The sequence below is a fragment of the Gordonia sp. ABKF26 genome (assembly GCF_041103195.1).
Classification (GTDB): domain Bacteria; phylum Actinomycetota; class Actinomycetes; order Mycobacteriales; family Mycobacteriaceae; genus Gordonia; species Gordonia terrae.
The window spans coordinates 4,078,735-4,135,136 of the sequence record NZ_JBGCVZ010000003.1 but is presented as its reverse complement, the minus strand read 5'-3'; the positions used below and the strand labels follow the sequence as shown (position 1 = coordinate 4,135,136).

General features: G+C 69.1%; 51 protein-coding genes, 1 pseudogene and 2 riboswitches (2 of these 54 only partly in view). Of the genes and pseudogenes, 27 read left to right on the top strand and 25 right to left on the bottom strand.

The features are described 5' to 3' along the window. On the bottom strand, window positions 1–1,177 hold the 5' portion of the coding sequence (locus tag AB4Z55_RS19115) for an SDR family oxidoreductase (RefSeq protein WP_369520311.1). It extends 767 nt beyond the left edge of the window; only the first 1,177 of its 1,944 coding nucleotides appear in the window; it begins with the start codon at window positions 1,175–1,177; its stop codon lies off the left edge, out of view. Window positions 1,178–1,381: 204 nt separating this feature from the next. Between AB4Z55_RS19115 and AB4Z55_RS19110 the strand changes: the two genes are divergently transcribed. Next, entirely contained in the window at window positions 1,382–2,119 is a 738-nt protein-coding gene (locus tag AB4Z55_RS19110) for a hypothetical protein (RefSeq protein ID WP_248645106.1), read from the top strand. Here AB4Z55_RS19110 and AB4Z55_RS19105 read toward each other — a convergent pair. Continuing rightward, on the bottom strand, window positions 2,055–3,998 hold the full coding sequence (locus AB4Z55_RS19105; RefSeq protein ID WP_369520310.1) for a heavy metal translocating P-type ATPase: 1,944 nt from the start codon (window positions 3,996–3,998) through the stop codon (window positions 2,055–2,057). The genes AB4Z55_RS19110 and AB4Z55_RS19105 overlap by 65 nt on opposite strands. Before the next feature lie 92 nt (window positions 3,999–4,090). Here AB4Z55_RS19105 and AB4Z55_RS19100 point away from each other — a divergent pair, with 92 nt between their 5' ends. Genes AB4Z55_RS19100 through AB4Z55_RS19085 form a run of 4 tightly spaced genes read left to right on the top strand, consistent with a single transcriptional unit; the run spans window position 4,091 to window position 8,898 of the window. Next, window positions 4,091–4,453 carry a metalloregulator ArsR/SmtB family transcription factor gene (locus AB4Z55_RS19100; protein ID WP_004021707.1) on the top strand — a complete coding sequence of 121 codons (363 nt, stop codon included), beginning with the start codon at window positions 4,091–4,093 and terminating at the stop codon, window positions 4,451–4,453. A 40-nt stretch (window positions 4,454–4,493) separates the two neighbouring features. Further along, window positions 4,494–5,297 carry an enoyl-CoA hydratase gene (locus AB4Z55_RS19095; RefSeq protein WP_369520309.1) on the top strand — a complete coding sequence of 268 codons (804 nt, stop codon included), beginning with the start codon at window positions 4,494–4,496 and terminating at the stop codon, window positions 5,295–5,297. A 57-nt stretch (window positions 5,298–5,354) separates the two neighbouring features. Further along, the gene (locus AB4Z55_RS19090; protein ID WP_369520308.1) at window positions 5,355–8,642 is read left to right on the top strand and encodes an error-prone DNA polymerase; all 3,288 of its coding nucleotides are present in this window, start codon (window positions 5,355–5,357) and stop codon (window positions 8,640–8,642) included. Between the two features lie 28 nt (window positions 8,643–8,670). Beyond that, window positions 8,671–8,898, top strand: a complete 228-nt coding sequence (locus tag AB4Z55_RS19085; RefSeq protein ID WP_354560151.1) for a DUF167 domain-containing protein — start codon at window positions 8,671–8,673, stop codon at window positions 8,896–8,898. A 2-nt stretch (window positions 8,899–8,900) separates the two neighbouring features. Here AB4Z55_RS19085 and AB4Z55_RS19080 read toward each other — a convergent pair whose 3' ends face one another. Continuing rightward, window positions 8,901–9,365: a tRNA (cytidine(34)-2'-O)-methyltransferase gene (locus tag AB4Z55_RS19080; RefSeq protein ID WP_033203743.1), complete on the bottom strand. Its 465-nt coding sequence runs from the start codon at window positions 9,363–9,365 to the stop codon at window positions 8,901–8,903. 55 nt (window positions 9,366–9,420) lie between these two features. Beyond that, window positions 9,421–10,362 (bottom strand): serine/threonine dehydratase, encoded by a 942-nt coding sequence (locus AB4Z55_RS19075; protein ID WP_369520307.1) that lies wholly within the window; start codon window positions 10,360–10,362, stop codon window positions 9,421–9,423. 84 nt (window positions 10,363–10,446) lie between these two features. On the opposite strand from AB4Z55_RS19075, the gene AB4Z55_RS19070 reads away from it, so the two are divergent. From AB4Z55_RS19070 to AB4Z55_RS19060, 3 genes are all read left to right on the top strand, one after another. Then, the gene (locus AB4Z55_RS19070) at window positions 10,447–11,322 is read left to right on the top strand and encodes a bifunctional methylenetetrahydrofolate dehydrogenase/methenyltetrahydrofolate cyclohydrolase (RefSeq protein WP_197505665.1); all 876 of its coding nucleotides are present in this window, start codon (window positions 10,447–10,449) and stop codon (window positions 11,320–11,322) included. A gap of 110 nt (window positions 11,323–11,432) precedes the next feature. Beyond that, on the top strand, window positions 11,433–11,696 hold the full coding sequence (locus AB4Z55_RS19065; RefSeq protein ID WP_004021699.1) for a DUF3017 domain-containing protein: 264 nt from the start codon (window positions 11,433–11,435) through the stop codon (window positions 11,694–11,696). Window positions 11,697–11,863: 167 nt separating this feature from the next. Beyond that, on the top strand, window positions 11,864–13,441 hold the full coding sequence (locus tag AB4Z55_RS19060) for an Hsp70 family protein (RefSeq protein ID WP_369520306.1): 1,578 nt from the start codon (window positions 11,864–11,866) through the stop codon (window positions 13,439–13,441). Between the two features lie 33 nt (window positions 13,442–13,474). Here the strand turns inward: AB4Z55_RS19060 and AB4Z55_RS19055 are convergent, their stop codons facing one another. Both AB4Z55_RS19055 and AB4Z55_RS19050 read right to left on the bottom strand, forming a co-directional pair. Next, entirely contained in the window at window positions 13,475–14,629 is a 1,155-nt protein-coding gene (locus AB4Z55_RS19055) for a homoserine O-acetyltransferase (RefSeq protein ID WP_101819089.1), read from the bottom strand. Between the two features lie 16 nt (window positions 14,630–14,645). Further along, the gene (locus tag AB4Z55_RS19050; RefSeq protein WP_369520305.1) at window positions 14,646–15,983 is read right to left on the bottom strand and encodes a bifunctional o-acetylhomoserine/o-acetylserine sulfhydrylase; all 1,338 of its coding nucleotides are present in this window, start codon (window positions 15,981–15,983) and stop codon (window positions 14,646–14,648) included. A 62-nt stretch (window positions 15,984–16,045) separates the two neighbouring features. Beyond that, window positions 16,046–16,166, bottom strand: a riboswitch (SAM riboswitch). Window positions 16,167–16,435: 269 nt separating this feature from the next. Between AB4Z55_RS19050 and AB4Z55_RS19045 the strand changes: the two genes are divergently transcribed. Both AB4Z55_RS19045 and AB4Z55_RS19040 read left to right on the top strand, forming a co-directional pair. Continuing rightward, window positions 16,436–18,205, top strand: coding sequence for a PE-PPE domain-containing protein (locus AB4Z55_RS19045; protein WP_369520304.1), 1,770 nt, complete (start codon window positions 16,436–16,438; stop codon window positions 18,203–18,205). Between the two features lie 128 nt (window positions 18,206–18,333). Further along, a complete protein-coding gene (locus tag AB4Z55_RS19040; protein WP_101819266.1) occupies window positions 18,334–19,611 on the top strand; it encodes an MFS transporter in 1,278 nt (425 codons plus the stop codon). 13 nt (window positions 19,612–19,624) lie between these two features. Here the strand turns inward: AB4Z55_RS19040 and bfr are convergent, their stop codons facing one another. Together bfr and AB4Z55_RS19030 are read right to left on the bottom strand one after the other, a co-directional pair. Further along, entirely contained in the window at window positions 19,625–20,110 is a 486-nt protein-coding gene (gene bfr, locus AB4Z55_RS19035; protein WP_004021693.1) for a bacterioferritin, read from the bottom strand. A 100-nt stretch (window positions 20,111–20,210) separates the two neighbouring features. After that, window positions 20,211–20,393 (bottom strand): bacterioferritin-associated ferredoxin, encoded by a 183-nt coding sequence (locus AB4Z55_RS19030; RefSeq protein ID WP_010841902.1) that lies wholly within the window; start codon window positions 20,391–20,393, stop codon window positions 20,211–20,213. Between the two features lie 146 nt (window positions 20,394–20,539). Here AB4Z55_RS19030 and AB4Z55_RS19025 point away from each other — a divergent pair, with 146 nt between their 5' ends. The 3 genes from AB4Z55_RS19025 to AB4Z55_RS19015 all read left to right on the top strand — a co-directional run bounded on the left by AB4Z55_RS19025 (window position 20,540) and on the right by AB4Z55_RS19015 (window position 23,711). Then, complete coding sequence (locus tag AB4Z55_RS19025) at window positions 20,540–21,391, top strand: exodeoxyribonuclease III (protein ID WP_369520303.1); 852 nt, start codon at window positions 20,540–20,542, stop codon at window positions 21,389–21,391. A gap of 23 nt (window positions 21,392–21,414) precedes the next feature. After that, complete coding sequence (gene trpS / locus AB4Z55_RS19020) at window positions 21,415–22,470, top strand: tryptophan--tRNA ligase (protein ID WP_033203737.1); 1,056 nt, start codon at window positions 21,415–21,417, stop codon at window positions 22,468–22,470. 77 nt (window positions 22,471–22,547) lie between these two features. Next, the gene (locus AB4Z55_RS19015; protein ID WP_369520302.1) at window positions 22,548–23,711 is read left to right on the top strand and encodes a YhjD/YihY/BrkB family envelope integrity protein; all 1,164 of its coding nucleotides are present in this window, start codon (window positions 22,548–22,550) and stop codon (window positions 23,709–23,711) included. 43 nt (window positions 23,712–23,754) lie between these two features. Here AB4Z55_RS19015 and AB4Z55_RS19010 read toward each other — a convergent pair whose 3' ends face one another. From AB4Z55_RS19010 to AB4Z55_RS18995, 4 genes are all read right to left on the bottom strand, one after another. Then, window positions 23,755–25,062, bottom strand: coding sequence for a D-alanyl-D-alanine carboxypeptidase family protein (locus AB4Z55_RS19010; RefSeq protein ID WP_369520301.1), 1,308 nt, complete (start codon window positions 25,060–25,062; stop codon window positions 23,755–23,757). A gap of 10 nt (window positions 25,063–25,072) precedes the next feature. Next, window positions 25,073–25,849, bottom strand: a complete 777-nt coding sequence (locus AB4Z55_RS19005) for a type 1 glutamine amidotransferase (RefSeq protein ID WP_369520300.1) — start codon at window positions 25,847–25,849, stop codon at window positions 25,073–25,075. 88 nt (window positions 25,850–25,937) lie between these two features. Further along, complete coding sequence (locus tag AB4Z55_RS19000; protein WP_369520299.1) at window positions 25,938–26,336, bottom strand: hypothetical protein; 399 nt, start codon at window positions 26,334–26,336, stop codon at window positions 25,938–25,940. Between the two features lie 116 nt (window positions 26,337–26,452). Continuing rightward, window positions 26,453–27,721, bottom strand: coding sequence for a cytochrome P450 (locus tag AB4Z55_RS18995; RefSeq protein ID WP_369520298.1), 1,269 nt, complete (start codon window positions 27,719–27,721; stop codon window positions 26,453–26,455). Window positions 27,722–27,883: 162 nt separating this feature from the next. On the opposite strand from AB4Z55_RS18995, the pseudogene AB4Z55_RS18990 reads away from it, so the two are divergent. Next, window positions 27,884–28,482, top strand: a pseudogene (locus tag AB4Z55_RS18990) (TetR/AcrR family transcriptional regulator). Between the two features lie 42 nt (window positions 28,483–28,524). Here the strand turns inward: AB4Z55_RS18990 and AB4Z55_RS18985 are convergent. The 4 genes from AB4Z55_RS18985 to sdhC are packed head-to-tail and all read right to left on the bottom strand — an operon-like array spanning window position 28,525 to window position 31,954. Beyond that, complete coding sequence (locus tag AB4Z55_RS18985) at window positions 28,525–29,313, bottom strand: succinate dehydrogenase iron-sulfur subunit (protein ID WP_004021684.1); 789 nt, start codon at window positions 29,311–29,313, stop codon at window positions 28,525–28,527. Further along, window positions 29,313–31,067 carry a succinate dehydrogenase flavoprotein subunit gene (gene sdhA / locus AB4Z55_RS18980; RefSeq protein ID WP_004021683.1) on the bottom strand — a complete coding sequence of 585 codons (1,755 nt, stop codon included), beginning with the start codon at window positions 31,065–31,067 and terminating at the stop codon, window positions 29,313–29,315. Before sdhA ends, AB4Z55_RS18985 begins: the two co-directional genes overlap by 1 nt. A gap of 14 nt (window positions 31,068–31,081) precedes the next feature. After that, window positions 31,082–31,537, bottom strand: a complete 456-nt coding sequence (locus tag AB4Z55_RS18975; RefSeq protein ID WP_004021682.1) for a succinate dehydrogenase hydrophobic membrane anchor subunit — start codon at window positions 31,535–31,537, stop codon at window positions 31,082–31,084. 12 nt (window positions 31,538–31,549) lie between these two features. Continuing rightward, window positions 31,550–31,954, bottom strand: coding sequence for a succinate dehydrogenase, cytochrome b556 subunit (gene sdhC, locus AB4Z55_RS18970; protein WP_004021681.1), 405 nt, complete (start codon window positions 31,952–31,954; stop codon window positions 31,550–31,552). 224 nt (window positions 31,955–32,178) lie between these two features. On the opposite strand from sdhC, the gene AB4Z55_RS18965 reads away from it, so the two are divergent. The 3 genes from AB4Z55_RS18965 to AB4Z55_RS18955 are packed head-to-tail and all read left to right on the top strand — an operon-like array spanning window position 32,179 to window position 35,044. Continuing rightward, window positions 32,179–32,583, top strand: coding sequence for a cytidine deaminase (locus AB4Z55_RS18965; protein ID WP_004021680.1), 405 nt, complete (start codon window positions 32,179–32,181; stop codon window positions 32,581–32,583). Next, entirely contained in the window at window positions 32,580–33,917 is a 1,338-nt protein-coding gene (locus AB4Z55_RS18960; RefSeq protein WP_239400463.1) for a thymidine phosphorylase, read from the top strand. The genes AB4Z55_RS18965 and AB4Z55_RS18960 overlap by 4 nt, the downstream gene beginning before the upstream one ends. Then, window positions 33,914–35,044, top strand: coding sequence for an adenosine deaminase (locus AB4Z55_RS18955; protein WP_369520297.1), 1,131 nt, complete (start codon window positions 33,914–33,916; stop codon window positions 35,042–35,044). Before AB4Z55_RS18960 ends, AB4Z55_RS18955 begins: the two co-directional genes overlap by 4 nt. 42 nt (window positions 35,045–35,086) lie before the next feature. Here the strand turns inward: AB4Z55_RS18955 and AB4Z55_RS18950 are convergent, their stop codons facing one another. The 3 genes from AB4Z55_RS18950 to AB4Z55_RS18940 form a co-directional block, all read right to left on the bottom strand. Beyond that, on the bottom strand, window positions 35,087–36,379 hold the full coding sequence (locus AB4Z55_RS18950; protein WP_064571601.1) for a hypothetical protein: 1,293 nt from the start codon (window positions 36,377–36,379) through the stop codon (window positions 35,087–35,089). Between the two features lie 124 nt (window positions 36,380–36,503). Continuing rightward, the gene (locus tag AB4Z55_RS18945) at window positions 36,504–37,460 is read right to left on the bottom strand and encodes a C40 family peptidase (protein WP_369520296.1); all 957 of its coding nucleotides are present in this window, start codon (window positions 37,458–37,460) and stop codon (window positions 36,504–36,506) included. Then, complete coding sequence (locus AB4Z55_RS18940; protein ID WP_369520295.1) at window positions 37,457–37,801, bottom strand: type VII secretion target; 345 nt, start codon at window positions 37,799–37,801, stop codon at window positions 37,457–37,459. The genes AB4Z55_RS18945 and AB4Z55_RS18940 overlap by 4 nt, the downstream gene beginning before the upstream one ends. A gap of 148 nt (window positions 37,802–37,949) precedes the next feature. Between AB4Z55_RS18940 and upp the strand changes: the two genes are divergently transcribed. Beyond that, window positions 37,950–38,579: a uracil phosphoribosyltransferase gene (upp, locus tag AB4Z55_RS18935; RefSeq protein WP_064571599.1), complete on the top strand. Its 630-nt coding sequence runs from the start codon at window positions 37,950–37,952 to the stop codon at window positions 38,577–38,579. A gap of 20 nt (window positions 38,580–38,599) precedes the next feature. Here upp and AB4Z55_RS18930 read toward each other — a convergent pair whose 3' ends face one another. Continuing rightward, a complete protein-coding gene (locus AB4Z55_RS18930) occupies window positions 38,600–39,259 on the bottom strand; it encodes a hypothetical protein (protein WP_369520294.1) in 660 nt (219 codons plus the stop codon). Window positions 39,260–39,298: 39 nt separating this feature from the next. Beyond that, a complete protein-coding gene (locus tag AB4Z55_RS18925; protein WP_369520293.1) occupies window positions 39,299–40,102 on the bottom strand; it encodes a purine-nucleoside phosphorylase in 804 nt (267 codons plus the stop codon). 102 nt (window positions 40,103–40,204) lie between these two features. On the opposite strand from AB4Z55_RS18925, the gene AB4Z55_RS18920 reads away from it, so the two are divergent. Next, window positions 40,205–40,903 (top strand): enoyl-CoA hydratase/isomerase family protein, encoded by a 699-nt coding sequence (locus AB4Z55_RS18920; protein WP_369520292.1) that lies wholly within the window; start codon window positions 40,205–40,207, stop codon window positions 40,901–40,903. Then, the gene (locus AB4Z55_RS18915) at window positions 40,903–42,102 is read left to right on the top strand and encodes an amidohydrolase (protein WP_004021669.1); all 1,200 of its coding nucleotides are present in this window, start codon (window positions 40,903–40,905) and stop codon (window positions 42,100–42,102) included. The genes AB4Z55_RS18920 and AB4Z55_RS18915 overlap by 1 nt, the downstream gene beginning before the upstream one ends. Before the next feature lie 10 nt (window positions 42,103–42,112). On the opposite strand, the gene AB4Z55_RS18910 is transcribed toward AB4Z55_RS18915, so the two are convergent. Beyond that, window positions 42,113–42,592, bottom strand: coding sequence for a gamma-glutamylcyclotransferase (locus AB4Z55_RS18910; protein ID WP_004021668.1), 480 nt, complete (start codon window positions 42,590–42,592; stop codon window positions 42,113–42,115). Window positions 42,593–42,839: 247 nt separating this feature from the next. Here AB4Z55_RS18910 and AB4Z55_RS18905 point away from each other — a divergent pair, with 247 nt between their 5' ends. The 3 genes from AB4Z55_RS18905 (at window position 42,840) to AB4Z55_RS18895 (ending at window position 46,248) form a co-directional block, all read left to right on the top strand. Then, the gene (locus AB4Z55_RS18905; RefSeq protein ID WP_369520291.1) at window positions 42,840–44,243 is read left to right on the top strand and encodes an NAD(P)H-quinone dehydrogenase; all 1,404 of its coding nucleotides are present in this window, start codon (window positions 42,840–42,842) and stop codon (window positions 44,241–44,243) included. A 108-nt stretch (window positions 44,244–44,351) separates the two neighbouring features. Next, window positions 44,352–45,773, top strand: coding sequence for a hypothetical protein (locus AB4Z55_RS18900; protein ID WP_369520290.1), 1,422 nt, complete (start codon window positions 44,352–44,354; stop codon window positions 45,771–45,773). A gap of 34 nt (window positions 45,774–45,807) precedes the next feature. Beyond that, window positions 45,808–46,248 carry a hypothetical protein gene (locus AB4Z55_RS18895; RefSeq protein ID WP_004021665.1) on the top strand — a complete coding sequence of 147 codons (441 nt, stop codon included), beginning with the start codon at window positions 45,808–45,810 and terminating at the stop codon, window positions 46,246–46,248. A 13-nt stretch (window positions 46,249–46,261) separates the two neighbouring features. Here AB4Z55_RS18895 and glpK read toward each other — a convergent pair whose 3' ends face one another. Next, complete coding sequence (glpK, locus tag AB4Z55_RS18890) at window positions 46,262–47,749, bottom strand: glycerol kinase GlpK (RefSeq protein WP_064571594.1); 1,488 nt, start codon at window positions 47,747–47,749, stop codon at window positions 46,262–46,264. 76 nt (window positions 47,750–47,825) lie between these two features. Between glpK and glpD the strand changes: the two genes are divergently transcribed. Together glpD and AB4Z55_RS18880 are read left to right on the top strand one after the other, a co-directional pair. Further along, window positions 47,826–49,568 (top strand): glycerol-3-phosphate dehydrogenase, encoded by a 1,743-nt coding sequence (gene glpD / locus AB4Z55_RS18885; protein ID WP_004021663.1) that lies wholly within the window; start codon window positions 47,826–47,828, stop codon window positions 49,566–49,568. Window positions 49,569–49,654: 86 nt separating this feature from the next. After that, window positions 49,655–50,077, top strand: coding sequence for a pyridoxamine 5'-phosphate oxidase family protein (locus AB4Z55_RS18880; protein ID WP_369520289.1), 423 nt, complete (start codon window positions 49,655–49,657; stop codon window positions 50,075–50,077). A gap of 16 nt (window positions 50,078–50,093) precedes the next feature. On the opposite strand, the gene AB4Z55_RS18875 is transcribed toward AB4Z55_RS18880, so the two are convergent. Next, entirely contained in the window at window positions 50,094–50,885 is a 792-nt protein-coding gene (locus AB4Z55_RS18875) for a DNA-formamidopyrimidine glycosylase family protein (protein WP_369520288.1), read from the bottom strand. Window positions 50,886–50,893: 8 nt separating this feature from the next. Then, complete coding sequence (locus tag AB4Z55_RS18870) at window positions 50,894–55,507, bottom strand: ATP-dependent helicase (RefSeq protein ID WP_248645132.1); 4,614 nt, start codon at window positions 55,505–55,507, stop codon at window positions 50,894–50,896. Between the two features lie 61 nt (window positions 55,508–55,568). Further along, window positions 55,569–55,705, top strand: a riboswitch (cobalamin riboswitch). A gap of 75 nt (window positions 55,706–55,780) precedes the next feature. Between AB4Z55_RS18870 and AB4Z55_RS18865 the strand changes: the two genes are divergently transcribed. After that, complete coding sequence (locus AB4Z55_RS18865) at window positions 55,781–56,017, top strand: CbtB-domain containing protein (protein ID WP_064571591.1); 237 nt, start codon at window positions 55,781–55,783, stop codon at window positions 56,015–56,017. Between the two features lie 41 nt (window positions 56,018–56,058). Then, a protein-coding gene (locus tag AB4Z55_RS18860) for a CbtA family protein (RefSeq protein ID WP_004021658.1) crosses the window boundary here: on the top strand, window positions 56,059–56,402 show its 5' end (the start). 487 nt of this gene lie beyond the right edge of the window; the window shows 344 of its 831 coding nt (coding positions 1–344); its start codon is at window positions 56,059–56,061; its stop codon lies off the right edge, out of view.

Below are 56,402 nucleotides of genomic sequence, written 5' to 3'. Positions count from 1 at the left end.
CGCGGGCGACACACATCCGGGCGGTGGCCTTGCCGATCCCGCTCGACCCTCCGGTGATGAGGATGTTCTTGCCGACGAGCGGCCCGCGCGGATCGGTGCGGCGGTTGCGTGACCGGTCGAGGTGTCGCGACCAGTAGGTCCACAGGCGCGGAGCGTATTCGGCGAAGTCGGGCACGGTGATGCCGAGGTCGTGCAGAACCGCGACGGTGGTGTCGGCGCGGAAGTCGACCGGGATCGTCACCGCATCGAGCAGTGCCCCGGGTATGCCTTGCTGCGCGGCGACGAGGTTGCGTCCGACGCGCGCGATTCCCATGCCGGACAACGCCATCACGGGTTCCACCGCCGCCCGCGGAATGGCATCGAAGCCGCGCGGGGCGCGGAATGCCGGTGCCAGCGCGTTGTACATCTCGGTGGTGGTGAGCGACTTCGGGTCGCTGAGGTGGAACACCAATCCACTGCGAGTGGGATTGACGCCGATGAGTGCGACCATCGCGTCGGCGACGTAGTCGACGGGCACGATGTTCAGCGTCCCCAGGTCGGGCATCGGCAACCGCAGCATCGAGGGCAGCCGGCCGAGCGCTCCCAGGTGGCCGAAGAAGTAGTAGGGGCCGTCGATCTTGTCCATCTCGCCGGTACGCGAGTCGCCGACCACGATCGACGGCCGGTAGACGCGCCAGCGGAGTCCCTCACGATCGCGGACCACGCGCTCGGCCTCGAATTTGGTGCGGTGGTACGGAGTCGGAAATCCCTGTCCGACTTCGAAATCCATCTCGGTGAAGCGCCCACGGTGGTCACCGGCCACGGCGATCGAGGAGACATGGTGGAACAGTGCATCGTGTGCGATCGCGAAGTCCGCGGCGCGCGAGGTCCCGACCACATTGGCGGCGCGCTGCGACTCGGCATCGGCGGCCATGTCGTAGATCGCGGCCAGGTGGATGACGTGATCGATCGCGGGGACCGCGTCCGGTGAGATGCCGAGCCCGGGCGCGGTCAGGTCGCCGACCACGGGTGTCACGCGGTCACCCGCGCCGAGGTCGTCGAGCATCGCGACGAAGGCCGCGCGTGACGACTCGCGAACCAGGGCGTGGATCGTGTCGTCGGGAGAGGCTGTCAGGAGACGATCGAGAACGCGACGTCCGATGAATCCGCTGCCCCCGGTGATGAAGTAGCTCGTCATGTGAGAGATCCCATCAGATGGGCGGGCCGACGGCCCGCTGGCTGTCCGCGCCCCGCGGGCCGCGGATGTGTCTGGTACTCAGAGTGACACCAACTTGCGGCCTTGGCAACGGTTCGTCCCGTCGCGAGTCGCCGGTGTTGACCATTCGTGAGCAGTGCTCTCTAATAGTGAGAGCACTGCTCACGAATTGAAACGGACTGGCTCATGTACCCCGCTTCTCGCCTCGCACTGCCCCCTAGCTCCGCACTACTCGGTCTCGCAGCGCTCTCCTTCCTGCTGTATCCGTTGCTGCGTGGTTTCGGCCCGGAGGTCGGAGTCGCCGGCGCCCGGCATCTCGGCTCCCCGAGCTGGGTCGCCGCACATGTGGCGGCGATGATCGGATTCGTCGCCCTGGCCATCGCTCTGCGCCGGGGAGCCGACGATCCGCGACGACGGTCGACCGAACTGCTCGCCTGGCTCGCGACCTGTCTGCTCCTCCCGTACTACGGCGCGGAGACGTTCGCGCTCAACGACGTCGGTCAGTGGGTCACCTCGGGTGGTGATCCGGCCGCGATGGCGGTTGCCGACGATTTCCGGATGTCGCCGGTCCCGCTCGTGACCTTTGTCGCCGGATGGGTGCTGCTGGGGTGGGTGGCGGTTCGGCTCGTGCGGGACGACGGCCGGGCTGCGTCGCCGCAACGGTGGGGTGTCCGGATGACCGCGATCGGGCTCCTGCTCTTTCTTCCGCAGTTCTTCGCGCCGGGGCCGGTGCGCATCGCGCACGGGATCATCCTGGGTCTCGGTCTCGCGATCTGGGCGATCACCGAAGCCCGGCGCGACGACGGCGTCAGCGCCGCGAACTCGACTGTGCGCCCGAAACCGTCGACTGTGCGTCCGATTACGCCGACTGTGCACCCCGAGACCCCGACCACGCAGAACTTCGGAGCAGACGTGCGCCGTTGAGGGCGACCAGAACGGTGGAACCCTCGTGACCGGCCACGGCCAGGGGGAGAGGCAGGGTTCCGATCAGGTCCCAGGTCACGAGCGCGACGATCACGGTCGCCGCGATGCAGAGGTTGGCGATCACGTAGCGACGGGCGAGGCGTGACAACCGGATCAGTGCGGCGACCGCGGTGAGATCGTCGCGGACGATGATCGCGTCGGCCGTCTGAACTGCGAGATCAGCCCCACGGCGCCCCATCGCGACGCCGGTCCCGGCTGCGATGAGCGCCGGTGCGTCGTTGATCCCGTCGCCGACCACCAGCACGTGCCCGCCCGCCTCGCCGACGACCCGGACCTTGTCTTCCGGCAGGAGGTCGGCGTACATCTCGTCGATGCCGGTCCGGGCGGCGACGTCGGCCGCGACCGACGGGCGGTCGCCGGTCAGCAGGAGGACCGGACCCGACGTGACGTCGCCGATCAGACGTACCGCGTCGGCCGCATTGTCCCGGAGACGGTCGACGAGCTCGACCCGACCGATCTCCACGTCGTCGACGAGCACGCCGACCACGGTGCCGGTCGAGGCGGCGAGCGTGCGCTCGACGGTGATCCGGCGTCCACCGACCGTGCCGGTGACGCCGCGCCCGGGAAGTGCCCGGAAGTCGTCGACCGGTTGAACATCCAGCCCGCGGTCGGCCGCGGCCGTCACGACCGCGCGACCCAGCGGGTGTTCGCTGGGGTGCTCGACCGCTGCGGCGAGTGCCAGTACCTCCGACGGCTCGCGACCATCGAGCGCCGTCACATCGACGACCTGGGGCCGCCCCTCCGTCAGGGTGCCGGTCTTGTCGAAGGCGACGACGGAGGTCCGTCCGACCGACTCCATCGCCGCGGCGGACTTGACCAGGACGCCGTGGCGGCCGGCGTTGGCGATCGACGCCAGCAGCGGCGGCATCGTCGACAGGACGACAGCGCAGGGTGAGGCCACGATCATGAACACGATGGCTCGGCGCAGGGACTCATCGAAGGCGCTGTCGGACAACAGCATCGGGATACCCAGCACCAGAAGTGTGGCGACCACGACGATCGCGGAGTATGCCTGCTCGACCTTCTCGATGAAGAGCTGGGTCGGCGCCTTCGTCTCGGAGGCCTCGGCGACGAGTGTCGCGATGCGCGCGATCACCGACTCCGACGCCGGACGTGATACTTCGACGATCAAGGCGCCGGTGCCGTTGACGGTGCCGGAGAGCACCTCGTCACCGGCCTCGCGCACGATGGGTACCGACTCGCCGGTCACCGCCTGCTGGTCGACGTCGCTCCGGCCGCGGACGACCACTCCGTCGGCGCCGATCCGTTCACCGGGTCGGACGAGGATCTGTTGTCCCACGTCGAGGTCGCGACAGTCGATCTCGTGTGTCGTGCCGTCGGCTGCGTAGCGGGTGGCCCGCTCGGGGGCCAGCCCGAGCAGCGCGGTCACCGAGTCGGCGGTGCGCTGGGTGACGACGACCTCCAGTGCGCCCGAGGTCGCGAAGATCACGATCAGCAGCGCGCCGTCGACGACCTGTCCGATCGACGCGGCCGCGATGGCGGCGACGATCATCAGCAGATCGACGTCGAGTCGTCGCTGCCGGAGTTCCTGCAGGCCGGACCGGGTCGGTTCCCACCCGCCGCTCAGGTAGCACGCGAGAAACACGGTCCACCACGACCATTCGGGCGCGTTGCCGAGTTGGAGCAACCACCCCGCGAGGAACAGAGCCAGCGCGATACCCGCTCGGCGCACCTCGGGCAGGCGGAGCCCGGTCCGGATCAACGACGGCGGGACGACGCTCCCGCGTTCGGCTCGCTGTCCCGGTGCATCGTCAGGTGCCGCGCGTTCCGTCGTGTCGGTCGCTCTCGTCGCGCCCATCGTGTCTCCCGTCTGCCGCCGACCAGATCCTGACAGTAACAGTTCATATGAAGATATATTCATGTGAAGGGCAACCGGTAGCATCTCGCTGCATGGGACACGGCATCGACGAGGGGATGCGGCCGGCTGCGCGGCTCGACCCGGAGTCGGCTGTGCATGTCGCCACCACGCTGCAGGCGCTCGCTACCCCGAGCCGATTGCTGATCCTCACCGCGTTGCGCTCCGGTCCGCGTTCGGTCACCGATCTCGCCGACGCCGTGGGCATGGAGCAGTCCGCGGTCTCCCATCAGCTCCGGTTGCTCCGGAATCTCGGACTGGTCACCGGCACGCGATCGGGTCGGTCGATCAGTTACAGCCTGTACGACAGTCATGTGGCCCAGCTGCTCGACGAGGCCGTCTACCACAGTGAACACCTGCGGCTCGGGCTCGCCGAGCGTCCGCCGTCGGCGGGTTGACCCCGGCGCCACGCGCAGGCGACGAACCGAAAGGCAGCGCATGAGTAGTGATCAGACGTCCACGCCGGTCGAACCGCCTCTGTTGATCGAGCAATCCGGAAGAGTGCGGACGCTCGTCCTCAACCGTCCGGAGGTCCGGAATGCGCTCAGTTCCGGCCTGATCGACGCTCTCCGAACCGAGCTGGCGAACGCGGATCACGCCGATGACGTCGACGTCGTCATCCTCACCGGCGCGGGGTCGGCATTCTGTGCCGGCCTGGACCTGGCCGAGTTGGGCTCGTCGACCGAGAGTGCTCGACTGCTCGATCATGCGGACGTACCTGTCGGGCATCCGTGGCGCCCCATCTCGAAGCCGATCATCGGCGCCGTCAACGGCGTTGCGGCCACCGGTGGTCTGGAGTTCGCCCTCGCGTGCGATGTACTGATCGCGTCCGAACGGGCTCGCTTCGTCGACACCCATTCACGGGTCGGGGTGTTGCCGGGCTGGGGGCTGACATCCCGATTGCCGGAGGCGGTCGGCCGGGGTTTCGCGCGCCGCATGAGCTTGTCCGGGGAGTTCGTCGATGCCCAGACGGCGCTGCGGGTCGGTTTGGTGACCGAGGTGGTGGCCCATGATCAGCTGATGGCCTCGGCGATGGACCTCGCGGTGTCCATCGCCGGGAGTGACCAGCTCGCGGTGCGGACCATGCTCGACTCGTACCGGCGTGCCGAGGATCATCTCGTCGGTCCGGCGCTCGATGCGGAGCACTCCACCTCGGTGGAATGGATGGCGGGTTTCGACCCTGCTCGGGTGGCCGACCGTCGGTCCGGCATCGTCGAGCGTGGCCGGGTCAACAACAGCTGATCGACGGGGGCGGCAGTCCCGCTGTCGTATCGAACTCATGTTCGATAAACTCTGTGAGTGGGCTGGGATCAAGGGCCTCCGACATGGTCGGAGATGGAGCGGGTGCTCGCGGGCCGAGCGCCCGGGAACGCCGACCGGCCAGGCACCGAATTCGGCCCGGATCTCAGCGAATGGGCACCGTTTCCCGGCGACGGGGGTGACAGTCCGGCGTGGTCGCGCAAGCGCGGCGCCTATCAGGCCGAGGACATCTCCCGTGGTTCCTCGGCGGTGTCCTACGCCGAACTCCACGCGCACAGTTCGTACAGCTTCCTCGACGGTGCGTCGATGCCGGAAGAGCTGGTCGAGGAGGCGCAACGACTCGGTCTCCGCGCCCTGGCCGTCACCGATCACGACGGGTTCTACGGCATCGTGCGCTTCGCCGAGGCGGCCCGCGAGTTCGAGATGCCGACCGTCTTCGGCGCCGAGTTGTCGCTGGAGCCCGACGTCGCTCGGACGGGTCAGAACGATCCGCCGGGAGAGCATCTGCTGGTCCTCGCCCGGGACGGTGAGGGCTATCGGCGCCTGTCCCGGATCATCGCCGCCGCGCACATGGTCGCCGGGGAGAAGGGGCTGCTCCGCTACGACCGCGACACCCTGGCCGGTGCCGGTGGCGGGCACTGGCTCATCCTCACCGGGTGCCGGAAGGGTGCTCTGCGACGCGCCCTCGATCGCGGCGGCATCCCGGCCGCCGAGCAGGCGCTGCGGGAACTGATCGAGACCTACGGCCACGGCAACGTCGTCGTCGAGCTGACCGCGCAGGGCATGGCCGACGACGACGAACGCAATGCGGTGCTCGCCGGCCTCGCCGCCGGTGCGGGCGTGCCGACCGTCGCCACCACCGGCGCCCATTTCGCCGCGCCGCGACGCCGGCGGCTGGCGATGGCGATGGCCGCCGTTCGGGCCCGCACCGACATCGACACCATCTCGGGGTGGATGCCCGGGGTCGCCGGAGCGCACCTGCGCAGCGGTGACGAGATGGCCCGGCTGCTGCCCGCGCATCCCGATGCCATCGACAACGCGGTGGGCATCGCCGCGGACTGCGCATTCCATCTGGGCCTCATCGCGCCGCAGTTGCCGCCGTTCGACGTTCCTGACGGTCACACCGAGGCGAGCTGGCTGCGCGAACTCACCATGACCCGGGCACGCCGTCGCTACGGCACACCGGCCGAACATCCGCAGGCCTACCGGCAGATCGAGCACGAACTCGCTATCATCGAGACGCTCACGTTCCCCGGTTACTTCCTCGTCGTCGCCGACATCGTCGACTACTGCAAGGACAACGACATCCTGTGCCAGGGTCGGGGGAGCGCGGCCAACTCGGCCGTCTGCTACGCCCTCGGCATCACCAACGTCGACCCGGTCGCCAACACGCTGCTCTTCGAACGGTTCCTGGCCCCCGAGCGCGACGGGCCGCCCGACATCGACATCGACATCGAATCCGACCGACGCGAGGAGGCCATCCAGTACGTCTACCGCCGCTACACCCGGGAGCGCAGCGCGCAGGTCGCCAACGTCATCACCTACCGAGGGAAGTCGGCGATCCGGGACATGGCCCGGGCGCTCGGCTATGCGCCGGGCCAGCAGGACGCCTGGGCCAAGATGCCCGACACGGCACCGACCGACGTCGCCGAGCTGGCCGGCGAGATCCTCGGGATGCCACGGCATCTGGGTATCCACTCCGGCGGCATGGTGATCTGCGACCGGCCGATCGCCGATGTCTGCCCCACGGAGTGGGCGCGGATGGAGAACCGCAGCGTCCTGCAGTGGGACAAGGACGACTGCGCCGCCATCGGGCTGGTCAAGTTCGACATGCTGGGCCTCGGCATGCTCTCCGCGCTGCACTACGCGATCGATCTGGTCGCCGAACACAAGGGGGTCGACGTCGACCTGGCCACCCTCGACCTCGGTGAACCGGCAGTGTACGAGATGCTCTGTCGCGCAGACTCGGTCGGCGTGTTCCAGGTGGAGTCACGTGCGCAGATGGCCACGCTCCCGCGGTTGAAGCCGCGCTGCTTCTACGACCTCGTCGTCGAGGTGGCACTGATCCGTCCCGGCCCCATCCAGGGCGGCTCGGTGCATCCGTTCATCAAGCGGCGCAACGGGGAAGAGCCGGTGACGGTCGAGCATCCGTCGATGAGCAAGGCGCTCGAACGCACCCTGGGAGTGCCGCTGTTCCAGGAACAGCTGATGCAGCTGGCCGTCGACGTGGCCGGCTTCGACGCCTCCGAGGCAGATCAGCTGCGCCGGGCGATGGGATCCAAGCGGTCGCCGGAGAAGATGGAACGTCTGCGGCAACGCTTCTACGAGGGGATGGAGAACCTGCACGGCATCACCGGGGACATCGCCGACCGCATCTTCGAGAAGATGGCAGCGTTCGCCAATTTCGGTTTCCCGGAGAGTCATTCGCAGAGTTTCGCGTCACTGGTGTTCTACTCGTCGTGGTTCAAGCTGCATCATCCGGCGGCATTCTGCGCCGCGTTGCTGCGGGCTCAGCCGATGGGCTTCTACTCGCCGCAGACCCTGGTTGCCGACGCCCGGCGACACGGCGTCACGATCCATCGTCCCGACATCAATGCCTCACTCGCGCACGCCACCCTGGAGAACGAGGGTCTCGACGTCCGGTTGGGTCTCGACGGGGTGCGCGGGGTCGGGGAGGAGGCGGCGCAGCGCATCGTCGAACGGCGGTCCGACGGCCCGTACCTCGACATCACCGATCTCTCTCGCCGCGCCGGGCTGACGACCAAGGAACTCGAGGGGCTCGCCGGCGCCGGCGCCTTCGACGGGTTCGGCCTCAGCCGGCGACAGGCCCTGTGGGAGGCGGGGGCCGCCGCGACGGTGCGTGACGATCAGTTGGCCCTGGAGTCGGCGCAGGCGACCCCCACACTCCCGGGACTGTCCGACGTCGAACTCGCGGCCACCGACGCCTGGGCCACCGGGATCACACCCACGTCGTACCCGACACAGTTCCTGCGCCCCCGGCTCGACGCGATGGGCGTGCTGGCCGCCGACCGACTGCTGTCGGTGCCCGACGGTTCGCGGGTGCTGATCGGTGGTGCGGTGACCCACCGCCAACGACCCGCCACCGCGTCCGGGGTGACCTTCATCAACCTCGAGGACGAGACCGGGATGGTCAACGTGGTGTGCTCGGTCGGCCTGTGGGCGCGGTACCGTGTACTCGCCCAGACGGCGCCCGCACTGCTGGTCCGCGGACGGGTGCAGAACGCCGAAGGTGCTGTGACCGTCGTCGCAGATCGTCTGCAACGCATGGATCTTCGGGTGGGAAGCAGATCCAGGGACTGGCAGTAGTGCTCGAGCAGAATCAGGGAAAGAGTCGATGCCGCAACAGGTCGTGGTGACCGTCAAACCGAAGAGCAGCAAGGGCCCGTTGGTCGAGACGGGGCCCGACGGCGCGATCATCGTCTACGTCCGCGAGCCTGCAACGGAGGGCCGGGCGAACAAGGCCGTCTCCGAACTGCTCGCCGCTCACCTCGGGGTTCCGAACAGCAGGATCGCGCTCATCGGCGGCGCCACGGCACGAACCAAGCGCTATCGCGTCGGCTGATCCTAGACAGCACCGGAAAAGCCGTGCTGCCGCCACGCCTCGTACACCACGATGCTCGCGGCGTTGGCCAGGTTGTGGGAACGACGACCGGCGAGCATGGGGATGCGCACCCGGTCGGTGACCTCGGGTTCGTCGAGGACCTCCGCGGGCAACCCGGTCGGTTCCGGGCCGAACAGCAGCACGTCACCGGGCCGGTAGTCGACGTCGGTGTGGTACCGCTCGGCGTGGGCGGTGAACGCGAACACCCGCTCCGGCTTCAGCGTCGTCCAGGCGGTCACCAGGTTGGGATGAACCGTGACATTGGCCATCTCGTGGTAGTCGAGTCCCGCGCGTTTCACCTGCGCGTCGGACATGGAGAAACCGAGCGGTTCGATGAGGTGGAGTTCGCACCCCGTATTGGCGGCCAGCCGGATCGCATTGCCCGTGTTCGGCGGGATGCACGGCTGGTAGAACATGATTCGGAACATGATGGTGTCAGCGTAGTCGGTGCCGTACGAAGCGTATTCCACTCGATCCCGCCCCTCACACCGCCAACGCGGTGTTGGCCCCGCACAGCACGATGCACAGCGTCGAATCCGGTTGCGGCCGAATCTGTCCCGAGGTCACACCGGCGACGGCCGTGGCGGTGCCGTGTTCGACGAGGATGCGATGGGAGTCCCAGAGCATCCGTCGCGCCGCGATGATCTGGTCGTCGGTCACGATGATGCTGCGGACGGCGGGGTTCTCGGCGACGGCATTCCAGCACAGGTCGCCGACCCGGGTCGCGCCGAGAGAGTCGGCGGCCACGCTCTCCAGTTCGACGGGCACGGGCGTCCCTGCGGCGAGTGCCTGGTGCAGGCACGAGGCACCGAGCGGTTCGACGCCGACGAGGTGATCGCCCGGGCGTAGCGTCGCGGCGAGGCCGGCCAGCAGTCCGCCACCACCGACACAGACGACGGTCGTGAGTGGCCCGGGCACGTCGTCGATGAGCTCGAGACCGATCGTGCCCGCGCCGGCGACGATGTCCGGTAGATCGTAGGCGTGGAGCGCCAGTGCGCCCGTCTGATCTGCGAGCTCCTCGGCCGCGTCGGCGGCCTCGGAGTAGCGCCGTCCGATGAGGTGGACCCGCGCACCCGCCGTGCGCAGCGCGTCGATCTTGACCGGCGGTGCCGTCTCGGGGATCACCACGGTGACCGGGACGCCGACGATTCGCGCCGCGACCGTCGCGCCGAGCGCGGCATTGCCGCCGGAGGCGACGAGCACACCGGCGTCGGTCAGGACCCCTTGGTCACGGGCATGGAGGGTCGCCCACAGACTGCCTCGCGGTTTGAAACATCCGCCGAGCTGGGTGTACTCGAGTTTGAGGGCCACGTCGACCGGGCCGTCGACGGTGTCGATGACCGTGCGCAGCATCGGCGTGCGTCGGAGATGGGGAGTGATCGCCGCGCGGGCGAGGTCGACGTCTACGGGTACCACGGTCACCACCCCGACCCTAGCGATGCCCGGCTGTGCATGACGCGTCCGTCCGTCGATGTCGGTTTACGCGGGCACGAGTGGAAGAATGTCGGCGTGACCGCGATACGACTCGATGGGAAGACCACGCGCGACGAGATCTTCGCTGATCTGGCCGAACGGGTGGAGAAGCTCCGGCTGGCGGGTGTCACCCCTGGTCTCGGAACCGTTCTGGTCGGCGATGACCCGGGTTCGCACTCCTACGTCAAGGGCAAGCACGCCGACTGCGCGCGCATCGGTGTCGCGTCGATCCGCAAAGATCTCCCGGCCGACGCCACGACCGAACAACTCAACGCCGCGATCGACGAACTCAACGCGGATCCGGCCTGCACCGGCTACATCGTGCAGTTGCCGCTGCCCCGGCACCTCGACGAGAACGCCGCGCTCGAGCGGATCGATCCGCTCAAGGACGCCGACGGACTCCATCCGATCAATCTTGGGCGGCTGGTCCTGGGCAAGGAATCGACGCTGCCCTGCACCCCGCGCGGCGTCATCCACCTGCTGCGCCGCTACGACGTCCCGCTGGCCGGAGCCCGGGTCACCGTCGTCGGGCGCGGCGTCACCATCGGCAGGCCCATCGGTCTGCTCCTCACCCGCCGCAGCGAGAACGCCACGGTCACCCTGTGCCACACCGGGACCACCGATCTCGCGTCCGAGATCGAACGCGCCGACATCGTGGTCGCCGCCGCGGGTGTGCCGCACCTCATCACCGCGGACATGGTCAAGCCAGGTGCCGCGGTGGTCGACGTGGGGGTCAGCCGCACCGACGAGGGTCGTCTCGTCGGCGACGTACATCCCGACGTCTGGGACGTCGCCGGCCACGTGTCACCGAACCCCGGCGGCGTGGGACCGCTGACGCGAGCGTTCCTGCTCGTCAACGTTGTCGAACGCGCGGAGCAGACGCTCGCCTCCGGGGGTGGCGGCGACGCGTGACCCGAGACGAGCACCCGAGTGAGTCCGCTCACTCCCAGCCGCGTGGTGTGGACAACTCCCGCCCGGGAGGCCGGACCCGCGCTTCCGCCGACCGCACCCGCCTCCGGGAGATGCTCGTCCAGCTCCCGTATCTGCTGGTGATGGTGGGTGTGCTCGTCGCGGCACTGCTCGTGATGTTCGATCGCTGGCGGCGTGGTTCGTTCGTCTTCGGGGCGGCGCTGCTCGTGGGCGCCGTACTACGAGCTTTCATACCGTCGTCGCAAGCCGGATTGCTGCAGGTCAGGGGTAAGACGTTCGACGTCACGGTGATGGCGACGGTCGGCGGTGTGATGCTGTGGCTGGCGGCGTCGATCGACTCTTTGGGCACGGATTGATTACAATAGAGACCTGAGCGTGACCTGACGGCCAGTCGTCCGCTCGACCAGGCACTTTCCGCTGCCCTGCCGCAGACGCACCGACCGCTGGAGTTTGTATCACTGCATCACCAACCGACGACACCGTGAGCGAAGTGACGTCCATGGGCGTGTCAGCAGGTGCTGGCATGATCCACTACGTCCTCCTGACGCGTGACGATCTCGGTCGCAGTGTGGTCGACTCGCGCGTCATCGACGTCGACCCCACCGACGGTCTCGATCCGGCCGGTCGCGTCAACGCCGGCATCGACGTGATGCTGTCCGCAGCCCGCGAGTCCGCGACGAGGGTGGGACCCATCGGGGTGGCCGCACGCACGGGCAGTCAGCGCCGACAACTGCGTTCGAGGGGCAGCGGCCCCCGCCGCCAGGTCCGCCTCGCCGGCGAGGACGAGGCCGTTCTGGCCTACCTCGCCGACACCGGGGAGGTCGACCGCTTCACCGCCGCGGTCGTCGTCGACTGCGGCGACACCGGTATGTCTCTCTACACCGTCGACCCCCGCGAGGGCCGGATCGGCAATCCCGAACACTCGACGGTTCTGAGCGGCCGTCGCCTGGACCGATCCATCGTCGACCAGCTGACCGCGGACAACCCGGCCCTCGGTGAAGCCGGCCGCACCCGGGCCGATCGCAGCGAGTTGCGCAGCGCCTGCCGGACCGCGAAGGAAGAGATCTCCTACGGCGGGACTTCGTCCGCGGCCGAGTCCGTGGTGGCGGTCTCGGCGGGCGCGGGGCGCGTGACGCTGTCGGCGGCGCATGTCGAGCAGGCGATCGAGCCGATGATCCGGGACGCGAGAGAGGTGTTCACCCGGTACATCGACGCCGCACGATCGCGCGGCGTACGGCCGGACGCAGTGATCTTCATCGGCGGCCTCGCCAACCTTCCCGCGGTGCGCACGATCGCATCTGGGCATGATCTGGAAGTTGTCGGTCCGACCGCTCCGGAACTGGTCGTGGCCACCGGCGCAGCCCTGCTTGCGCTCCAGAGTTATTCGGGCGCAGCGCGTCTGGCGTTCATCGGCGGCAAACCGCAACGTGAGTGGCTCTCCGCGACACCCATCGCGGTCGCCGGAGCCGTCATCGCCGCCACGCTCATGACGATCTACGCGGTGAGCTCGTCATTCGCGGATCGTCCGGCCGTTGATCCGCAGCCCTCGGTCAGCAGCAGCGTGCCACCGGCCGCGGCGACCAGTGACAGCGACCCGCCGGTCGCCCCGAGACCCCCCTCGCAGCCGATCACCCGGATTCCGGATGAGCCCGTCGAGCCGACCGTCGTGGCCCCTGTCCCGACCCAACAGCCCATGCCGCAGACCGGCTGGAACGATCCGCCGGCCTGGGCGACCACGGAGTTGCCGCCGACCCGCCCGTCGACGAGCACCAGCACCCGCACGCTGTCGCCGTTCCCGTGGCCGGAGTTGCCGTTCCCGCCCGGATCGACGCCGACGATCCCGCCGGAACTGTTGCCGCCGGGTTTCCTCCCGCCGAGCGCCGCGCCCACGCCTCCGCCTCCGACGTATACGACGCCGACGCCGGAGTCTCCGCGCACCGGTTCGGCACGGCCGAGCAGCACGCGCGCCCAGGGGGCGACCCAGGCGCCGTCGGTGCCCGACTCAGGGCAGCCCGCTGATCGGGGCGGGGAGTCGGCACCGCAGATCCCGCCGTCGCCTCAGCCCAGCAGTCCGGTGCCCACGGTTCCCGCGCCGCGCTGACGAGAGGTCGCCGACGGCCGGATCGGGACGCCCTCAGGCGTCGCGTCGCGCGAGTTCGACTGTGCGCTTGAGCAGATCGCTGATGGCGTCGAACTCGGTCAGGAAGCCGTCGTGACCGGTGTCGGAGTGGACGACCTGGAGGCCGCCGACGCAGTTGCCCAGCTCCTCGGCGAGTTCGACCTGGAGCCGGATCGGGTAGAGGCGGTCGGAGTCGATTCCCCCGACGATCACCGGAACGGTGCATGCGTTGAGCGCCTTGGCTACTCCGCCGCGACCGCGACCGACATCGTGATGGTTGAGGACCTCGGTGAGGACGACGTAGCTCGCCGGGTCGAAGCGCGACATCAGCTTCGACGCCTGATGGTCGAGGTAGCTCTGCACCGCGTAGCGCCCGCCGGTCAGCGGATTCTCGTCGCCCTGGGCGTCGTTCGCGAATCGGCTGTCGAGCTCGGGCTCGCTGCGATACATGAGATGGGCGATTCGACGAGCGATTCCCATGCCCTGCAACGGGGTTCGTCCAGTGCCGTGATAGTCGCCACCGCGCCAGTCCGGGTCGGCCTTGATCGCGGCGATCTGAGCGGACTGGATACCGATCTGGTCCGCGGTCGCGCGGGCGCCGACGGCGAGGACGAGTGCACTGCGCACCCGGTCGGGGTACTCGATGACCCACTCGAGGGCGCGCGCACCACCCATCGACCCGCCGAGAACCGCACCGACGCTGGTGATTCCGAGGCGATCGAGCAATGCCACCTCGGCGCGTACCTGGTCGAGTACGGTGATCTGCGGGAAACGAGAACCCCACGGACGGCCGTCGGGGGCGATGGAACCCGGGCCGGTGGACCCCTTGCATCCCCCGAGGACGTTGGCGGAGATGACGCACCACTCGTCGGTGTCGATGGCCTGCCCGGGCCCGATCAACCCGTCCCACCATCCGGCCGAGTCGTGATCGGCGTCGGCGGGTCCGGTGACATGCGAGTCACCCGTCAGCGCATGGAGAGTGAGGATCACGTTGTCGCGGGACGGCGACAACGTCCCCCAGCGCTGGAACGCCAGGGTGACGTCGTCGATCCGTGCTCCGCTGTCGAGAGGCAGCGATCCGATCGGGATGCCGACGAGTTCCCCGTCCGGGAGAGACTCCCAATCGGGCTGATCAGACGCTGTCGCGTTCAGGTCGATACTCACCGACAAAGCTGCCTCACCTGTTTCACTTGGCCGCCGCGAATCCCTGTTCGAGGTCGGCCAGGATGTCGTCGATTCCCTCGATGCCCACGGCCAGTCGGACCAGTCCGGGGGTCACGCCCGCGGCGAGTTGCTCCTCGGGGGTCAACTGACTGTGCGTGGTCGAGGCCGGGTGGATCACCAGCGAGCGCACGTCGCCGATGTTGGCGACGTGGCTGTGCAGGCTGAGCGCGTCGACGAACCTCTTGCCGGCGTCCACGCCGCCGGTGATCTCGAAGGCGATGATCGCGCCCTGACCCTTGGGGGCCAGTTCCTGGCCGCGCTTGTACCAGGGGGAGGACTCCAGGCCGGCGTACGCCACCGACTCGACCTGGCCGTGTCCCTCGAGGAAGGCGGCGACCTTCTGCGCGTTGGCGACATGGCGCTCGATGCGCAGGCTCAGGGTCTCCAGGCCCTGCGCGAGGAGGAACGCGTTGAACGGTGCGATGGCCGCACCCGTGTCACGCAGCCACTGCACGCGGGCCTTGAGTGCGAACGCGGGCGCCCCGAGGTCGGCGAAGACCGCGCCGTGGTAGCTGGGGTCCGGGGTGGTGAAACCGGGGAACAGGTCTTTCCCGTCGCGCTGGACACGCCAGTCGAAGGTCCCGCCGTCGACGATGACGCCGCCGATCGCCGTGCCGTGGCCGCCGATGTACTTGGTGGCCGAATGCACGACGATGTCGGCCCCGTGGGCCAGCGGATTGATCAGGTACGGCGTGGCGACCGTGTTGTCGATGATCAGCGGTACGCCGTTGCGGTGGGCGACCTCCGAGATGCCGGGGATGTCCAGGATCTCGTTGTTGGGGTTGGAGATCGACTCACCGAAGAACGCGCGGGTGTTGTCCCTGACCGCGGCCTGCCACGACGCCGGGTCCTCGGGATCGTCGACGAACGTGACCTCGACGCCCAGCTTCGGCAGCGTGTAATGGAAGAGATTGAAGGTGCCGCCGTACAGGCGCGGGCTCGACACCACGTGGCCGCCGGTCTCGACGATGTTGAGGATCGCGTAGGTCTCCGCGGCCTGGCCCGATGCCACGAGCAGCGCGGCGACGCCACCCTCGAGTGCGGCGATCCGCTGCTCGACGGCATCCTGGGTCGGATTCATGATGCGGGTGTAGATGTTGCCCGGCTCGGCGAGCCCGAAGAGGTTCGCGGCGTGCTGTGTGTCGTTGAAGACGTACGACGTCGTCTGGTAGATCGGCAGCGCCCGCGCGTTCGTCACCGCATCGGCGGCCTGTCCGGCGTGGATCTGCTTGGTCTCGAAGCTCCAGTTGTCCACTGGGGAGGTGCCGTCGGCGGAAGTGCCGTCAGGGGCATCAGACATGGCGATTGATCACTTTCTACGGTCGGCAGGGCCAACTCGACCCTGGTGGGGTCCGACCTTCGGACCCGCGCTTGCCGGGGATCGTCGCTGCGATCCCACAACCCGGTCATCACCCGGAGCACCCCACCGCGGATGGAGGGTTGCCGATCAGCCAGCCGGGGCTTGACGCTGATGCTCATGACCTGGCGACAAGGATATAACACGGATGTGAGTGCCGGAGAACCGTCCCGGTCAGGCCGCGTCCAACACTTTCCAAGCGCGGTCCGAAGGTGGCATGAGCTGTCCTCCGACCGAGTGAAATCATGTGTGGTCAGATGCATAGTGCCTGGTCACGGTCGTTAGCGTCCCTCAGCGTGCTGTCGGTTTCACCGTCGCAGATCTAGCGTTCGGACCAGCCCCGGCTGCGTCGGAGGATTCCGATCGGGTGGTCCGGGTTCGCACAGGAGCGCCCCATGGCCGCGATCGCTCGTCTCCGAACCCGACGGACCTCGCTCACGATCGCCGCTCTGACTGCCCTGGCGGTCGCGGCAGCTCTCAGCCTGTCCGGGGCCCCTCCCGCGACGGCCGCCGAATGCAGCGACTCGGGCGCGGTCATCATCGTGGCCGGGACCAACGACCCGGAGAGCGCCCATCTCGTCGGTGTGAAGCAGCGCTACACCGGCAAGGTGCCGACGGTGGAGAACGGCGAGGTGGTCATCGAGGACGACCCGGGGAGTCCCTATCTCGCCGCGCCCAAGGACGTGATCCACGTCGACTACCCGACCACGCTCTGGCCGCTCGGTGCCGCCGGATACGACGACAGCACCGGACAGGGCAGGAGTGCGACGGCATCGGCGATCGCCGGCTATCAGCAACGATGCGGGGCAGGCGCCGACATCGTGGTCGCAGGCTATTCGCAGGGTGCCCGCGTCGCCGGTGACGTACTCGCCGACATCGGGAACGGTCGCAACGTCGAGCAGGTCGTCGCGACCGACGAGAACGGCGACGTCATGCTCGACGAGCAGGGCAATCCGGTTCTGGTGGACATCGTGACGGGGAACATCTCCGGCGAGCTGTACGCGGATCCCCGCCGCTCCGGCGACAAGACCGGCCGCGGTATCGAGTTGTCGTTGATCGGGATCATCCCGGGTCTGACGATGGCAGGGGCACGAGGTGCGTCCGAGACCGACGGCGGGTTCGGAGACCTCGAGGGTCGGGTGGTGTCGGTCTGCATCGATGGCGATCCCATCTGTGACCTGCCGGATCCGATCCACGACCCGATCGGCGCGATCGACGGCCTGCTCGGCTACTTCACCAAGCACAACCTCTATCCGTTCCAGATGTATCGGGATCCGCGCACATCGACGTGGAACGACGGGCGGACCGTTCGCTGCGATCCGGGGACCGCGGTGTGCGTGGTCACCGCCGATTCCGCATTCGCCGAACTCGTTCAGGGGTGGGCGCGCGATCTGGGGTTTTCCGGTGACATCGGGGACTTCTTGTCCGGTCGTCCGACGATCGACCTGCCGTACGGCATCGAACTCGCGAACCTGCAGCCGGTGATCCGGCTCGTGCAGGACCTCCTGCCACCGCTGCCGAAGCTCGGATATGGCGCCTATCTGCCGGATCTGTTCGTCTTCGAGGACATCCTGCAGGGGATCCTGACGCTGTCGCCGGCGAGATTCGTCGACGGAGCCACCGCCCTTGCCGCGAGCCTCCGCAGCATCGTCCTGCTCCCGGTGAACTTCGTGCGGTACTGGGCGGGAACGATCGTCGGACCGGTGGCGCCACAGGCCGGCACCGTCACGGTTCTCGCGGCGGATGCGTCGAGTCTGCGGTCGTCGACGTTCACGAGGCTCGCGACCGCAACCGGTGACGCCATCGAACCGGTTCGGGTCGAACCGGCCACCGGATCCGACGACCCGGTGGTGCCGTCACCGGCCCCGGGCGACCCGACCGCCGACACTCCCGGGGGACCCGCCGGCACCGACGACGCGAGCGGTGTCGAGGCGCCCGACGAGGATCCCGCCCCGGCGCCCGTCCGCGACGAGGTCCCGGCCGCCACCGATCCGTCGTCGGGCGAGCTGTCCGAGGACGAACCGGCCGGGGCGGAACCGGCCGGGGAGGAGCCGGCCGGGGAGGAACCGGCGGGGGACGAGCCGCCCGGAGACGATTCGGAGGCGGCCGACACGGCCCCGGCGGGAGGCGGGTCCGGGGGCGGCGGCGCCGAGGCCGGCAGCTGATCCGGGGCGCACGGTCGCGGCGCCCGACTGCGACCCGGCCGATGCGATGATCGCGCGGGCAGGGGGGTGTGAATGAACTCACCGCCGGGTCCGGAATCAGGGCCTCCCGGACACGGTTGGCATCAACCGTGTCTGACGCTCTTTCCACCACCGATGCCCCGGCCGACGTCTCGCTGACGGATCGGCTCGCCGCTCCGGAGGTCCACCGTCCCGAGGGGGCCGTCTCGGTCGGCGTGTCCCGCCGGGTACGTCGCTGGACGATTCTCGCCCTCGCGCTCGGCGGTTTCGGGATCGGTACGACCGAGTTCGTCGCGATGGGTCTGCTGCCCAACATCGCCGGCTCGCTCGGAGTGTCCGAACCGACTGCCGGACATGTCATCTCGGCGTACGCGATGGGTGTGGTGGTGGGGGCTCCGCTGATCGCGGCGCTCACCGCGAGGATGTCTCGACGCACGTTGCTCATCGGTTTGATGGTGGCGTTCACCGTGGGCAACCTGGCCACGGTTCTCGCGCCGGACTACGGGCTGCTGCTGGTGGCGAGGTTCGTGGCCGGTCTGCCGCACGGCGCCTACTTCGGCGTCGCGGCGCTGGTCGCCGCTCACCTCGCGGGCCCGCGGAATCGCGCCAAGGCCGTGGGGCAGGTGATGCTCGGTCTGTCGGTTGCCAACGTGTTCGGCGTGCCGGCCGCCGCCTGGCTCGGGGAGACCTTCGGCTGGCGGTCGGCGTTCGCGATCGTCGTCGTCATCGGGGTCGCCACCGTCATCGCACTGATGCGCGCCCTTCCGGCGCTCACCGGGATGAAGACCACCGATCCGCTCACCGAGCTCGGTGCACTCAAGCGGTCCCAGGTCTGGTTCACCCTCGTCATCGGGACCGTCGGATTCGGCGGGATGTTCGCGTTCTACACGTATCTGAACTCGGCGTTGACCACTGACACCGGGCTGTCGGTGTCGGTCGTGCCCTTCGCGCTCATGCTGTACGGACTGGGCATGGTGACCGGCAACTTCGTCGGCGGCTACATCGCCGACCGCAGCGTGTCGGTGGCGATCCTCGGTGGCCTCGCCGCCAGCGCCCTATCGCTCGGCGCGTTCGCGGTGCTGGCTGAGAACGCCTGGGCAGCGCTGTTTCTCACGTACATGGTGGCGCTCACCGGTACGGCGATGCTGCCCGCGCTGCAGACCAGGCTGATGGATGTGGCTGCTGACGCGCAGACCCTGGCCGCCGCGTTGAACCATTCGGCACTCAACATCGCCAACGCGGCCGGCGCGCTGCTCGGTGGTGTGGTGGTCAGCGCAGGCTACGGGTATCTCGCACCGTCGGTCGTCGGGGTGTTGCTCGCGCTGGCCGGCATCGCGGTCACCGTGGTGGCCCTTGCGACGTCGCGGCGCCGGCCGGTCGGATCCTGACCGAACGCGTGGGTCAGCTGTTGGTCGGCGGTGTGGCGATGGTCTTCGAGAGATAGAGCTGCTCGCCGAGTTTGTTGATCAGCTCGAGCTGGGTTTCGAGGTAGTCGATGTGTTCTTCCTCGTCGGCGAGGATCTGCTCCAGGAGGTTCGCACTCGTGATGTCACCCTTGGACCGGCACAACGCGATTCCGGGGCGGAGTCGTTCCACGACCTCGACCTCGATCGCCATATCCGATTCGAACTGCTCGCGGATCGACTGTCCGATACGCAGCGGCAGCAGGCGCTGGTAGTTGGGGAGGGCATCGAGGAACAGGATTCGATCGGTCAGGATCTCGGCGTGCGTCATCTCTTCGATCGACTCGGCCCGGGTCTTGGCCGCGATCTCGGTCAGCCCCCAGCTCTGCTGCATCTTCGCATGCAGGAAGTACTGGTTGATCGCCGTGAGCTCACTGGTGAGCTGTTCGTTGAGCAGTTCGATGACCTCGTCGTCGCCACGCATGTGTCAGCCTCCGGTTCGCCGTGAATGTCCGGTCGAACCGTAACACGACAAAACCCCCCGCGCGTCGTGTCGCGCGAGGTTCGTCGGGTCGGCTGTCAGGTCATGCAGCGGTCGTCGCGGTTGACGCCCTTTCGCTCAGGATGTCGTGCAGTTGGTCCAGACAGGTTCCGCAGCCTTCGCCCGCGCCGCATCGGTCGCTGATCGCGTCGACGGTGTACGCACCTGCGTCGCAGTGGGCGTGGACCTCGTCGACCGTCACGGCGCGGCATATGCAAACGAACATCTTCGGACTCACCTTCGTGCCTGGATTAGGCAATGCTTACATATCTTAGGGTGTCCGCACAAGGGTTGCCTTACCTCTATCTCGGCATGTGCGCCGTGGCCACGGCCGGCCGGGGCTGTCCGACCCGGTCCGTAGGATGTGGCCCCGTGCCACTCACGATCTCCACGGTGAACGTCAACGGAATCCGCGCAGCGGTGAAACATCGGTCGGAGGCCAACCGCGGCTTCCTGCCCTGGCTCGATCAGGCCGGACTGGAAGGGTCCGGGTTGGACGTGGTCCTGCTGCAGGAGGTCCGGGCCAGTGCGGAACTCGCCCGCGACGCCCTGGCGCCGGCGTTGGCCGAGGGCTGGCATCTCACGATGAGCGAGTCGGCCGTGAAGGGCCACGCGGGCGTCGGCGTGCTGACCCGGGGCGAACCCGCCGCGGTGCGGGTCGGGTTCGGGAGCGCCGAGTTCGACGAACTCGGGCGCTATGTCGAGGTCGACCTCGACACCGATCTGGGGCCGTTGACCGCCGCGAGCCTGTACCTCCCCAAGGGGGCCGCGCTCTCCGACGCCGCGAAGGACATCGCCAAACATGACGAGAAGGTCCGGTTCATGGCCGAGTTCGGCGACCATCTCGGCCGGCTCGTCCGTCGTCGCCGGCATGTCGTCGTCGGTGGCGACTGGAACATCGCGCCCGCCGAGGCGGACATCAAGAACTGGAAGGGCAATCTGAAGAGCCCCGGTTTCCTGCCACATGAGCGTGCGTGGGTGGCCGATCTGCTGGCGGCCGGGTGGCGCGACGTCATGCGCGAGCTGTTCCCCGACGACGCCGGTCCCTACTCCTGGTGGTCGTGGCGCGGAAAAGCCTTCGACAACGACTCCGGGTGGCGTATCGACTACCAGCTCACCAACAAGATGCTGGCCGGCCGCGCGACCAAGGCCGAGGTCGCACGTGCCGCGGCATACGACCTCCGCTGGTCCGACCATGCGCCGGTCACCGTGCGGTACGAGTGACGGGATCTGACAAACTGGGCGTCATGACCAGCGACGCAGAGCGCACCGGAGACCCGTCGGCCGGTGCGGTGCCGACCCGCCCGCGTGTGCTGTCGGGCATCCAGCCGACCAGCGATTCCTTCCACCTCGGGAACTATCTCGGCGCCGTCCGGCAGTGGGTGGCGTTGCAGGACGATTTCGACGCGTTCTACTTCATCCCCGACATGCACGCGCTGACCGTGCCGTTCGAGCCGAAGGTCCTGGCCGACCGCACCCGTCTGAGCGTTGCCCAGTTGCTCGCCGTCGGCGTGGACCCCGAGCGTTCCACCATCTACGTCCAGTCCCACATCCCCGAGATCGCACAGCTGACGTGGGTCCTGTCGTGCATCACCGGCTTCGGCGAGGCGAGCCGGATGACCCAGTTCAAGGACAAGTCGGCGAAGCAGGGCGTCGACGCGGCGGGTGTCGGCCTGTTCACTTATCCCATCCTGATGGCCGCCGACATCCTGGCGTTCGGAGTCGACCGGGTGCCCGTCGGGGAGGATCAGCGGCAGCACCTCGAACTCACCCGCGATCTCGCGCAACGCTTCAACTCCCGCTTCGGCAAGGTGCTCAAGGTGCCGCAGGCGCACATCGTCTCCGAATTCGCCAAGATCTACGACCTGCAGAACCCGACCGCCAAGATGAGCAAGTCCGCCGAGACCGACAAGGGTCTGATCAACCTGCTCGACGACCCCAAGCGTTCGGCGAAGAAGATCCGCTCCGCCGTCACCGACACCGGATCGGAGATCCGGTTCGATGTCGCCGAGAAGCCGGGCGTCTCCAACCTCCTGACCATCCAGTCGGCGTTGTCCGGCGTCGGCGTCGACGATCTGGTCGCCAAGTACGAGGGCAAGGGTTACGGCGATCTGAAGGTCGACACCGCGGAGGTACTCGCCGAGTTCGTGACCCCGCTACGGGGGCGCGTCGACGAATACCTCTCGGACCCGGCCGAACTCGACGCCGTCCTGGCCCGGGGCGCGGCCCGCGCTCGGACCGTCGCCTCCGAGACGCTGGCATCTGTCTATGACAAGGTGGGGTTCCTGGCGCCTGGCCGGTGACACCGGACCCGCAGGACGCCCGTACCGGGACCGAACAGGGACGGCCGGTCCCCGCGCTCCGACCAGGAAGGCCATTCATGACCTCCGCGCCAGACCCGGCGAAATCACCGGTGGACACCGCGAAATCGCCGGTGGACACCGCGAAATCGCCGGTGGACACCGCGAAATCGCCGGTGGACACTGCGAAGTCGGCGGTGGACACCGGGAAGTCGACCGTCGACAAGGCCAAGGCGGCCTTCGCGGCGGCGCGAGAGAAGTGGCCCGCCGTCGAGCATCTGGTGCAGACCGTCGAGCGCTACAACGATCGGCGCGGCAACGTGTACGCCGCAGCCATCAGTTTCAACGGCATCCTCGCGCTCGTCCCGATCATCATGGTGGTGTTCTCGGTGGCGGCCTTCGTGCTCGCCAATCAGCCCCAGTTGCTGGAGGACCTGCAGAAGGCCATCGTCGAAGCCGCGCCGGGCAAGATGGGTGAGCAACTCAGTGAGGTCATCGACTCGGCGATCTCCTCGCGCGCCGCGGTCGGGATCGTCGGGCTGATCGGTGCCGCGTTCACCGGGATCGGGTGGATCTCCGGCGTCCGGGTGGCCTTCACCGAGATGTACGGAGGCCGCGTCGACCGCAACCCCGTGCTGTCGAAGGTGTGGGACCTCCTCACGTTCGCGTTGCTGGGTATCGCCTTCGCTGTGACGATGGCGCTGACGACCCTCGGCAACAGCGGCCTCACCACCACGATGCTCTCCTGGGTCGGACTCGACGACGCGTCGTGGGCCCCGGTCGTGGTGCGGGCGGTCGCCATCCTCGTGTCCGTCGTCGCCAGCTGGCTGCTCTTCACCTTCGTGCTCGCGCGGCTTCCGTTGGTGCCCTTGCCCATGACACACGCGATGAAGGCCGGCTTGATCATCGCGATCGCCTTCGAGCTGATGAAATCGCTTGGTGGACTGTACCTTCAGTCGGTCCTCAGTTCCCCGGCCGGGGTTGCGTTCGGCCCGATCCTCGGTGTCTTCGTCTTCGCGTATCTGGCGTCGCGGATCGTCCTGTACGCCACCGCCTGGTGTGCGACCGACCCCATCAACAGCTCGTATCAGGTGGTCGAGGAGCCCGACGCGGAACTCCGGCGGCCGGTGGTGATCTCGCCGACCGTCGAGGTGAACCCGGCGCCCCGGGCCGGTGCGCTCGCGGCCGCCGCCGGTGTGGGCGCGGCAGTCGCCGCGCTCGTCGGAGTCCTCCGGCGACGCTGACACCCGGTCCGGGCCGGTCCGAGCCGGGATCTCGTGCCGCGAGTCAGCGCCGGCCGGCGAGTCGCAGGCCGAGCAGCATCAGGATCACCGCCACGAGCGCGGCCACGAGTCCGATCAGAACCTGGACGGAAGTGGACGACGCTCGATCGGAACCCGTTGCCGTGGCTCGCTTCTCGGTCTGTGGGTCGGGCGGTGACGACGACGCCCCGTCCGGTGACGACGTCCGCTCCGGCGACGACGGTTCGACGAGGTGGCCCACGGAGATGGTGGGGTCGGTCCGGAATCCGTAGTCGAACATCGACGCGGCCTGATCCCAGTACAGGTCGCCGTCGACGGACAGGCCGAACATCTGCACGATGACCACCGTCCGGCCGTCCCGTTCGGCGGCTCCGACGAACGTCTTGCGCGCGTCGTCGGTGTAACCGGTCTTGCCGCCGATGATCCCCGGATAACCGTCGAGGAGAAGGCGATTGGTGCTGTACATGTCGTAGGCCGGGTGATCCTTGTCGCCCGGCACGTCGGGGCGCCGCGGATATCCCGGAAAGCGGTAGGTGCGCAGCGCGATCATCTCGCGGAACGTCGGTTCGGCCAGTGCGGCGCGGAAGAACAGCGCCAGGTCGTAGGGTGACGACGACATTCCGGCGGCGTCGAGGCCGGACGGGCTCGCCGCTCGCGTGTCCTGCGCGCCGAGCAGTTCCGCCCGATCGTTCATCTTCTCCAGAGCCGCGTCGACGCCGCCGAGCTGACGCGCGAGGGCGTGCGCGCAGTCGTTTCCCGACACCAACAACAGGCCCGTGAGCAGATCGCGCACGGTGTAGACACCCCCGGGCCCCATACCGCAGGAGTCGCCCTCGGCGGTCCAGTCCTCGGGGGTCGGTTCGACGCGTGCGGCGAGGTCGAGTTCGTCGAGGACGACGAGGGCGAGCAGCACCTTGATCGTCGATGCCGGCCGGTAACGGCCGTGGGGGTCCTTGGCGGCGATGACCCGCCCGGACCCGAGGTCGGCGATCAACCAGCCGGCCGAGGTCAGGCGCGGCGGAACAGGTCCCGCGGCGGGATCGGCGACGACGCCGCAGCCGGCGAGTTCGTCACCGCCGACGGCCGGCGACGGAACCGGCAGGGGAGTGGGGGTCGGCGAACCGGGCGCGACGACCTCGGATTCGTCGACGGCGGGCGGCGTCGCGACCTTGTGTGGGCAGTGTTCGGTGGCCGGAGTGGTGATGGCCGGTGGCGGCGGGGCCGGCGGCGGGACGGCGACCGCGGGCTCGGTACCGACGACCAGGCCCACGAGCCCGAAGGTGAGCACGGCGACGAGAGCGCACGCGGTACGACGAGTCCACGTCGAGGTCATCGGCCGCACGTTACCAGCGGGAGCGCCCGTTGCCGACGACCTCGTGCAGCCATCGCCGCATCACCGCATCCGCCATCGGTGCGGTCACGCTCTCGGTGGCCGCCGCGTCGGCGGGGAACCGATCGGTGGCGGGTTCGCCGAGTACCTCGACCACCGAGGACCGCGAATCCGGATGTGACAGCCAGTCGCCGACGAGCTCGCCGCCGGCCTCGAGGTGGAACTGCACGCCGTAGCAGTTGTCCACGCGGAACAGCTGAGCGACGCAGGTTTCCGACGATGCGAGCAGTGTCGCCCCGGGCGGCAGGGTGAAGGTGTCGAAATGCCACTGCACAGTGTCGATCTCGCGGGGTGTGGGTGCCGTGACCGCACCGCCCCACACCGGATCGGCCATACCCGCGTCGTTCAGGATCACGCGGTGCACGCCGAGTTCCGGTGCGTCACCGGTGTACACCTCGCCGCCGAGCGCCGCGGCCAACATCTGCGCACCCAGGCAGACGCCCCAGATGGGCATTCCCCGGTCCCGGGCTCGACGCAACAGGTCGAGTTCGTCGCCGATCCATGGGATACGGCCCGCGTCACCCAGGCCCATCGCGCCGCCCAGAACGACGATGGCGTCGAAACCCGTCAGATCGACCGACGCGGACTCGCGCCAGATCCGTAGCGTGGTCGTCTCGGTGGTGTCGTACAACGCGGGCCCGTATGCGCCCGGCGGCTCGGACTCCGCATGCCGGATCTCCAAGACCCGCAGCCGCTCCGGCGGCTCGATCCGCTCTGTTCTGGTGCTCATGACGAGAGCAAGCGTACGGCCGCGGCGGCCATTCCTCTCGTCGACGCGGTCGGGAGTGGATCGAGCCGGGGGGTGCACAGCGCCGGGATCAACCGGTGCGACACGAGCTCGTGGGGCGCGGGCCGTCTGCGGTGTGGTCGGCGGCGTGCTCGCCGTCGATCCGGATCTCGCATCGGGAGAGGCGACCGCCGGACTGGAACAGGGCGTCGACCGGCACATCGCCCGCGGCTCTCGTGTACACCAGGGACGCCGTCCAGTTGCCCTCCGAATCCCGTTGCAGAAGTGGGACATCGGACTGTGTCCGCAGTCGGCCGTCCGCGTCGGTCCAGGCAACGGCGCCGTTGTGCTGCTGGTCGGAGGTCAGGATGATCGTGATCCGTTGGGTGTCGGTGGTGGGTGCTGCCGCGGCCGGGGTGAAGACCAGAAGGCAGGCGAGCACACTCACCGCGAACGTCAACAGCAGCCGAAACAACAGGGCGCGGGCCATGGGGAACTCCGTTCGATGTGCGAGAGCCGATCCGGCGACCGTCCGGTCGTCCTCGGTCTCTCTTCGACGCATCGAGCGCCGGATCGGTTCCCTCGGAGTGCGGGCCTGTCCCTGCGTCAGGTGGTGACCGTCAGCGGCAGCGTGGTGAAACGGCGGACGAGAACCCCCGGCTCCCAGTGCGTCTGCCCCAGATCGATGCGGAAGGTCGAGGTGGAAGTCAGCAGATGCTCTGTCGCGAGTCGCGCCTGGAGCCGCGCCAGTGCGGCCCCGACACACAGATGCAGACCCTTGCCGAATGCGAGGTGCGACCTCCGGGCCGCCGGATCGAGGTCGATCGCAGCGGGGTCGTCGAAATGGGCCGGGTCGCGGTTGGCTGCACCCCACATCAGGAAGACGTGCGAACCGGCCGGAAGCCGCGTGTTGCCGAGCGTGGTGTCGGCGACGACGTGCCGGAAGTGGCCACGGAACGGGGTCTCGAGTCGCAGTGCCTCCTCGACGAACACCGGGATGAGTTCGGGGTCCCGGCGCAGACGATCGACGACCTCGGGATGACGGTCCAAGAGCCAGACGACACTGTTGAGCAGACTCGTGGTGGACTCGGCGCCCGCGGCCACCAACTGGAACAGGATCATCACGGCCGACTCGTGGTCGAGGCCACCCGCCGCGACGCGGGCGGCCACCTCGGCCAACGCAGTCCGCGCGCCAGACCCGCTCGCTTCGCTCCCGGCGCCGGTGTCATTCGGCCCGCTCGCTCCGCTCCCGGCGCCGGTGTCATTCGGCCCGCTCGCTTCGCTCCCGGCGCCGGTCAACGCCGCTGACAGATACCCCGTCAGCTCGCCGACCGCCGCGGTCGCCGTCGTCAGCTGCTCCGGCGTGATGACGCCGTCGATCAGGACATTGGTCGCGATCGCCCACCGGGTGAGTGCGGCACGGTGGTCGGCCGGGAATCCGAGCAGCTCGCACGCGACCGCCATCGGAATCCGTTGTGCCACAGCGCTCACCCAGTCGATCCGACCGTCGTGCAGATTGGCGCTCCAGGATCGCTCGAGGTGCCCGCGGATGGTCGGCTCCAGCTCTCGGATCCGCGCCGGCGAGACCGACGTCATCGCGAGCTTGCGATGATCCCGGTGGCGCGCACCGTCGGCGGTCGCGAGGACGTGCACCGCATCACCCAGACCCGCGACCGGGAACTCCGAGACCGAGCCGTCGCCGTGCCACACCATCGTGGCGGTCAGGTTCGACGAGAAGTCCTCCGGGCGGCGGACCGCGTCGGCGATGAGATCCCAGGAGCCGACGGCGAAGAACGAGGAGTCGCCGATGCGCTGTACCGGGGAGTCGGTGTGAAGGCGCGAGTAGAAGGTCGTGGGGTCCTCGGTGGTGTCCATGACACCAGGGTCGACGGCGGCGGACGCGGTGGCACGCGAATCCGGAAAGCAGAGATCGGTGGGATCGCCTGGCGCGCGGTACCGTCTCACCGTAGCGTCGTGACCAGCGGGTGACGGGCGCCCAGAGGGTGCAATCCGTCTCATGGTGAGAATGGAGGGCTCGTGGCCCAGGACTGGCTGGTCGGTGGTGAACGGCGGGACGCCGCCCGCGAACGCCTCGTCGCGCACGCCGCGGCTCTCATCGCCCGGCGCGGACTCGACGCGTTCGATCTCGACGAGCTCGGTCGCCGGGCGCACTGTTCGAGGGCGACGATCTACCGGCACGCCGGCGGGCGGGCCGCGGTGATCGAGTCCGTGTTGGCCACCACCTCGGCGCCGGTGCTGTCCGCCATCCGGGCGTCGATCGCCGACCTCACGGGACCCGAACGTGCCCGGACGGCGATCATCGAGACCTTGCGGGCCCTGCGGGGGGACCGGGTCATCCGGCAGTTCCTCCGACCGGACAACCTGATCGACGCGACGCCGACGGTCCTGTCGTCTCCCGCGGTGCACGCGGTGGCCGCCGATCTGGTCGGCGTCGATCCCGACGACCCCGCGGATGCGCGGTTCCTCATCCGTTCGGTGCTCGCCATGTTGCTGTGGCCCGCCGAGCCGGACGAGGAGGCGCGCAGCGCGGAATCCATTGTCGCCGGCCTTTTCCGCCCGGAAGCACCCTGAGGGCCACCTCGACCGTCACCGACGACGACGGCCCGCACCCCTGAGGGTGCGGGCCGTTGCCGGGCTGCAGAGAGAGTTCGAAAGGGTCAGCGCGAGAACATGAGCGCGCGCTTGACCTCCGAGATCGCCTGGGTGACCTGGATGCCACGCGGGCAGGCGTCGGTGCAGTTGAAGGTCGTGCGGCAGCGCCACACACCGTCGACGTCGTTGAGGATGTCGAGACGCTCGACGGCACCCTCGTCACGGCTGTCGAAGATGAACCGGTGCGCGTTGACGATCGCGGCCGGGCCGAAGTAGGAGCCCTCGGTCCAGAACACCGGACAGCTCGTCGTACAGCAGGCACACAGGATGCACTTGGTGGTGTCGTCGAAACGGGCGCGGTCGGCCTGGCTCTGGATGCGCTCGCGGGTCGGCTCGTTACCCGAGGTGATCAGGAACGGCTTGATCGCGCGGAACGCGTCGAAGAACGGCTCCATGTCGACGACGAGATCCTTCTCCACCGGCAGGCCGCGGATCGGCTCGATGGTGATGGTGATCTCCTTGGACTTGTCCTTGGGGAGCATGTCCTTCATCAGGAGCTTGCAGGCGAGACGGTTGACGCCGTTGATCCGCATCGCGTCCGAGCCGCACACGCCGTGGGCGCAGCTCCGACGGAACGTGAGTGTCCCGTCGAGGTAGCCCTTCACGTAGAGGAGCAGGTTGAGCAGACGGTCGGTCGGCAGCGCCGGGACGCGGAAGCTCTCGAAGCCCTGGGCGTCGGGGTTCTCCGGGTTGAAGCGGAAGATCTTGAGCGTCACCATGGTGGCCTCGTCGGGCACCGGTGGCAACGGCGGCTCGTCGGAGGACGGCGCGGGCTTGTCCAGAACAGATGTCATCAGTACTTACGCTCCATCGGCTCGTAGCGGGTTTCCACGACCGGCTTGTACTCCAACTCGATGTCCGAAAGGAGATCGGTGCCCTTCTTGTAGGCCATGGTGTGCCGCTTGTAGTTGACGTCGTCACGATCCGGGTAGTCCTCGCGGGCGTGGCCGCCGCGCGATTCCTTGCGGTTCAGGGCTCCCGCCACGGTCACCTCGGCCATCTCCAGCAGGAAGCCGAGTTCGATGGCCTCGAGGAGATCGCTGTTGAACCGCTTGCCCTTGTCATGGACACGGATGTGGGCGTAGCGCTCCTTGAACCCGTGGATGTCGGTCAGGGCCTGCTTGAGGGTCTCTTCGGTGCGGAACACCGAGGCGTTGGCGTCCATCGACGCCTGCAGTTCGGTGCGGATGTCCGCGACGCGTTCGTGGCCGTGGTCGCTGAGCAGCAGTTCGAGCCACGAATCGACCATCTCGGTGGGCGTTTCGGGGAGTTCGGCGAACTCGGCCGAGTTCGCGTAGTCCGCCGCGGCGATGCCCGCCCGGCGTCCGAAGACGTTGATGTCGAGCAGCGAGTTGGTGCCCAGGCGGTTGGCCCCGTGGACCGACACGCACGCGCACTCGCCCGCGGCGTACAGGCCGTGCACGACCTCGTCGTTGTTCCGCAGCACCTGGCCGTTGATGTTCGTCGGGATGCCGCCCATGACGTAGTGACACGTCGGGAACACCGGCACGTATTCGGTGACGGGATCGACGCCGAGATACGTGCGCGCGAACTCGGTGATGTCGGGGAGCTTCTCGTTGAGGACGTCCTCGCCGAGGTGGGTCACGTCGATGTAGACGTAGTCCTTGTTCGGCCCGGCGCCGCGACCCTCGAGCACCTCGAGCACCATCGAACGGGCGACGATGTCGCGCGGCGCGAGGTCCTTGATGGTCGGGGCGTAACGCTCCATGAAGCGCTCGCCGTCGGCGTTGCGCAGGATGCCCCCCTCGCCGCGGACCGCCTCGGAGATGAGGATGCCGAGACCCGCCAGACCCGTCGGATGGAACTGGTGGAACTCCATGTCCTCGAGGGGGAGGCCCTTGCGGAAGATGATGCCCATGCCGTCGCCGGTCAGCGTGTGCGCGTTGGACGTCGTCTTGTACATGCGGCCCGAGCCGCCGGTGGCGAAGACGATCGACTTGGCGTGGAACACGTGGATCTCGCCGGTCGCGAGTTCGTAGGCGACGACGCCGGTCGCGACCTGCTCGCCCTTCTCGTTCTCGGTGAGGCAGATGTCGAGGGCGTAGAACTCGTTGAAGAACTCGACGTCGTGCTTGACGCAGTTCTGGTACAGCGTCTGCAGGATCATGTGGCCGGTGCGGTCGGCCGCGTAGCAGGCACGCCGGACCGGCGACTTGCCGTGGTCGCGGGTGTGGCCGCCGAAGCGCCGCTGGTCGATCTTGCCCTCGGGCGTCCGGTTGAAGGGCAGCCCCATCTTCTCGAGATCGAGCACCGCGTCGATGGCCTCCTTGGCCATGATCTCGACGGCGTCCTGATCGGCGAGGTAGTCACCACCCTTGACCGTGTCGAAGGTGTGCCACTCCCAGTTGTCTTCCTCGACGTTGGCGAGTGCCGCACACATGCCGCCCTGGGCCGCGCCGGTGTGGCTGCGGGTCGGGTACAGCTTGGTCAGCACCGCGGTGCGGGCACGGGGGGCGGCTTCGATCGCCGCGCGCATGCCTGCGCCGCCGGCGCCCACGATGACGACGTCGTAGCGGTGTTCCTGCATGTTCTAGGTCTCCTCTAGCCGACGCTGTTGACGTCGAAGGTCAGGAGGGCGTAGGTGCCCATCGTGAGGACGAGGATCATCGACACGGCGAGCAGCACGTTCAGCCAGAAACGGGTCGAGTCCTTGCGGGAGTAGTCGGCGATGACGGTGCGCACACCGTTGCCGCCGTGCAGCTGGGCCAGCCACAGCATGGTGAGGTCCCAGATCTGCCAGAAGGGCGAGCTCCAGCGTGCCGCGACGAACGAGGCGTCGATGCGATGCACGCCGCCGTCCCACGCCAGCATGATGAACATGTGGCCGATCGTCAGGACGACGAGCAGCAGACCCGAGAACCGCATGAACAGCCACGCGTTCTTCTCGAAGTTGCCGCCCTTGGGCTTGCGGGGCGAGCGCGGGTTGTCCAGGCTCGCGGGACGGTCGTGTTGCGTGCCGAGGGTCTTGGCGACACCGGTGGCTTCCGAGGTGGTCATCTCTGGTGTCTCCTACAGGTGGCTGAACAGGATCTGCAGCAGGCGGACCGTGCCGGCACCGAAGACGATGACGAACAGGGTCATGGCCACCCACAGCATCTGCCGCTGGTACTTGGGTCCCTTGGACCAGAAGTCCACGAGGATCAGGCGCACACCGTTGAAGGCGTGGAACAGGACGCAGGCGACCAGGGCGATCTCCATGAGGCCGATGATCGGCGTCTTGTAGGTCTCGATGATCGCGTCGTACTGGTTGGGATCGACGCGGATGACCGCGGTGTCCAGCACGTGGACGAACAGGAAGAAGAAGATCGTGACGCCGGTGATGCGGTGCAGGACCCACGACCACATGCCGGGATCGCCGCGATAAAGAGATCGTCTGCGCACCGGGTCGGGTGCGACTTCGGTCGAGGTGCTCATCGGGAAAGTGGCCTCCAACATCGTCGATGGACGCGTCGAATCGGCATGCTCCGACTCGACCATGGACCCATAGGAAGAGACTCTAAACCCATGCCCATTCCGGTGGTAAATTGCCCGAACCGATCTGAGCGACAAGACATTACGACTTAGGTTTGCCTTACCCAAGCTTTGCGGTGATGAAATCCGGATGAACGGTCGATGACGCCGTGCGACAGGAGATTCACGTGGTTGCTGACATCGAGTGGGATGTGTTGCGGGACAAGGCGAAATCGATGATCGACCGGGCCTACGCGCCGTACTCCCGGTACCCGGTGGGCGCTGCCGGGATCACGGCCGAGGGTCGTGTCATCGCTGGTTGCAATGTGGAAAATGTCTCATATGGGCTGGGGATCTGCGCCGAGGTCGCGCTGGTTGCCGCCCTGGTGAACGGGGGCGACCGGGCACTGCGGGCGGTCAGTGTCTGCGACGCCCGCGGAGTGGTCCTGATGCCCTGTGGCCGGTGCCGGCAGGTGCTGCTCGAGCACGGCGGTCGCGAGCTCCTCGTCGACCACCCGGCGGGGCCCCGGCCGCTCGCGGCTCTGCTTCCCGACGCCTTCGGACCCGACGATCTCGACGCGGTCCGCTCATGACGGTCGAGGACCGGGAGATCATCCACGCGGTGTCGGTCATCGCCACCAAGCGGGGCGGGCGCGCTCTCAGCGACGCCCAGATCGCGTGGGTGGTCGACGGCTACACCCGAGGCGAGGTGGCGCCGGAGCAGATGTCGGCGCTGTTGATGGCGGTCTGTCTGCGCGGCATGGATCGCCGGGAGATCGCGTCCTGGACGCACGCGATGATCGACAGCGGACGCCGTCTGGATCTGTCCGGGCTGCAGCGGAACGGGAAGTCACTCGCCACCGTCGACAAGCACTCCACGGGCGGCGTCGGCGACAAGATCACCCTCCCGCTCACGCCGCTCGTCGCATCGTTCGGTGTCGCCGTGCCGCAGCTGTCCGGCCGCGGGCTCGGTCACACCGGCGGGACGCTCGACAAGCTGGAGTCGATCCCGGGATGGCGTGCCGAGGTGAGCACGGCCGACATGCTCGACCAGCTGGAGCGGGTCGGCGCGGTCATCTGCGCCGCGGGTGCCGACCTGGCCCCGGCCGACCGCAAGCTCTATGCGCTCCGCGACGTCACCGGGACGGTCGAATCCATTCCGCTGCTGGCCTCGTCGATCATGAGCAAGAAGATCGCCGAAGGGACCGGCGCGCTGGTTCTCGACGTCAAGACCGGTTCGGGCGCGTTTCTGCCGGATGAGGACGACGCCCGCGAACTGGCGTCCACGATGGTCGAACTCGGCCACGACGCCGGTGTCGACACCCGCGCGCTGATCACCGACATGAGCACACCGCTCGGACTCGCGATCGGGAACGCCGTCGAGGTGGCCGAATCGGTGGAGGTGCTCGCAGGAGGCGGTCCAGCCGACGTCGTCGAGCTCACCCTCGCTCTCGCCCGGGAGATGCTCGATGCCGCGGGGCTCGTCGACGCCGATCCGGCAACTCATCTCGCCGACGGTCGGGCGATGGACACCTGGCGGGCGATGATCGCCGCACAGGGTGGAGATCCGGACGGGCCGCTACCGCAGGCACGACACCACGACACCGTCACCGCGTCGCGCGACGGCGTCGTCGCGCAGATGGATGCCCGGGCGGTCGGCGACGCCGCGTGGCGTCTGGGCGGAGGCAGATCGAAACCGGGGGAGGCGGTCGCGGCCGAGGCGGGAGTCATCATCCATGCGAAGCCGGGGGAGCGTGTTCGGGCGGGTCAACCCTTGTTCACCGTGCACACGCAGGATGAGGACCGGATCGCCGGTGCCCGCACGTCCCTGGCCGGGGCGACGACCATCGAGCCCGACGCCGCGGAACACGCGGTCGGCGCGGGCGCCCGGCCACTGATCATCGACCGCGTTAGGTTCACTCCATGACGACGCTGACCCCGGCGAACATCTCCCTCGCCCCGAAGGTGCTCCTGCACGACCACCTCGACGGCGGACTCCGGCCCGCGACGGTTCTCGAGCTGGCCCACGAGGTGGGTTACGACGGCTTGCCGCGGGACGAGAACGGTGCGCAGATCGACGATGCCGAGACGCTCGGGCGTTGGTTCCGCCGAGCCGCCGACAGCGGCTCGCTCGAGCGCTACCTCGAGACCTTCTCCCACACGGTCGCGGTGATGCAGACCGCTCCCGCTTTGGAGCGCGTGGCGCGGGAGTGCGTCGAGGATCTCGCCGACGACGGCGTCGTCTACGCCGAGGTCCGGTACGCGCCCGAACAGCATCTCGAGGGCGGGCTGGATCTCGACGAGGTCGTCGAGGCGGTGCTACGGGGGTTCGCCGAGGGTGAGGCGGCGGCGGCCGAGCGGGGTCGGAGCATCACCGTGCGCTGCCTGGTCACCGCGATGCGCCACGCGGCCCGGTCGCGTGAGATCGCCGAACTCGCGGTCCGCTACCGCGACCGGGGAGTCGTCGGTTTCGACATCGCGGGCGCCGAGGCCGGGCATCCGCCGACCCGTCACCTCGATGCATTCGAGTACATGCGTGCCAACTGCGCGCCGTTCACGATCCATGCCGGCGAGGCTTTCGGGCTGCCGTCGATCCACGAGGCGATCGGCTTCTGTGGGACGGACCGGCTGGGCCACGGCGTCCGCGTCTTCGACGACATCGAACTGCCCACCGGGGTCGATCTCGCCGCCCACTCGTTCGCGGGTGCCCGGCTCGGGCAGATCGCGAACATCGTGCGGGACAAGCGGATTCCGCTGGAGTTGTGCCCGAGTTCGAACGTCCAGACCGGCGCGGTCGGCTCCTTGGCCGAGCATCCGTTCAACGTGCTGGCCCGACTCCGGTTCCGCGTCACCGTCAACACCGACAACCGGTTGATGTCCGACACCACGATGAGCAGGGAATTCGGTCTGCTCGCCGATCAGTTCGGTTACGGCTGGGCCGACTTCGAGCGGTTCACGGTGAACGCGATGAAGTCGGCTTTCATCCACTTCGACGAGCGGTTGGCCTTCATCGACGATGTCATCAAGCCCGGCTACGCGGTGCTGCTCGGCTGAGCGGCACCCGGGCCGGCGTGCGATCGACCGCCGACGGGCCGGTCAGCCCTTCTTGGTGAGGCGGGCCTCGAAGTCGTGCTCGAGCGCGCGCCACGCCTCGGCCTCGTTGTCGAACGGGCCGCTGGGCGCCATCCGCTTGGGGTCGGGGTTGACCGTGTAGTCCACGAACCATCCCAGCGGGGTGGTGGTGCCCAGGGCCTCGGTGACCGTGTTGTCGCCGGCGTAGTCGGCTGCGTCGGTGAACAGTTCGACGGCGAGGTCGAGCTGGTCGCGATCCATGCGACGCGGACCGTCGGCGATGTCGTCGGCCAGGCCGGGCAGCACGTAGACGTTGTCGTCGATGACGTCGAATTCGAGAGAGCCGTCGGTCGCCTCGGTGCGGACCTCGTCGAAGGTCGACAGGTCGGCGAGGTCGTGCTCGTTCTCGTCGGCGAGGAATCGCGACAGCGAGCGCGCCGAGGTGAACACGAAGATCTTGCCCTTGCTCCCGAGGAAGACCGGATCGTCGCCGAGGTAGCAGCGGAGAGTGAGGTACTCGCCGGCGCTCGTGACGATCTTGACCGGGTCGATACCGACCGACGCCCAGAAATCGTCGTCGTCGTAGTCGTCCTCGTCGTCATGGTCGTCGTCGACGTGCTCGTCGTCCTCGGTGTCCACGGACTCGTCATCGTCGGTGTCCGCGGCACCGACGATCTCGATGTCGTCATCGGTGGGCTCGTCCTCGTCCTCCGCGGACGCGGCGGCCTCCAACTCGGCCTCGGCGGTTTCGACGGCCTTCGCATCGACCTTCGGGGTGCTGATGACCCCGTCGATGGCGTCGAGTACGTCGTCCCAGTGCTTGGCGATCAACCGGCCGATGCGGACCCAGAGGTCGGTGCCCTCGCGGCCGTCGAAGTTGCGTGTGCCGGTCGTGACGGCTCCGAGGATCGGGTTGCCGTTGAAGAACTTGGTGACCGGCGTCAGTTCGCAGACCTCGCCGAGGATACGCACGATCTCGAGAGCGTCCTCGAGCTCGGCGATGACCTCCGGCGTCGGATCCTCGGCGGCGAGCTCGGGCACACCGACGAGGTCGTAGCTGTGACGCTCATCGGGGACCAGTTCCTCGGCCTGCACACCGACCACCGTCGACCAGGCGGGATGCTCGACGAGGTCGTTGTCCTCATTGGTCCGGATGAAGGCGGCGAGCTCGGCGACGCCGGGCAGTACGTACAGGTCCTCGTCGAGTCCGAGGAAGGCCTCCCACTCGTCGTCGCCCTCACGCCAGCGGGGTGCCCACAGGGTGAAGCTGTTTCCGTCGGTGAGTCCGAGCTCAATCGGGACGATGTCTCCGGCCATGGGGACACAGCCTAGCGATCGTCGACGGCGAATCCAGTAGTGCCCCCACAGACGGTCGGTGGTGTGCCGACGACATTTCCGTGAACTCGGCGGGCCGATGTCGGACATGAGCGTCCCCGGGTGCTCACCGCGGCCGGAAGAAGCCCTCGAACGCCTGGTCGAGGTTGGCGGTCCGCACCGGCGAGACGTCGACTGGGTCACCGGCTTCCACCATCTGACCGTTCCCGATGTACATGGCGACGTGCCCGGACCACACCGCGAGGTCCCCGGGTTGCAGTTGCGACTGGGAGACCTGATGGCCTGCGGTGTCCTGATCCTGGGCGAGGCGGGGGAGCTCGAGCCCGGCCTGACGGTAGGCCCACTGGGTGAAGCCGCTGCAGTCGAATCCGTCCGGCGTGGTGCCGCCCCAGACGTAGGGGACCCCGCGTTGACTGAGCGCGGCCCGCACCGCGGTCGCCGCTCGTCGGTTCGGTGCGTAGGCGACCGAGCCGTCGGGCAGCGTGATCGGTATGCCGCCGGAGGTCGGGCCCGCCGACGGTCGCTCGTTCCCGTGGGCGACGCCGGTCACCTCGGCGGGAGCCGTCCGCCGGGTCAGAGCGGCCAGCGCCTCGGTGTCCGAACCGAGCTCGGCGCGAGCGCGCGCCACGATCTGCACGCCCCGGCCGAGGTGCTCGACGGCGATGGGCAGAAGCGTGAGAAGCCCTGTCGGACCGACCAGTCCGCCGCCGAGGTCGCGGACATGCCGTTCCAAAGAGTCCACCAGTCCGTTCAGGCCGGTCGACGCGGCGTGCACGGTGCGACTCGCGTTGTCGACGAGCCGGCCGAACTCGGCGGCGCAGTCGGTGAGTCCGCCGAGCTGCTGTTGGATCGCCACCGTCGCGTCCTCGGCACCCGCCGCTCCCGCCCCGTCCCAGCGGGTGCGGACCGATTCGGTGGCGGACATCGATCGGCGGCGCACCGATTCGACGGCGGCTGCGTCCGTCCGGACCCGCTCGACGGGGTTGCCCGGTGCCAGGACGCCGGTGCCCAGCGCGGCGAGGAGCTGACGCAACGGCTCGATGAGGAGTTCGACGGCGATCACAGCGTCAGCTCACTGTGCGCCATGACCCCGTCGGCAGCCGCGCAGTCGCAGTCGGCGTAGGACGCCGCTGCCGAACCCGTGGTGGACCCCACGCGCTCCTCACGCCGCGCCGCGGCCTCGAGACTCCGGCGATGCAGCTCGAGGAACTCGACGACGGCGGTGAGGAACTCGATTCCGATCAGTCCGAAGGTGATGGCGAGGTCCACCACGGCGGCCTCGTCGCTGCCGGCCTCGCCGTCGAGCATCCGCGCGTTGGTCCGGTGTGCGTCGGAGAAATCGTGCAGCGCAGAGGGATCGGCCGACAGGCGGTTGCCGGCCGAGAGACCTGGACGGGCAGGCATGGGATCGGGGAGCGAAGAGGACGGGCTCATGGGATTCAGACGCGCCGCGACCGAGATGGGTTCCATCGAATTTCGAGCGCATGACGACGGGTGGGCCGGACTCGCCCACGGGGCACGCCGCCTCTGCTGAGGAAATAGGGTGGTGAGCATGGAGTCCTTGATCGTCGACCATCCCCTTGCGGCCGCACGGCTGACCACCATGCGCGACAAGACCACCGACAACGCCGGATTCCGGGCGGCGCTGTCCGACCTGACCCAGATGCTGATCTACGAGGCGCTCGCCGGCGCGCCCCGAGCCGATGTCGCGATCGACACACCGCTGACGGCGCACACGGGCTCGAGGCTGGCATCCCCGCCCCTGCTGGTGCCGGTGTTGCGTGCCGGACTCGGCATGGTGGAGCAGGCGCACGCGATGGTCCCCGAGGCGCATGTCGGTTTCGTCGGTCTGGCCCGCGACGAGGAGACCGCGCAACCGGTGCCCTACCTGGAGTCGCTGCCGGAGAACCTGGCGGGACGCCCGGTGTTCGTCCTCGATCCGATGCTCGCCACCGGTGGTTCGATGCTGCACACGATCGAACTCCTGGTGGCCCGCAATGCCACCGACATCACTGCGGTGTGCGTTGTCGCCGCCCCGGAAGGTGTTGCCGCGCTGAAGGAATCGGGGCATCCGTGCCGGCTCGTGGTGGCCGCGGTCGATGACGGTCTCAACGAGGTCAACTACATCGTGCCGGGCCTCGGCGACGCCGGGGACCGTCAGTTCGGTCCGCGCTACTCCTAGCGGTCCGACGACGCCGAGCCTCAACCGGGCAGCGACCAGTAGGCCAGCATCGGCTCCTCGGCCAGGACGGTCCCGCCCTCGACGATGGTGAGGCTCGTCGGCGAGACGAGGTAGCGGACCGCGCCGTTGCGGGCTTCGAAGGTGTCGCCGGTGCGGGTCGGGAACTGCACCTCGATCCCGCCTTCGGGTGCGAGACCCTTGTAGTACCAGCGCCCGGTCTGGGTGCCGACCTGACAGATCACGACGCGCGACCGCGAGGTCTGCCCGACGACGACTGCGGGGTCGCCCGCGGCGTTGCAACGGGGGCCGGTCGTGAACCCCTGCCAATCGGCGCCCGAGACACCGGGGGTGGGCCGGTCGGGTGTCGGCGACGTCGTGGTGGTCGTCGTGGGGGGCGTGGCGGTCGGTGTCGTCGTCTCGGCGGATCGGGTGACGGTGCTCGTGAAGGTCGAGGCGGACGGCTGTCCGCCGTCAGCGGTGTCGCGGTCGGCGGACTCGTCGTCCGCGGGGATCAACAGCAGCGCCGCGAGCACGCCCACGACCACCAGCAGCACACCCGCGCCGATCGCCACCAGCACCGCGGGCGACGACCACGGCGACCGGGGCGGCCCCGGGGGAACCGGGCCCGACGGGTAACCGCCCTGGGGGTGGCCGCCGGGACCGGTCGGTGGATAGCTCATGTCGCTCCTTCGGTTCGGCCGGCGGACATCGGTGCGGGTCTACAGTTCGCCGATGATCTGTGCCAGCAGCTCACCCATCCGGGTCGCCGACGCGCGTCCCACCTCGAGAACCTCGGCATGGCTCAGGTGTTCGCCGGTCATGCCGGCGGCGAGGTTGGTGACCAGCGAGATGCCGAGCACGTCGAGCCCGGCGGCCCGGGCGGCGATGGTCTCGTGGACGGTCGACATCCCGACCAGGTCGGCACCCATCGTCCGCAGCATCCGGATCTCGGCGGGGGTCTCGTAGTGCGGGCCGGGCAGTCCGGCGTAGACACCCTCGGCGAGTCCTGGGTCGATACCGCGCGCGATGTCCCGCAGCCGCGGTGAATACGCGTCGACCAGGTCGACGAACCGAGCGCCCACCAGGGGGGAGCGGGCCGTGAGGTTCAGGTGGTCGGAGATGAGGACGGGTTGCCCGACCGACATGTCCGCGCGCAGGCCACCCGCCGCATTGGTGAGCACGACGGTGTGGACACCGGCTGCCGCGGCGGTGCGGACCTGGTGGACCACGCGGGCGAGGTCGTGTCCCTCATAGGCGTGAATCCGCCCCAGCATCAACAGGACCCGCCGATCACCGATCCGGACGGAGTGGACGACGCCGCCGTGGCCGGCAGCCGCGGGTGGGGCGAAACCGGGGATCGACGCCATCGGCAACGAGCGGATGGGCCTGCCGAAGGCCTCCGCCGCGGGGGCCCAGCCCGATCCCAGGATGACGGCGACATCGTGTGCGGCGGCGTCGGTCTCGGCGGCGATCGTGGCCGCGGCGACGATGGCTGCGGCGTCTGCGTCGACGGTGGGGTCCATGCGCCAACCCTAAACCGTTCCGCAGCCCGCACGACCCCGTGACGGCGGTGCGCCGACCGATCGGGTCGGCGACGACGACACCGGGGGCGATAAGGTCGGGACATGCCATTTCTGAACGATGCCGGGGAGGTCGTCGAACTCCATCTCGGAGCGCGCGGTGAGGAGATCAGCGAGTCCAATCCGGAGAACCGGTTCCGGGTGGAATGGTTGGACGAGGTCGAGCGGCTGCTGGACGAGGTCGTCGCCGCCCCGACGCGTCCGCTGGTGATCACCGCCACCGGGAAGTATTTCTCGAACGGACTGGACACCGATCACATCTTCGCCGCCCCCGATCAGCTGCCCGCCTACCTCGACCGTGTCCACGCGCTGTACGCGAAGGTCCTCACCCTGCCGGTCCCCACGGTCTGTGCCGTGAACGGGCACGCCTTCGGTGCGGGCGCCATGCTCGCGCTGTGCACCGACCACGTCCTCATGCGCACCGAGCGCGGATTCTGGTCGCTGCCCGAGGCCGCCCTCAGCATGCCGTTCACCCGCGGGATGGCCACCCTGCTGCGCACTCGTCTCACCGACCGCACCGCGACCGAGGCGATGTACACGAGCCGCCGATACGGTGCCGACGACGCGGTCGGCGCGGGGATCGTGGACGAGGCCGTCGGTGCCGAGCACCTCACGGCCCGGGCCGCCGAGGTCGCCGGCGCCCGCGCCGCGACCGTTGGCGCCAATCTGGCACTGATCAAACGCGGACTGCGCGCACCCCTGCTCGACGATCTCGCGCGTCCGACCCCGCCCGGGGTCTTCTGATGTCGGCCGCGGGAGCGGGTTTCGCCGCGGCGGGCGATCCCATCGACTCGTGGCTCGCCGAGCACGGCACCGACCTCATCGCGTGGCGCCGCGAGATCCACGCGCATCCGGAGTTGTCCCGGCAGGAGGTGCGCACCACCGAGTTGGTGATGAGCGAACTCACCGCCGCCGGGCTCGACCCGCGTCGACTGCCGTTGGGTACCGGCGTCGTGTGCGACCTGGGACCCGCCGGTGAGCCTCGGATCGCCCTGCGCGCGGACATGGATGCTCTGCCGGTCACCGAACACACCGGACTGCCGTTCACCTCGTCGGTGGAGGGCGCGTCGCACTCGTGCGGGCACGATGCGCACACGGCCATCCTGATCGGCGTCGCGAAACTGCTCGCCGCGGCCGAACCGCTGCCCGTCGGTGTCCGGTTGATCTTCCAGGCGGCCGAGGAGGTCATGCCCGGTGGCGCCCTCGACGCCATCGAGGCCGGGGTCACCAGCGGTCTCGGCCGCATCTTCGCCCTTCACTGCGATCCGCGACTGCCGGTGGGTACGGTCGGGCTGCGGTCCGGCCCGTTGACCTCCGCGGCGGACCACATCGATCTGCAACTGCATTCCGCAGGCGGGCACACGTCACGCCCACATCTGACCGGGGACCTGATCTACGCGATGGGCACCGTGATCACCGGACTGCCCGGGGTGCTGTCGCGTCGCGTGGACCCGCGGTCGGGGACGGTGATGGTGTGGGGCGCGGCCAACGCCGGCAGTGCTGCCAACGCGATCCCGCAGGAGGGACGCATGCGCGGGACGGTCCGCACCGGTGACCACACCACCTGGGCCGAACTCGAACCGCTGGTACGCAGCGTCGTCGGTGAACTCCTGGCACCGCTCGGTGTCCGCTACGACCTCTCGTACTTCCGTGGCGTGCCGCCGGTCGTCAACGACGAGATCGCGGTCGCGATGTTCGAGCGGTCGGTCGCCGCGATCGGGCCCAGGGCCATCGCGGACACGCCGCAGTCGCCCGGTGGGGAGGACTTCTCCTGGTATCTCGAACAGGTGCCCGGAGCGATGGCCCGTCTGGGCGTGTGGGACGGGTTCGGCCCGCAGGTCGATCTGCATGCGCCGAACTTCGACCTCGACGAGCGTGCCCTCGCGATCGGCGTCCGTGCACTCGCCGGGATCGTGCTGAACGCGACGAGCGCGGCCGGTTAGTCAGCGTCGGCTACTCCGCGGGACCCGGGCCGGGACCGACGTTCCGCGACTCGCGCAGTCGCAGATCCTGCACGTATTCGGCGGGTGCACCCGCGATCTCGGCCGCCTCGGCCATGACGCCCAGATAGCGCGCCGAGGGAAGTCCGCCCTCGAATGCGTCGAGGACGTAGAGCCAGGCGAGGACCGGACCGTCCGCCGTGTCGACGCGGGCCCGGATCTTGCGGTGGATGCCGAGTTCGGAGCCCTCCCACCGGTCGAGGAGGTCCTCGTCCTCGGTGGTGACGTCGTAGAGAACCACGAACACCCGCGCGTCGGGATCGTCGCGGTCCTCGGTCACCGTGGCCAGCGACCCCTCCCAGCCGATGTCGCCGCCCCCGAAGGTCAGACGCCAGCCCCGAAGCCATCCGGTGCCCGACATCGGCGAGTGCGGCGCGCGCTCGGCCATCTGCTCGGGATGCATGTTGGATCCGTAGGCGGCATAGATGGGCACGGAAGGAGCCTAGATGGTCGTCGCCGAGTCCGGAAGGCGACACCGTCGCCCCGGCGGTGTGTGCGACCACGTTCACACCGCCGCACCCGCACGACTAGTTTGGTAGGCGGCGGACACGGGGTCGACCGTCTCGCCGACCCGAGGGAACGCACCACCCCGCGCTCCCCGTCGAGCTACAACACGCAGCCGGACGCCGCATCCCCACAAAGGATGGCGCGACGACCCGGCGTGGAGAACAGGAGTGACAGTGACCAGGATCGTCATCATCGGCGGTGGACCCGCGGGTTACGAGGCGGCGCTCGCGGCGGCCGCCTACGGCGCCGACATCACGGTGATCGATTCGGACGGGATCGGCGGTGCCTGCGTGTTGTGGGACTGCGTGCCGTCCAAGACCTTCATCGCGTCCACCGGCATCCGCACCGAGGTCCGGCGAGCTGTCGACCTGGGAATCAACATCAAGACCGACGACACCTCGGTCACGCTCCCGCAGATCCACCAGCGGGTCCGCGACCTCGCGTTCGCGCAGTCCGCGGACATCCGCTCACGGCTCATCAGCGAGGGAGTCAAGCTCGTCGCCGGTAGTGCGGTGCTCGACGAACGGCAGGTCGGCGTCTCGACACACAGCGTCGTCGCGACGCTGGCCGACGGGACCACCGAACGCTACAACGGCGACGTGGTGTTGTTGGCGACGGGAGCGTCGCCGCGCGTCCTGGACGACGCCCGGCCCGATGGCGAGCGCATCCTCACCTGGCGTCAGCTCTACGACCTCGAGGAACTGCCCGAACACCTCATCGTGATCGGCTCGGGCGTCACCGGCGCCGAGTTCGTCCACGCCTACACCGAACTGGGCGTGAAGGTGACGCTGGTGTCGAGCCGCGACCGGGTGCTCCCGCACGAGGACGAGGATGCGGCCCTGGTCCTCGAGGACGCGCTCGCCGAGCGTGGCGTCGAACTGGTCAAGCACGCCCGCGCCGACAAGGTAGAGCGTCACGGCGACTCGGTCACCGCGCACCTGGCCGACGGGTCGACCGTCACCGGCAGTCACGTGCTGATGACCGTCGGTTCGGTCCCGAACACCACCGACCTGGGGCTCGACCGCGCCGGCGTCGCCGTCGGCAAGGGCGGCTACATCGAGGTCGACCGGGTGTCCCGCACATCGGTCGCCGGGATCTATGCGGCGGGTGACTGCACCGGTCTGTTCCCGCTCGCCTCGGTGGCGGCCATGCAGGGCCGCATCGCGATGTATCACGCCCTCGGCGAGGGCGTGAGCCCGATCAAGCTGAAAACCGTTGCCTCCGCGATCTTCACACGCCCCGAGATCGCGACGGTGGGGGTGTCGCAGAACGCGATCGACACCGGCGAGTACCCGGCCCGCACCGTGATGCTGCCGTTGGCCACCAACCCGCGCGCCAAGATGAGCGGTCTTCGGCGGGGCTTCGTGAAGATCTTCTGCCGGCCGGCCACCGGCGTGGTCATCGGCGGCGTCGTGGTGGCACCGAATGCCTCCGAACTGATCCTGCCCATCGCCCTCGCGGTGCAGAACAAGCTCACGGTCGGCGACCTCGCGCAGACCTTCTCGGTGTACCCGTCGCTGACCGGGTCGATCACCGAGGCCGCGCGCCAGCTGGTGCGCCACGACGACTTGGACTGAGTCGGGCCTTCCGCTGTGCACAGGCGGTGCCGGTGTTCACCGCGGCCGGGGATGCCACGGTAGGGTCGGACGAATTCGTTCGTCCCGGCCAGCGACCAAGGGGGTGTCGTGACCTCGCCGGAGGAGTCCTACAACACCCACGGCAGCCGCAACGAGCGCATGTTCGACGGCGACCGCACGCAGTGGGCCGGTATGAGCATCGACGAGATCCTCGACGTCCTGAGCACCATGGAACCGGGACGTGCGAGTGGTGACGTCCAGACGATCCTGACGGCGATCGAGTCCGTCCGGCGAGCGGCCGAACGGATGCATGCGATGTTCGGCGACAGCATGCTGGGGCTGGCGTCCGACGCGGCGCTGGAAGCGGGCCGGTCGCTGTCCGCTGATCTGGCGGCGACGTCGGACACCGCGAGCCGGATCGGTGATGCGCTGACCGGCGCGACGGGCATCCTCGGGTCGGCGCGCGGCCAGGAGGGACGGCTGCGCGAGTTGCAGCAGCACATCCGGGACCACCCCGAGGACGCCCCCACGGTGCGGCATGAGGCCGATCGAACCATGACGGGCGCGTACTCGTCGCCGATGATCGGGCTGCAGCACTCTCTCCCGCACGATCCGTCCGGCGCGAACGGGGTCACCGGCGGCCTCGGGTCAGCAGCGGCCGGTGGGCCGTCCGGCACCGGGGGCTCTGGGTCGGATGCCGCGCGCGGCCAGGCGGGCAACACCGTGGATGCCGGTGACTTCGGCCGCCCGGCATCCTCCGGTGTGCCGGTGCCGGCCGGGGCGGCCGGGCCACCGCCGGGAGGTGGCGGCCCGGGTTCGTCGACGACGCCGACGGGTCCGGCCGGTCCGCCGTCGGGCCCCGCGGGACGCGGTGGCACCGATGGGTCCGACGGCCTCGTGCGTGGCGGTCGGGCGACCCCCGATTCGACGCCACGAGGTGCGGCGACCTCGGGATCGCATCGTGGCGTGGGCCCCGACGGGACCGGGGAGTCCGGTTCCCGCGGAGGCGCTCCGGGCAGCGGCGTCGGATCGGGTGTCCCCGCGTCGATGGCCACGCCCGCCGTCCTGACTCCCGGGGCGCTGCCACCACCGCTCTCGGCCCCGTCCGCCACTCCGACACCGGCGTCCCCGACGGCCGGCGCACCCACATCGGCAACCCCGGCCGGCCCGGTCGGCCAGCGCCCCGCGGGGATGCCACCCGCCGGCATGCCGGGTGGCGGCCGGCGCCCCGGGGCGGACGACGCCTCTCACCGCGCCGCGCCATACCTGCACAACCGGGAACACGGGGCGGAGATCGTCGGCGACATGCCGCTCGTGGGTCCGCCCGTCATCGGCGACTGGATCCGGCAGGCGTTCCCGACAGTCCCCGAACCGCGCCCGGCCGATCCCGGCGAGACCTCGTCCCCGCGGTCCGCCCCGCCCCGCGACGCCGATTCCCCTGACGGCAACGGCACTGCAGCGCAGCCGGTTTCGAACGACGACCGAACGACCGCGGACGGTCCGGTCCCCGCGAGACCGGAGCCGGTGTGATCCGGAAGTCCCGCAGGCGACGACGGGTGACACCGTGTTGAGGCGTGTCGACCGGCTGCCCGGCGGCGTCGCCCGACTCGTCGATGCGGTCCCGGACGAAGACCTCACCGCGTGTCTGCACCTCATCGTCGCCACCGTTCTGGATGTGACGGCGGTGTCGACGCCCGAGATCCGGGAGATCATCGGCCAGTGGCGTCGGCAGGGCGTTACGACGGCGGCGGGGATCGCCCGGCTCCGTCTCGTCGCGGCCCAGCACGACTTCGACGCGTTCGCGCATCAGCGCCGCGGCGACGTCGGCGCCCAGCGCGAGAGCTTCCGCCGCGCCCGCGCCGTCGATTGCGCGGTCGCCGCGATGTCGACGTCGGCCGCCGGCGAATCACCCCGCGACGCGCTCCGCGACACGGCATACGAGGCCGCGGCCGCGCTCGGCGGGAGTGCCGGCGTGGTCGCCGTCCTCGCCGACCACGTGGTGTGAGGGGCGGCTTCGGTCAGGTCAGGCCGAAGCTGTGCTCGACCGCCCGGTTCCACCCCGCATAGAGGCGGTCGCGTTCGTCCGCATCCATCCCCGGCTCCCACCGCTTGTCCTCGGCCCAGTTGGCGCGGATGTCGTCCTCGCTCTCCCAGAAACCCACTGCCAGCCCGGCCGCGTAGGCTGCGCCGAGGGCGGTCGTCTCGTTGACGACCGGGCGCACGACGGGGACGTCCAGGATGTCGGCCTGGAACTGCATGAGCAGTTCGTTCACCACCATCCCGCCGTCGACCTTCAGCGTCGACAGTTCCACCCCGGAGTCGGCCTGCATCGCCTCGATGACCTCACGCGTCTGGAAAGCGCTGGCCTCCAGCGCCGCCCGCGCGATGTGGCCCTTGTCGGCGAACCGGGTCAGACCCACGATGACGCCACGGGCGTCGGAGCGCCAGCGCGGTGCGAAGAGTCCGGAGAACGCCGGGACGAAGTAGACGCCGCCGTTGTCGTCGACCCCGCCGGCCAGTTTCTCGACCTCGGACGCCTGCGAGAACAGCCCGAGGTTGTCGCGCAGCCACTGGATGAGCGAACCGGTCACCGCGATCGAGCCCTCGAGTGCGTATCGTGCGGGCTGCTCGCCGATGCGGTAGCAGACGGTGGTGAGCAGTCCGTGCTCGCTGAAGACCGGCTCGGTGCCGGTGTTGAGGAGCAGGAAGTTGCCGGTCCCGTAGGTGTTCTTGGCCTCGCCGGGTTCCAGACAGGCCTGGCCGAAGGTCGCGGCCTGTTGGTCGCCGAGGATGCCGGCGAGCGGTACCCCGGGGAGGGGGCCGTTGCCCCGGAGGGCGCCGAAATCGCCTGAAGAACTCCTGATCTCGGGCAGCATGGCCATCGGGATGCCCATCTCGGCGCAGATGTCGGCGTCCCAGGTCTGGGTCCGCAGGTCCATCAACATGGTGCGCGATGCGTTGGTGACATCCGTGACGTGCCGGCCGCCGTCCACCCCGCCGGTCATGTTCCAGGCCATCCAGGAGTCCATTGTGCCGAAACACAATTCACCGTTCTCGGCGCGTTCGCGGAGGCCGTCGACGGAATCGAGGAGCCAGCGGGCCTTCGGGCCGGCGAAGTAGGTCGACAACGGCAGGCCGGTGCGATCGCGGAACCGGTCCATGCCGACATCTCCGGCCAGCTCGGTGCACAGATCATCGGTTCGCGTGTCCTGCCACACGATGGCGTTGTGCACCGGCTTGCCGGTGTCGCGCTCCCAGATCACGGTGGTCTCGCGCTGATTGGTGAGGCCGCAGGCGACGATGTCCTTCGCGGTCAGTTCGGCCGACGCGAGGGCAGCGGCGCCGACGCGCCGGGTGTTACGCCAGATCTCGGCGGCGTCGTGCTCGACCCAGCCCGCGCGCGGGAAGATCTGTTCGTGTTCGAGCTGCTCGACGCCGACGACGCGCCCCTTGTGATCGAAGATCATCGCCCGGGTCGAGGTGGTGCCCTGGTCGATCGCCGCCACGTATTTGCCTGACCTACCCACGCCGGACAGTGTCGCACGCTGTCCGACTCGCCGAGATCAATTAGGCTCGGCAACCATGAACACCGAGTTCAACCCGGACCGGCCGGCCGACATGGGGCCCCTCTACCGCGCCGAGGCGTGGCGGAGATTCGGGGAGGAGCAGTTCGACGTCGTGGTCATCGGCGGCGGCGTGGTGGGCGTCGGCGCCGCACTCGACGCGGCGACGCGCGGCCTGCGGGTGGCGCTCGTGGAGGCGCGCGACATCGCCTCGGGCACGTCGAGCCGGTCGTCGAAGATGTTCCACGGTGGGCTCCGTTATCTCGAGCAGCTCGAATTCGGGCTCGTGCGTGAGGCTCTGCGCGAACGCGAGTTGTCGCTGCGGTTCCTCGCCCCGCACCTGGTGAAGCCCCTGCCGTTCCTGTATCCGCTCACGCAACGTGTCTGGGAGCGGCCCTACGTCGGAGCCGGCATCTTCCTCTACGACCGGATGGGTGGCGCCAAGTCCGTTCCCGGACAACGGCATGTCACGCGATCGGGCGCGCTGCGCGTGGCGCCGGCACTCAAACGCAACTCGCTGATCGGCGGGATCCGGTACTACGACACGGTCGTCGACGACGCTCGCCACAGCCTCACGGTTGCCCGCACGGCGGCCAACTACGGGGCGGTCATCCGGACCTCCACCCAGGTGATCGGATTCCTGCGCGAGTCCGACCGCGTCCTCGGAGTCCGGGTGCGCGACACCGAGAACGGCGACGTCACGGAGATCCGTGCGCACTGTGTGATCAATGCCGCCGGGGTGTGGACCGACGAGGTGCAGGCGTTGTCCCGACAGCGCGGGCACTTCAAGGTCCGCGCCTCCAAAGGGGTGCACATCGTGGTGCCCCGCGATCGCATCGTCAGCGAGACCGCGATCATCCTGCGCACCGCCAACTCGGTGCTGTTCGTCATCCCGTGGGAGACGCACTGGATCATCGGTACCACCGACACCGACTGGAACCTCGACCTCGCGCATCCGGCCGCCACCCGCGCCGACATCGACTACATCCTCGAACGCGTCAACGAGGTCCTCGTGACCAAGCTGACCCACGACGACATCGAAGGTGTGTACGCAGGGTTGCGTCCGCTCCTCGCCGGTGAGGACGACGAGACCTCGAAGCTGTCGCGCGAGCACGCGGTCGCGACCGTTGCACCCGGTCTCGTGTCGATCGCGGGCGGCAAGTACACCACCTACCGGGTGATGGCCGCCGACGCCGTGGACGCCTGCAACGACTTCATCCCCACCCGCGTCGCGCCGTCGATCACCGAACGGGTCCCGCTGCTCGGCGCCGACGGCTACTTCGCGCTCATCAACCAGTGCGAGCACCTGGGGCAGCGTTTCGGCTTGCACCCGTATCGCATTCGGCGATTGCTCAACCGGTACGGCTCACTCATCGACGACGTGCTCTACTACGCCGACGGTGACAAGAGCCTGCTGCAGCCGCTCGCCGCGGCGCCGCAGTATCTGCGCGTCGAGGTGGTGTATGCGGCGGTCGACGAGGCGGCGCTGCATCTCGAAGACGTGCTCGCCCGCCGCACCCGTATCGCCATCGAGTACTCCCACCGCGGGGTCGACTGCGCCGACGAGGTGGCCGACCTGCTCGCGCCGTTGCTCGGCTGGACCACCGAGCAACGCGACTTCGAGGTCGCGACCTACATCGCGCGGGTGGAGGCCGAGGTGGCCTCCCAGCAGCAGCCCGATGACGACTCCGCCGACGCACTACGCGCCGCGGCCCCCGAGGCGCGCGCCGAGATCCTGGAGCCGGTGCCCGTTCCGAAGTGACGGCGGCCCGGTCAAGTCGGGACGTTGGCCTCTGTCGCTGCCCCTGATCGCGCGGCACGATCGGGGTGGGGGAGAAGGAGACGGTCATGGTCGACGAATCGGTTCGGGTACTCACCCCCGACGAGGCCTGGAAACTGTTGGGAGCCGCTGAGTTCGGCAGGCTCGCCCTGAGTGTCGACGGTCAGCCCGACATCTTCCCGGTGAACTTCCACGCGATCGACGGCCGCATCCTGCTGCGGTCCGGCGAGGGCACCAAATTGTCGGAGCTGGCGGTGAATTCGCGGGTGGCGTTCGAGACCGACGGACACACCGACGCCGACGGCTGGAGCGTGGTCGCCAAGGGGACGGCGCGGATCCTCGTGTCGTTCAACGAGATCGAGGCGGCCGACCAGCTTCCGCTGCGACCCTGGATCGCAACGATGAAGTACCACTACGTGGAGATCACGGTCGACTCGATCACGGCCCGCCGCTTCGAGTTCGGGCCCGAGCCCGAGCGCTACCCCGTGTGAGGGGGCCTCGGCCGCCTCAGATCTGACACCGGGGACACCAGTAGACCGAGCGCTCCCCGCCGGGGGATTCGAGTTCGCCGCGCTTCACCGGGGTCGCACAGCGCCGGCACAACCGACCGTGACGGCCGTACACCCACATCCGCGCGTTGGGTGAGGTGTTGCCCGTGGTGGTGCGCGCCGAGCGCATCCGGTTGGCCCACAGGAGACGCCGGCTGAGATCGACCACCGGGCCGAGATCCACCTCGCCCACCGGCCGGGTGGGGAGGACACGGCGGAGGAAGCAGATCTCACTGCGGAAGACGTTGCCGATCCCCGCGATGAGGCGTTGATCGAGGAGTGCCGACCCGATGGTCTCGTCGGGGTGCGCGGCGAGTCGCCGGATCGCCTCTTCACGATCGAAGTCGTCGGCGAGCAGGTCGGGACCGAGGTAGGCGAGCGCCGCGTCCGGGTCGGCGAGGAGTTCGAGGACCCCCAGGTCGAAACCCACGGCCTCGTGGTCGGCAGTTCGCAGGACCGCACGCGCTTGATAGGCGGGCCGCCGCCACCGTTGCCCGCGAGGATGAACGTGCCAGGCCCCCTCCATCTTCAGGTGCGAGTGGATGCTGACGGCGTCGCCGGCTCCCGGGCTGCTCTCGGCGACGTCGATCAGCAGATGTTTGCCCACCGAGCGCACCGCCGACACCTCCCGTCCGGAGAGATCCGCGGTCGCCAGTGACGGGATGCGGAAGTCCGACGACTTGAGCACGCGACCGGCGAGACCGGCCCGCAGACGCGCCGCGGCGGCGAAGACGGTGTCGCCCTCAGGCATCGCTCTCCTCAGGCATGATCACCGTAGCGTAGCCGGATGCCGCGCGGGGTCGTCGAGAACCCGGCTTCGACGAGCACCTTGCCGAAGTCGGTGGCGCGCACCGGCTCCGAGTCGATGTGATCGATCGTCAGGCGGGAGATCCGGCCGCGCCGAACCAGTGCGACCAGCGCCCCGGCCGCCGACTCCAGTCGCGGGATGGAATCGCTGAACGTGAGCAGCGTCTTGCCACCGCGCTCGACGAAGCACACGAGTTCGCCGTCGACGAGCACCACGAGCGCCCCCGGTTTGCGACCCGGGCGGTGTCCGGCCTCGGTGTCGCGGGACGGGGGCCAGTCCAACGCCGCACCGAAGGGGTTGGCCGGGTCGGTCGCGGCCAGCACTGTCGCCTCGCGGGGCGGTTTGCGATCGGGGAGTGCATGCCGACGCAGCTCGTCGACCGTGGCGGGCGAGGCGAACTGCGCCCCGCCGAGACCGTCGACGTAGTAGCCGCGGCGGACGTGTCCGTTGTCCTCGAAGACGGTGAGCGCCTTGTAGACCCGCGCGAATCCGCCGGTGACCTCTTCGGAGACGACGCTCCCGCGGGTGATCACGCCGTACCGGGTGAGCAGTTGGTCGCAGAGGCCCTGGGTGGCGATCGTCGGTTCGGTCGAGGGGTGGTCGAGGGCGAACCAGCGGCCGCTCGCGGTCGGGGACACCGGCGGTGACGTGGAGTGTTCGGTCAGGTACCGGGCGGACAGACGACCGGCGCGGAGGCGGGGCGCCCGCCCCCGTGCGCGATGAGCCGGGGCCGAGCGAGGGGCGGACGGGTTTCGTCGTGGCTGCAGGAGGGCCCGGACGGGCGCGAAGCTGTCGTTGCTGACCTGTCCCGCCCACACCAGGTCCCACAGGGCGGTCTCGATGTCGGCGGCAGGCGTCGTGGTGCCGGTGCTGATGTCGGCGGCGATCTGTGGGAAGCGCAGTGCGCCGCCGGGTTCGAGTGCGGCCGTGACCCCGTCGTGCACCGGGGTCGTGTCGATCTCGTCGGCGTCGGGCAGCGTGAGGACGGCTACGTCGGCCGGATGCAGCGCGACCCACCCGTCGGAGTTGCCGATCCGGCCGTGCCCCGACCAGATCACCTCGCCGGCGCTGAGCAGTTCGTCGAGCATCGGCGGCGCGTAGTCGGAGACCCGCGCGGGCAGGACCAGTGACTCCCATGCCGACGCCGGGAGCGGGAATCCGGCGAGCTGGTCGATGACGGTCGCGACCCCGTCCACGCCGCGCAATCGGGTCCCGGGCGAGGCGTGCTGCCAGTCGAGGAGGAAACGGGTGAGGACGTCGGTGCCGACCGGAGCGACCTCGGCGCGGCTCGCCGCGAGGGAGCCGCGTCGGATCTGCCCCAGCACGTCGGTGTGGCACCACTGGCCCTCCCGCGGAGTGGTGTCGCCACCCTCCGGCAGGAAATCGCCCTCGACGATGCGTCGTTCCGAGGCCAGGCGGTTCAGGGTGTCGCGCACGACCCCGGTCGCGATGCCCAGCGCCGCGGAGGCCTCGGGCACGGTGAACGGCCCGTGGGTACGGGCATACCGGCCGATCAGGTCCCCGACCGGATCGGGGACCGGTTCGAGAAAGGCCGCCGGGATACCCAGCGGTGCAGGGACTCCCAGCGCATCCCGCAACCGCGCGGTGTCGTCGATTGCGGCCCACAGCGCGCGCGAGTTGTGGTTCACCGAGATGATCTGGCCGCTGCGGTGCAGCTCGGCGAGGACATCGGTCGCCGGCTCGTCGCCGCGGTACCGGGCCTCGACCTCCTGGGTGGTGAGGGGTCCCAGCCACCGCAGCAGGTCGACGACATCCTCGGCGTCGCGGGCCTGGCGTTCGGGAGACAGGCGTTGGAGACGGGCGATCACGTCGGCGATGACGGCCGGATCGAGGAGTTCGCGGAGGTCGACGCGACCGAGGAGTTGTGCCAGCAGGCTGGTGTCGAGCGAGAGCGCGGCCGCCCGGCGCTCGGCGAGCGGGGCGTCGTCGGCGTACATGAACGCCCCGACGTAGCCGAACAACAACGATGCGGCGAACGGTGACGGGCTCTGTGTCTCGGTCTCCACGACCCGGATGCGGCGTGTGCGGATGCGGGTCAGCAGATCGAGGAGGGCGGGGAGGTCGTAGACGTCCTGCAGGCACTCGCGGACGGCCTCGAGCACGATCGGGAAGTCGGGGAACTTGGAGGCGACGGACAGCAGTTGGGCGCTGCGCTGGCGCTGCTGCCACAGCGGGGCACGCCGTCCGGGGTCGCGTCGCGGCAACAACAGTGCGCGAGCGGCGCATTCGCGGAACCGGGAGGCGAACATCGACGAGTCCGCGAGACCGTCGGTCACGAGCTGCTCGACCTCGTCCGGGTCGAGGAGGAACACGTCGGCGCCGGGCGGGGCGTCGTCGGTGTCGGGCATGCGCAGGATGATCCCGTCGTCGGAGGCCGTGGTGGCACCCTCGATGCCCAGGGTCTCCAGCAGGCGCTGCGAGATCGCGCTCGCCCAGGGTGCGTGGACACGTAAACCGTAGGGGGAGTGCAGGATCACCCGCCAGTCGCCGAGCTCGTCACGGAACCGCTCGACCACCAGGGTGCGGTCGGTGGGGAGGTGCCCGGTCGACTCCCGCTGCTCGGCGATGAGTGTCTCGAGGTTGGTGCGGGCGTTGTCGGTGAGGCCGAGGCGTTCGGCATGGTCGTCGAGCTTGCCGGGGTCGGCGATCGCACCGGTGAACGCACCGATCGCAGCGCCGAGTTCGGCGGGGCGTCCGATCGCGTCGCCGATCCAGAACGGCAACCGGCCCGGCTGACCGAACGCGGGGGAGACCAGGACGCGGTCGTGGGTGATGTCCTCGATCCGCCAGCTGGTCGCGCCGAGTGCGAAGACGTCGCCGACACGCGACTCGTAGACCATCTCCTCGTCGAGTTCGCCGACGCGCGTTGCCTTCTCGCCGACCATGAACACACCGAAGAGGCCGCGGTCGGGGATGGAACCGCCCGAGGTGACCGCGAGCCGCTGCGCTCCGCGCCGGCCGGTGATCACCCCGGCGTCGCGGTCCCAGTTCACCCGCGGGCGCAGTTCGGCGAACTCGTCCGACGGGAAACGACCCGCGATCAGGTCGAGGGTCGCGTCGAAGACGCCCCGGCCCAGTTCGCGATAGGGCGCCGCACGCCGGATCACCTCGTACCAGTGGTCGACCTCGAGGTCGTCGACCGCGGCGGCCGCGATGGTCTGCTGGGCGAGGATGTCGAGGGGATTCTGCGGGACCTTGATCTCCTCGATCGCCCCGTCGAGCATGCGGCTCACCGTCACGGTGCAGTGCAGGAGATCGGTGCGGTGCTTCGGGTACAGGATGCCCTGGCTGATCTCGCCGACCTGGTGGCCGGCGCGGCCGATGCGCTGCAGCCCGCTGGCCACCGACGGCGGGGACTCCACCTGGATCACGAGGTCGACCGCGCCCATGTCGATGCCGAGTTCGAGGGAGCTGGTCGCGACGACGCAGGACAGGCGCCCGGCCTTCAGGTCGTCCTCGATCTGGGCGCGCTGCTCCTTGCTGACCGAGCCGTGATGCGCGCGGGCCAGGACGGGTTCGGCGCCGGAGCTCGCGCCGCTGCCCATGACGAACGCGGGGGCGCCGCCGGCGACCGACGGATTGCCGGTCGGTTCGGCCGGCTGCCCGTGGCGTTCGGCGTGGATCTCGTTGAGCCGGGCGGTGAGTTTCTCGGCGAGGCGCCGGGAGTTGGCGAACACGATCGTCGCCCGGTTGGCCTCGATCTGGTCGACGATCGAGGCCTCGACGTACGGCCACAGCGACCCGGCGGTCGGGGAGAACGCGTCGTCGAGTGCGGCGGGGTCGGCATCGGACACCGGGGGTGGGATGTTGGCCATGTCCTCGACCGGGACATCGACGCGGAGGTCGAACGTCTTGTCGGCCTTGGGCTTGACCACCTGACACGGCGCGGCGCCGGACAGGAACCCCGCCACCACCTCCGGCGGCCGGACGGTCGCCGACAACCCGATCCGCTGCGCGGGCTTCTCGAGCAGCTCGTCGAGTCGTTCGAGGGTCAGCGCGAGGTGCGTACCGCGCTTGGTGGCGGCGACCGCGTGCACCTCGTCGACGATGACGGCCTGGACGCCGGTGAGGCTCTCTCGCGCTGCCGACGTGAGCATCAGATACAGCGACTCCGGCGTCGTGATCAGGATGTCGGGCGGTGTCTTGACCAGTGCGCGGCGGTCCGCGGCGGAGGTGTCACCGGACCGGACGCCGACGGTGATGTTCGGTTCGGGAAGGTTGAGCTCCTGAGCCGCCCGCGTGATGCCGGTCAGCGGGGCCCGCAGGTTGCGTTCGACGTCGACGGCCAATGCCTTGAGCGGCGAGATGTAGAGGACCTTGGTGCCGGCGGGCCGCGAGTCCGGGTCGGCGGCGAGGCGGTCGAGGGCCCACAGGAACGCGGCGAGGGTCTTGCCCGATCCGGTGGGGGCGATGACCAAGGTGTGCGAGCCGTCGGCGATCGACGTCCACGCACCCTTCTGCGCGGCGGTGGGAGCGGTGAAGGCGCCGGAGAACCACCGTCGGGTGGGGGCGGTGAAGCGGTCGAGCACCGAAGCGCGGGGCATCTCTCCACTATGTCTCACGCGTACGACAGAACGCGGTATAGAGTCATCCCACGCCTGTGCGGGGAATCCGGTGAGAGTCCGGAACGGTCGCGCCACTGTGAACGCTGCCCATATCGACACCGTAAATATGTCGACGCGGTCGACGTGTCGACATATCGACGCGGTCGACGGTGACGGGGTGACGTGAGTCAGGATGCCGTGCCGGCGCGTAGCAGTCCTCCGGACTCCTACACCACGACATCTCCGACGCGAGATCGGCGAAAGGACCCCACCATGACAGCTCCCCGCACTGCTGCAGCCGTACAGGCCGCCCCGGCCCGTGCCCTGCCCGTACCGAACCTGTCGGTCGCGAGTGCAGCCCTCTGGCTCAGCCTGACCGTGCTCCTGGCGGGTCTCGCCTACTACTTCCTCGGGTACGACCAGGGCGTCGTGTCCGTCTTCGGCTCCGACACCCACGTCCACGAGTTCGTGCACGACGCACGCCACTTCCTCGGCTTCCCCTGCCACTGAGCCGGCCTGACCGGCCGTATCCCACAGGAAGCCAAGTACATATGGAGAAGAAATTCATCGGCGCCGGCCTGCTCGCAGGTCTGATCGCCGGAATCGTCTCGTTCGTGTTCGCCCGGTTCTACCTCGAACCGGTCGTCGCCAAGGCCATCGACTACGAAGGCGCCCGCTCGGAGGCCGAGGAGGCACTGGCCCACGCCGCCGAACCGGGTGGCCACACGCACGGTGAGGGCGGCGAGCTGTTCACGCGGGCCATGCAGGAGAACCTCGGCGCCGGTGTCGGCAACGTCGTGTTCGCGGTGTGCATGGGTGCGTTCTTCGCGGTGGCGTTCACGGTGCTCTGGAGTCATCTCGGCAGTCGCCATCCGGCGACCGACCCGCGCGCGGT

What these genes read in the sequence shown, in the direction of transcription:
- AB4Z55_RS19110 (WP_248645106.1), top strand. Translation starts at nt 1,382, where the DNA reads ATGTACCCCGCTTCTCGCCTCGCACTGCCCCCTAGCTCCGCACTACTC.
- AB4Z55_RS19105 (WP_369520310.1), bottom strand. Translation starts at nt 3,998, where the DNA reads ATGGGCGCGACGAGAGCGACCGACACGACGGAACGCGCGGCACCTGAC.
- AB4Z55_RS19100 (WP_004021707.1), top strand. Translation starts at nt 4,091, where the DNA reads ATGGGACACGGCATCGACGAGGGGATGCGGCCGGCTGCGCGGCTCGAC.
- AB4Z55_RS19095 (WP_369520309.1), top strand. Translation starts at nt 4,494, where the DNA reads ATGAGTAGTGATCAGACGTCCACGCCGGTCGAACCGCCTCTGTTGATC.
- AB4Z55_RS19085 (WP_354560151.1), top strand. Translation starts at nt 8,671, where the DNA reads ATGCCGCAACAGGTCGTGGTGACCGTCAAACCGAAGAGCAGCAAGGGC.
- AB4Z55_RS19080 (WP_033203743.1), bottom strand. Translation starts at nt 9,365, where the DNA reads ATGTTCCGAATCATGTTCTACCAGCCGTGCATCCCGCCGAACACGGGC.
- AB4Z55_RS19065 (WP_004021699.1), top strand. Translation starts at nt 11,433, where the DNA reads ATGCTCGTCCAGCTCCCGTATCTGCTGGTGATGGTGGGTGTGCTCGTC.
- AB4Z55_RS19060 (WP_369520306.1), top strand. Translation starts at nt 11,864, where the DNA reads ATGATCCACTACGTCCTCCTGACGCGTGACGATCTCGGTCGCAGTGTG.
- AB4Z55_RS19050 (WP_369520305.1), bottom strand. Translation starts at nt 15,983, where the DNA reads ATGTCTGATGCCCCTGACGGCACTTCCGCCGACGGCACCTCCCCAGTG.
- AB4Z55_RS19045 (WP_369520304.1), top strand. Translation starts at nt 16,436, where the DNA reads ATGGCCGCGATCGCTCGTCTCCGAACCCGACGGACCTCGCTCACGATC.
- bfr (WP_004021693.1), bottom strand. Translation starts at nt 20,110, where the DNA reads ATGCGTGGCGACGACGAGGTCATCGAACTGCTCAACGAACAGCTCACC.
- AB4Z55_RS19030 (WP_010841902.1), bottom strand. Translation starts at nt 20,393, where the DNA reads ATGTTCGTTTGCATATGCCGCGCCGTGACGGTCGACGAGGTCCACGCC.
- trpS (WP_033203737.1), top strand. Translation starts at nt 21,415, where the DNA reads ATGACCAGCGACGCAGAGCGCACCGGAGACCCGTCGGCCGGTGCGGTG.
- AB4Z55_RS19015 (WP_369520302.1), top strand. Translation starts at nt 22,548, where the DNA reads ATGACCTCCGCGCCAGACCCGGCGAAATCACCGGTGGACACCGCGAAA.
- AB4Z55_RS19010 (WP_369520301.1), bottom strand. Translation starts at nt 25,062, where the DNA reads ATGACCTCGACGTGGACTCGTCGTACCGCGTGCGCTCTCGTCGCCGTG.
- AB4Z55_RS19005 (WP_369520300.1), bottom strand. Translation starts at nt 25,849, where the DNA reads ATGAGCACCAGAACAGAGCGGATCGAGCCGCCGGAGCGGCTGCGGGTC.
- AB4Z55_RS19000 (WP_369520299.1), bottom strand. Translation starts at nt 26,336, where the DNA reads ATGGCCCGCGCCCTGTTGTTTCGGCTGCTGTTGACGTTCGCGGTGAGT.
- AB4Z55_RS18995 (WP_369520298.1), bottom strand. Translation starts at nt 27,721, where the DNA reads ATGGACACCACCGAGGACCCCACGACCTTCTACTCGCGCCTTCACACC.
- AB4Z55_RS18985 (WP_004021684.1), bottom strand. Translation starts at nt 29,313, where the DNA reads ATGACATCTGTTCTGGACAAGCCCGCGCCGTCCTCCGACGAGCCGCCG.
- sdhA (WP_004021683.1), bottom strand. Translation starts at nt 31,067, where the DNA reads ATGCAGGAACACCGCTACGACGTCGTCATCGTGGGCGCCGGCGGCGCA.
- AB4Z55_RS18975 (WP_004021682.1), bottom strand. Translation starts at nt 31,537, where the DNA reads ATGACCACCTCGGAAGCCACCGGTGTCGCCAAGACCCTCGGCACGCAA.
- sdhC (WP_004021681.1), bottom strand. Translation starts at nt 31,954, where the DNA reads ATGAGCACCTCGACCGAAGTCGCACCCGACCCGGTGCGCAGACGATCT.
- AB4Z55_RS18960 (WP_239400463.1), top strand. Translation starts at nt 32,580, where the DNA reads ATGACGGTCGAGGACCGGGAGATCATCCACGCGGTGTCGGTCATCGCC.
- AB4Z55_RS18955 (WP_369520297.1), top strand. Translation starts at nt 33,914, where the DNA reads ATGACGACGCTGACCCCGGCGAACATCTCCCTCGCCCCGAAGGTGCTC.
- AB4Z55_RS18950 (WP_064571601.1), bottom strand. Translation starts at nt 36,379, where the DNA reads ATGGCCGGAGACATCGTCCCGATTGAGCTCGGACTCACCGACGGAAAC.
- AB4Z55_RS18940 (WP_369520295.1), bottom strand. Translation starts at nt 37,801, where the DNA reads ATGCCTGCCCGTCCAGGTCTCTCGGCCGGCAACCGCCTGTCGGCCGAT.
- upp (WP_064571599.1), top strand. Translation starts at nt 37,950, where the DNA reads ATGGAGTCCTTGATCGTCGACCATCCCCTTGCGGCCGCACGGCTGACC.
- AB4Z55_RS18930 (WP_369520294.1), bottom strand. Translation starts at nt 39,259, where the DNA reads ATGAGCTATCCACCGACCGGTCCCGGCGGCCACCCCCAGGGCGGTTAC.
- AB4Z55_RS18925 (WP_369520293.1), bottom strand. Translation starts at nt 40,102, where the DNA reads ATGGACCCCACCGTCGACGCAGACGCCGCAGCCATCGTCGCCGCGGCC.
- AB4Z55_RS18920 (WP_369520292.1), top strand. Translation starts at nt 40,205, where the DNA reads ATGCCATTTCTGAACGATGCCGGGGAGGTCGTCGAACTCCATCTCGGA.
- AB4Z55_RS18915 (WP_004021669.1), top strand. Translation starts at nt 40,903, where the DNA reads ATGTCGGCCGCGGGAGCGGGTTTCGCCGCGGCGGGCGATCCCATCGAC.
- glpD (WP_004021663.1), top strand. Translation starts at nt 47,826, where the DNA reads ATGAACACCGAGTTCAACCCGGACCGGCCGGCCGACATGGGGCCCCTC.
- AB4Z55_RS18880 (WP_369520289.1), top strand. Translation starts at nt 49,655, where the DNA reads ATGGTCGACGAATCGGTTCGGGTACTCACCCCCGACGAGGCCTGGAAA.
- AB4Z55_RS18875 (WP_369520288.1), bottom strand. Translation starts at nt 50,885, where the DNA reads ATGCCTGAGGGCGACACCGTCTTCGCCGCCGCGGCGCGTCTGCGGGCC.
- AB4Z55_RS18870 (WP_248645132.1), bottom strand. Translation starts at nt 55,507, where the DNA reads ATGCCCCGCGCTTCGGTGCTCGACCGCTTCACCGCCCCCACCCGACGG.
- AB4Z55_RS18865 (WP_064571591.1), top strand. Translation starts at nt 55,781, where the DNA reads ATGACAGCTCCCCGCACTGCTGCAGCCGTACAGGCCGCCCCGGCCCGT.